Consider the following 42,229-nt stretch of genomic DNA (forward strand, 5'->3'; position numbering starts at 1 on the left):
GTCCATGATTGCGGAACGGTCCGGCAAGGGAGCAAGACCGGAGGACGTCCGGCGTCCGAAGGCCAGCGCGTCGGGCCAGTTCGCGGGCCGGGTCTTGGCGCTCACTTTCACGAAACCCTCGGGCAGTCCGCGCAGGGGCGTGGTCATGGCGCCGTGCGGCGTCCGGCTTGCGGCAAACTCCGGTTCGAAATAACCGGTCAGGAAGCCGTCGTCCGCCAGTTGAACCGGCACGAAGGCTTCCTCGAGGAAGGCCTTTGCGCGGCCCGCGCGTTGGGCTGCGTGCGCGCCAGAACACAGGCGGGCGGCATCCTCCGGGGTCAGCGCATGGGGGCCGGGACGGGACAGGATGTCGGGGGTGGCGCAGACACGCAGAAACGCCGCCAGGGCGGCGGCGTGATTGTCCTTCTCCCAGCCAGGAAGCCGAGCGAATGCAGAAGCAGGACCGGAGGTCTTTGGCCGGGGGATCGGAGGCTCGTTCATCACGCGTGCGGACTTCAGGGCAGCAGGGTGGCCGGAGGCGGTGCGGGTCCCAGTCCCCTGCCCGGCCGCAGGTCCGGAGCTGGCGGCCGCGAAGGCCGGATCGCCGGTCAGCCCCGGGCCGAAGCCTGCAAGCAGGCCTGCAACAAGGGCCAGGACACGGACGATTGCCAGCGCCGGACGGCGGCGGTTCATTCCGCGGATTCGGTCGCGACCAGGCGCCAGTTCGGATCGCGGGACGTGGTGTCGCGCGCAAAGGTCCACAGGTCGATCACGTCGGTGACGCGGGTCGGGTCGCCGTCGATCACGTGACCTTCCGCGTCCTTGGTGGCGGAGATCAGCTGGCTGTGCACCTTCACGGTCACCAGAGCGGTGGAGCCCTTCAGCTCGGCCTCGATGATCTCGGCCTTGTCGATGCCGACAAAGGTGCTTTCGATCGTCTCGCCGCGCTTCTCGCGCTCGTCGATGGCGCCGACGAAGCCTTCATAGACTTCCTTGGAGAGCAGGCCCTTCAGGGTCTTGCGGTCCCCTTGTGCAAAGGCGGTGACGATCATCTCGTAGGCGGCGCGAGCACCCTCGATGAACTGGGCGGGCTCGAAGCTGGTGTCGGCGGAAAGGATCTTGCGCAGGGCGTCGTTGAGTGCCGATCCGGCGGGCGCGATCTTTTCGATGACCTCGCCGTCCTGACGGCCGGAGCCGCCCTGAGCGGAAGCCTGGCCGGGCAGGGGGATCACGTTGCCGCCATCGGCATCCTGAACACGCTCCACCCCGTTGGACCGTTTGGGATCCGGCTTGGAATAGGGATCGAAGGGCGGGCGTTCCTCTCCGGTGCGCTTGCCCAGAACAGAGCGAAGCTTGAACAGGATGAACACTGCCAGCCCCAAGAAGATGATGTTGTAAACGTCGAAGATCTCGCTCATCTCATCCCGCCGGCCCTGGTTCGCAGGGCCATTCTCCATGCACTGTTTCGCCCGTCGCTGGCCGGTCGACCCGGCTTTTCAGCCGGTCTGGCGCCTGCGCCTGTGTGGCCCGCTCCGGCGAAAGGCAAATGCTTGCCGTTCGGTGCCCGAGTGCTGACCGTTGCTCATCTATGTAAGTGTCCTTGAACCAGCATCCAGCCCCCGGAGCAAGGCATGATTTCATCTTAAGCCGGTTTCACGTCCGGAAGCACTCGAAATCCTGCTGCCGAACCACTACGTTCAGGGGAGCATACTTGAACGCAAAGAGGGTTTTGTGGGACTTCTCATCCTCGCGGCCATCATTGGACTGCCGCTGATCGAAATCATGGTCTTCATCCAGGTGGGCAGCGCCATCGGCGCCCTGCCGACGATCCTGCTCACCGTGGTCACCGCCTTCGCGGGCCTGGTGATGCTGCGCACGCAAGGGGTTTCCCTGCTGATGCGCATCCAGTCGGAGATGAATGCGGGGCGTGTGCCCGGCCGCGACATGATCCACGGCGCCCTCATGGTTGTGGCGAGCGTTCTCCTGCTCATCCCGGGCTTTGCCAGCGATGCGGTGGGCCTGCTGCTCTTCGTGCCGCCGGTGCGCGACATGATCGCCAATGCCCTGGTGTCCCGCGCTCATGTGGTCGTGACCACCTCCGGGCCCGCCCGCCGGTCGGGCCCGTCCGAACCGGTGGTGGATCTGGACGAGGGCGATTGGCAGCGCAAGCCGGACGGCGCCTCCGGATCTGCCCGTCGTCTCGACAATCCGTGGAATGACGACCCCGACCGGCAGTAGGTGAGGGGATCCGGCGGGGCAGGGGATATGCTGAGCCGGCTCTGGGTGGCCCGTGTCACGGGTTTGTGATCCTGCGCCTGCGCGATATTGCCGGATTTACCGAGCTTCTTAACCCCCTGACTCCCGAAAATCGCTAGGGTCCGAGCGGTTTTCACGAAAGAAGCGGGCAGGGACGATGGCGGACCTCAACGGCGGCACTTCCACCCTCTCCACCGGCGAGGGCGCGCGGGTTTCCTGGGTCGATGTGGCCAAGGGCATCAGCATCTGCCTGGTGGTGATGATGCACTCCGTCCTCGGGGTGGAGAAGGCAGCAGGTGCCGAGGGCTGGATGCACGCCATCGTGGCCTTTGCCCAACCCTTCCGCATCCCGGCCTTCTTCCTGATTTCCGGCCTGTTTCTGGCCCGTGCCCTGCAGCGTCCCTGGCCGGAGTTCCTTGACCGCCGCCTTCTGCATTTCGCCTATTTCTATGTGCTCTGGCTGACGCTTCAGTTTGCTTTCAAGGCACCGGTCTTCGCCCAGGACTTCGGCTGGGCCGGTGTCGGTCAGCAATATCTCCTGGCCTTCATCGATCCCTTTGGCACCCTCTGGTTCATCTATCTCCTGCCGATCTTCGCCATCGTGGTAAAACTGGCCCGCGATGCGGGCCTTCTCACCCTCTTGCTTCTGGCGGTCGCGGCCTTGCTGCATCTCAGCCCCATCGAGACTGGCTGGGTGGCGATCGACGAGTTCGCCTCCCGCTTCGTCTTCTTCGTCGCCGGCTACGCCTTCGCCACCCAGGTCTTCGCGGTGGCCGCATGGGCGCGCCAGCATCGCCTCGCCACGCTCGCAGCCCTCGCGGTCTGGGGCCTGGCGAACGGTATCCTCGTGGCCTTCGGCATCGAATATGAGCCGGGCATCGCGCTTGCGCTCGGCGCCGCCGGGGCGCTTGGCGTTGCGGCCTTCGCCAGCCTGGCGACGACCCTGCCGATCGTTGGATTTCTGCGCTTCTTCGGCAAGAACTCCCTCGTCATCTATCTGGCCTTCTTCTTCCCCATGGGCCTGTCGCGGGTGATCCTGCTGAAGCTCGGCATGCTCGACATCGGCACGGTGTCCCTGCTGGTCACCCTGACCGCCATCCTCAGCCCACTGGTGCTCAAGCTGGTCATCGACCGGACCGGCTGGGGCAGGTTCCTCTTCGAGCGGCCCGACTGGGCGCGACTGGCACCGGCAGCGCCTCCGCGGACGGCCTGAGCGGTCGGGCGGGGGTCCCCCGTCCGGACTTCCTGCGGAAAGATCCCTTTATGCCTTTTCAGGAGGCCCCCGCGCGGGCATGATCCGCGCCATGTCGACAGAAACCTCCGCCTCCTCCGCCGGCCTCGGGCTGACCGCCGACGACCACCTGATCCTGGTCGATGGCTCCACCTTCATCTTCCGCGCCTATCACGCGCTGCCGCCCCTGACGCGCAAGCCGGACGGGCTGCCCGTCGGCGCGGTCTCCGGCTTCTGCAACATGCTGTGGAAGCTGCTGCAGGAAGGCCTGTCGCCGGAACCGGGCGACGAACCGACCCACATGGCGGTGATCTTCGACCATTCGTCCAAGACCTTCCGGTCCGACATCTATCCCGAATACAAGGCGCACCGGCCGGAGCCGCCGGAGGATCTGATCCCCCAGTTCGGCCTGATCCGTGAGGCAACCCGCGCCTTTTCCGTCCATTGCGTGGAGCAGGAGGGCTTCGAGGCCGATGATCTGATCGCCACCTATGCCCGCCAGGCCGCAGCCGCCGGTGCCCGCGTCACCATCGCCTCCGGCGACAAGGACCTGATGCAGCTCATCGGTCCGACCGTGAAGATGATCGACACCATGAAGGGCAAGACCTTCGAGGAAGCCGATGTCTTCGAGAAATTCGGCGTCGGCCCGGACAAGGTGATCGAGGTCCAGTCGCTGGCCGGCGACAGTGTCGACAACGTGCCCGGCGTGCCCGGCATCGGCCTGAAGACCGCAGCCCTCCTGATCAACGAGTTCGGCGATCTGGAAACGCTGCTGTCCCGCGCCTCCGAGATCAAGCAGAACAAGCGCCGGGAAAACCTGATCGAATTCGCCGAGCAGGCGCGGGTCTCCAAGCAGCTCGTCACCCTGAAGCAGGATGTGCCGGTGCTCGTGCCGGTGGACCATCTGGCCGTCACCGAGATCGATGGCCCCAAGGCCGTCGGCTTCCTCAAGGCCATGGGCTTCACCACCCTGACCAAGCGCGTGGCCGAGACCACCGGAGCGGAACTGGCCAACATCGAGCCGGCCGACTTCCAGGTCCCGGGCTGGGATGTGCCGGACGGCAAGGGGCGCCTGTCACCGGCGTCTCCGACCGCGCGCGGCGTGGCTGCCCCGGCCGCATCGTCCACGTCGCAGTCTGAGGCCGGTGATGGCGCGTCGTCGTCGCCCGCAAGCGGCTCGGCCCAGGCGGATCTTCCGGCGGGCATGATGGTGCCGCAGACGGTCGCGTCAGAGGCTGCAGACGCCGCGCGCAACACGACCATCGACCCCTCCACCTACGAGACCGTCACGACGGTGGAGCGTCTGAAGGAATGGGTGGCCGAGGCCTATGAGGTCGGCACCGTCGCCTTCGACACGGAAACCACCTCCCTTGATGCCATGCAGGCGGATCTGGTCGGCGTGTCGCTGGCCACTGCCCCGGGAAAGGCCTGTTATGTGCCTCTGGGTCATGTGGACGGGGAAGGGGACCTTCTGGGCGGTGGCGGTCTGCTTCCCGGTCAGATCCCGCTCGGCGAGGCTCTGGCGGTGCTCAAGCCCATGCTGGAGGATCGGGCGGTCCTGAAGATCGCCCAGAACCTGAAATACGACTGGCTGCTGATGACCCGCTACGGCGTGGACATCGCCCCCTTCGACGACACCATGCTGTTGTCCTACACCCTCGACGCGGGCAAGGGCGGCAACGGCATGGACGAGCTTTCCGAGCGCTGGCTCGGCCACACGCCGATCCCCTTCAAGGAGATCTGCGGCTCGGGCAAGTCGATGATCACCTTCGACAAGGTGGCCATCGACAAGGCAACCGCCTATGCGGCCGAGGATGCGGACGTGACCCTGCGTCTGTGGCAGGTGCTGAAGCCCCGTCTCGCCTCCGAGCGCATGGCCACCGTCTACGAGACCCTGGAACGGCCCATGGTGCCGGTTCTGGCGCGCATGGAACGGCGCGGCATTTCCGTCGACCGGCAGATGCTTTCGCGCCTTTCCGGCGACTTCGCGCAAGGCATGGCGGCTGAGGAAGACGAGATCTACGCGCTGGCGGGTGAAACCTTCAACATCGGCTCTCCGAAGCAGCTCGGCGACATTCTCTTCGGCAAGATGGGGCTGCCTGGCGGCAAGAAGACCAAGACCGGAGCTTGGTCCACATCGGCCAGCGTGCTGGAGGATCTGGCGGCGGAAGGCCATGAGCTGCCCTCCAAGATCGTGGCCTGGCGTCAGCTCTCCAAGCTGAAGTCCACCTACACGGATGCCTTGCCCGGGTTCATTCATCCGGAAACCAAGCGGGTCCACACCTCCTATTCGCTGGCGGCGACCACCACCGGTCGCCTGTCCTCGTCGGAACCCAACCTGCAGAACATCCCCGTGCGCACGGAAGCCGGCCGCAAGATCCGCAAGGCCTTTGTGGCGACCCCGGGTCACAAGCTGATTTCCGCCGACTACAGCCAGATCGAATTGCGCGTCCTGGCCCACATGGCCGACATTCCGCAGCTGAAGAAGGCCTTTGCCGACGGGCTGGACATTCACGCCATGACGGCGAGCGAGATGTTCGGCGTGCCGATCGAAGGCATGGACCCTTCCGTGCGCCGCCGGGCCAAGGCCATCAACTTCGGCATCATCTACGGGATTTCGGCCTTCGGTCTTGCCGCCCAACTCGGCATCGGCCGGGGCGAGGCCAGCGACTACATCAAGACCTACTTCGAGCGCTTCCCCGGCATCCGCGACTATATGGAGGCGGTGAAGAAGGAAGTTCACGCCAATGGTTATGTGACCACCATCTTCGGCCGAAAGGCCCATTATCCGGACGTGAACACCTCCAACCCGAACATGCGCGCCTTCTATGAGCGGGCGGCGATCAACGCGCCGATCCAGGGGTCTGCGGCGGACATCCTGCGCCGCGCCATGGTGCGGATGGAAGATCGTCTGAGCCATTCCAGGCTCGACGCCCAGATGCTGCTGCAGGTGCACGACGAACTGATCTTCGAGGTGCCCGACGCCCAGGTGGAGGTGACCCTGCCTGTCATCCGCGAGGTGATGGAAAAGGCCTGCGAGCCCGCCCTGACCCTCTCCGTCCCGCTCCAGGTGGATGCGCGTGCCGCCGACAACTGGGACGAGGCGCACTGAGGCGCCTCATCCTTTCAGGGCTCTGGGTTGCGGGGTTTCTGACCGGCCCGATTTACTGATGCTCGAGGGCGCTGACTTCGGTTGGCGCCCTTTCGCTTTCCAGATCCGCGATCAGGGCCTTCATCTCCGCGATTTCATTCACCTGCGCGGCGATGATGCCGTCGGCCAGCTCGCGCACGCGGGGGTCGGAGATGTGGGCCCGCTTGCTGGTCATGATCGCGATGGAATGGTGAGGGATCATGGCCTTCATGTAGGCCACGTCCTCCACTGTCTCCTGCGAACGCACCAGATAGAGCGCGCCGGAAAAGAGAATGGCAGCCGCCACCAGAATGGCCAGATTGGCGTAGCGGTTGCGATACATGTTGAGCATGAAGGCCAGCATGACCACCATCATCGCCGCGCCCATGACGAAGGCCATGTAGAACCGGGTTTCCGAGAAGAACACGTGATCCAGCTCGTAGGTGTTCAGATACATCAGGCCGAGCATCACCGCCGTCGAGGTGGCGATCATGGCGAAGAAACGCAGGTAGGACGCTTTCATCACAGGTCTCCTCAAAGGGTCAGAAGGATCGCGGACATGAGCACCATCGCCAGATCCTCCGTCAGCGTCACGGTGGACAGGGGCACGGACAGGATGTTGCCCATGCAGGGGCAATCGATGTCGACGCCCTCGAAGAGTGCCTTCACCACGCCCAGCGCGCCGAAGGAAAAGACGATGATCGTGATCCAGTAGGTGAGGGTGGGGGCCGCGAAGCTCAGGAAGGCAAGGCCGAGCCCCAGCTCGATGAAGGGATAGACATAGCCATAACCCTCCACCCGCCGGGCCAGCAGGTCATACATGTGAAACCCGTCCTTGAACCCGGAGAGGTCGAAGAGTTTCAGCAGCGCGAAGATGACAAGAAACACGCCCATATAGGCATGCATGAGCGGCCGCATCTCCCACGCCGCAAAGCCGGCGGTGATCGCCAGCGCCGCCAGCGCGGCAACGCCGACCAGGGTCAGCAGCGGGGCATAATCTGCGAGGCTGGAGCCGCGTCCTTCCTCGCGCACGTGGATATCGCCGGTCATGGGTCTCTCCCGAGGAACAAGGGGTCTTGCCTGGTCCAACGGGAAAGGGCGTGATTGGTTCACGAAAAACGCCGGGCGCGAGGCCCGGCGTCATCATCTGCAAAGGAAGCGAAAGCGTCTCTGCCCGGATCAGACCATGGCGAGCACGCGCAAGGGGCCACCGGAGCCGCCCTTGTGCTTGGGTGCACCGGCAATGAGGGTCGCGCCCTTGGCCGGCAGCATGTCCAGATTGGCGATGCACTCGATGCCCCAGCGATTGGAGGGCAGCCAGGCATAGTGCACGGCAAAGTCCGGGGAGGGGCCGAAGTCAAGCGACAGGGTGTCCACCGCAATGCCCACGGCGCCGCTTTCTTCCATGAGCATCTTCACCGCTTCCACATGGAAGCCGGGGAAGTGCATCTTGCCGTATGCATCCGCATTGCGGAACTTGTCGGTGCCCATGTGGGCCTGCCAGCCGGAGTTCATGGCCACGCAGGCCTTGTCCGGAATGGGGCCGTTGGCGGCAATCCAGGCCTTCAGGTCGTCCGGGGTGACCTGTGCATCCGCGTCCTCGGCGGCCTTCGCCTTGATGTCGACGACACACAGCGGCACCACCAAGTTCTCGACCGGGATCTCGTCAACCGACTGGCCATCGGCGGAGAAATGCAGCGGGGCGTCGATATGCGTGCCGGTGTGCTCGTTCACCCGCAGCTCGAAAAGGTTGAAGCCGTCCTTGTCGAAGGAGAACTTCTTGTCCGGGAAGAACTGCTGCTGACCGAAGAAGGTCGGGAAGTCCGGGCCAAGGGTGTGGGTCAGATCCGCCACCTTGGAGGGCGTGTCGGCAAAGGCCGGCAGGGCGGTGAAGCTGGGAACGGCCGCCGCACTCGCCGCCGCAGCCAGGCCGAGACCGCTCCTTTTGAAAAAGTCTCGGCGAGACAGCATGGTCTTCTTCACCGAATTCATGACGCAAACGTCGCACATCGAAAAATGCCTCCTCGAAAATGGTCCGGATCGGACATTCCGAGCCTGCGATGAAGTTTTCCGGCGATCAAGGGAAAGCACCGCCTGCCGCAAGGGCCGATTGTGTCATTTGTCACTTGTTCCATTTTTGTTCTTGTTGGGTGGCCGAAATTGCCCTAAGGTCAGATACACGTGATGAGGGAGACGTGTCATGATTTCGCGTGTAACGACACTGGCCTTTCAGGGGGTCGAGGCCCTGCCCGTCGATGTTCAGGTGCAGATCGGCGCCGGAATGGTCGGCTTCACCATCGTCGGCCTGCCGGACAAGGCGGTCGGAGAGAGCCGGGAGCGGGTGCGCTCGGCCCTTCAGGCCTGCGGCCTCGCCCTGCCCGCCAAGCGGCTGACCGTCAATCTCGCCCCGGCCGATCTTCCCAAGGAAGGCTCTCACTATGATCTCCCCATCGCGCTGGGCATCATGTGCGCCATCGGCGCCATTCCTGCGGACAGTCTGTCTGCGTTTGCGGTCATCGGAGAACTGGGTCTCGACGGTCGGCTCGCGCCCGTGGCCGGTGTGCTTCCGGCGGCCATCGGCGCCAACGCGCTCGACAAGGGGCTGATCTGCCCGGCAGCCTGCGGTCCCGAAGCCGCCTGGGCGGATCCGGACATGGCGGTTCTGGCGCCCGACAGCCTGTTGCAACTGGTGAACCACTTCGCCGGCACGCAGGTGCTCTCCCGGCCCCGGGCGCGCTTGTCGCCAGCCCCGGGCACCCTTCCGGATCTTGCGGACATTCAGGGGCAGGAAACCGCCAAGCGCGCGCTGGAAGTCGCTGCCGCCGGCGGGCATAACCTGCTCTTCTGCGGTCCTCCGGGGGCGGGCAAGTCCATGCTGGCCAGTCGCCTGCCGTCGCTGCTGCCGCCGCTCTCCCCGCGCGAGCTGCTCGAGGTGTCGATGATCTCCTCCATGGCGGGCACCCTTTCCGAGGGGCGGCTCACCGACCGGCGGCCCTTCCGCGCCCCCCATCATTCGGCCTCCATGGCCGCACTCATCGGCGGCGGCTTGAAGGCCCGGCCCGGCGAGGTGTCGCTCGCCCACAATGGGGTGCTCTTCCTGGACGAGCTGCCCGAGTTCAACCCCCAGGTTCTCGACAGCCTGCGCCAGCCGTTGGAAACGGGGGAGGCGGTGATCGCCCGCGCCAACAGTCGGGTGTCCTATCCTGCCCGGTTCCAGCTGGTGGCGGCGATGAACCCCTGCCGTTGCGGTTATGCCGGTGAACCCGGTCATCGCTGCGCCAAGGGCACGCGCTGTGCCGCCGATTATCAGGCGCGCCTCTCCGGCCCCTTCCTCGACCGCATCGACCTCAGGATCGACGTGCCGGCGGTGACCGCATCCGATCTCATCCGCCCGGGCACCGGGGAGGGCTCGGCCCAGGTTGCCCTCCGGGTGGCAAGGGCGCGGGAGATCCAGAGCGCCCGCTATCTGGCCCTCGGCCTCGACCGCCTGACCAATGCGCAGGTCCCGACCGCGATCCTGCAGCAGGTCGTGGTGCCGGATGCGCCAGGATTGCGCCTGCTGGAAGAGGCTGCGGAGCATTTCCGCCTCAGTGCCCGCGGCTATCACCGGGTCCTGCGGCTGGCCCGGACCCTTGCCGATCTCGATGGCGCCGACAGCGTGGGCCGGCTCCACCTGGCGGAGGCCCTGAGCTATCGCGGGCAGGAACCCCTGCGCCAGGCCGCGGCCTGAGGGCCGCCTGGGGGAAAGGGAGGAGGGCGGCGAGCGAAGCAAGGAGAACTGAGAGGAAGTGCCGCCTCGCGTCGGGGAAACGGTTTCTCAAAGGTTACGCCCCATAGTCGGGATCAAAGTGTCGACCCGATCACCGAGTATGCGAGTAACCGACCGTGGCTAACCAGTCTCATCCCGACGATCGTTCTTCTCCGAATGCGCCCCGTGGCGCAGAGGCGGAAGACCGTCTGGACGCGGAGTTCCTTGCCGCCGAACCGGGGGTCGAGGGCACAGCGCTCGCCGGGTTCGAGGGTCGCGCGGGTGCAGGCAATGTGTCTGCCCCTGTTGACGTCCCTGACAGTGATCTCCCTGACAGTGATCCAGATGATCCGGGGGAGATGGCGGCCTTTCCCGGAGCCGGCAGCGCCGCCTCGAAGCGTGACCGGCTTCGGGCCCGTCCGAGGCGGGGCCTGGGTCCTGAAACAACGGATCGGCGGAAATCGGCACCAGCCCGCGAAGATATCGATGTAACTGACATCCATGGTCGAGAGACGGTGCCGGACGACGCCCGCGCGGAGCCCGATCATCACGCCCGCCCTGACCGTCGTACCGAGACCCGGAGAGAACCGGCCTCCGTGGCCACTCCCGGCATGCCGGAAGCCGTCTGGGCGCCCTCGCCGCGCCTGCTTGCTTTCGCCCTTGCGGGCATCGTCATCGGGGCGATCGGTAGCCTCCTCCTCGTCGGGCAGGCCGAAACCCGCTATGCCGGTCTGGCTCTTGCCTTCTTCGCCGGGGGCCTGAGCGTCTGGCGCGTGCTGGTCGACGACCGTCGGGTGGATCAGGAGGCGCTCGCCCGGCAGGACGACCGCCTGCGCCGCTTGATGGCCCGCTGCGAGGAACTGGAAGATGCCGCCTGGGAGCTGCGCGAAAGCGACGAGCGTCAGGCAAGCATTCTCTCCACCCTGGGCGACATCGTCTTGCGCCGGGACGACGCAAACCGGGTGGTCTATGCCAATGCGGCGGCGGATCTGGCCTTCGGTCCCAGCGATCGACCGCTCACCGGTGCTTTGCTCTCCCTGAGAGACCTCACCTGTGGCGAGGGCCCGGATCGGCCCTTCGGCGCGCTCGTCGTGCCCGAATGGAGCCGGGTCGACCGGGGAATGGCGGCGCTGGGCACGGAGGATGGCCTCCGGGGCGAGGGCGCAACCGCCCAGCCCTGGCAGGCGCGCATGACCGACGGTGCCTTCGGCGAACGTCCCATCCATTTCGGCGACGTGGAACTCCTCACCAACTCCGGTCCCCACTGGTTCTCCCGCATGGACATTCATGTGCGCGACACGGTGACCGACCAGCCCCTCGTCCAGACCGTTCTGCGGGATGTGACCGATCGCCGCCGCATGGAGGATGACCTGCGCGCCGCCCGTCTCTCGGCGGAAAGCTCCAACGAGGCCAAGTCCCGCTTCCTGGCAACGGTCAGTCACGAGATCCGCACGCCCCTCAACGGCATTCTCGGAATGGCGACGCTCCTGCGCGACACCCGCCTCACCAAGGAACAGACCGCCTATATCGAGGCGCTTGAAACATCGGGCGAGACCCTGCTCCTGCTCATCGACGAGGTTCTCGACTTTTCGAAGGTGGAAGCGGGCAAGCTGCATATCGAGGCCGCACCCGTCCGTTTAAGCTCCATCGTCGAGAATGTGGTCGAGCTCCTCGCCCCCAAGGCTCATGCCAAGGGTCTGGAAATCGGCAGCTTCGTTGCCCCTGACCTGCCGGAAATGGTGACGCTGGATGCCACCCGCGTGCGCCAGATCCTGTTCAATCTCGCCGGAAACGGGGTGAAATTCACCGAAAGCGGCGGTGTGTCCATCTGCGTCTCTGGTGCACCCCGACCGCAGGGCGGCAGCCTGCTGACCCTGGAGGTGCGCGACACCGGCATCGGCTTCCATCCGGGAGATGCGGAGCGGCTCTTCGAGGAATTCGAGCAGCTGGACCATGGCCGGGCTCGCAAGTTCGGCGGCACAGGTCTGGGGCTCGCCATCGCCCGCCGCCTGACCGACCTGATGGACGGCACGATCAGCGCTGAGCCCGCCCCCGGCGGCGGCGCCCTGTTCCGGGTCTGCCTGCCGGTGCCCGAGACCGTTCGCGCGGCGGAGGCCCCCGTCGCCTCAGGTGCGCCGGGCGTGGCCGGCCGCTCCATCGTCCTGATCGGGTCTGGCCCGGTGGAAATGCCGCTGCTGGCCCGCCGTCTCAATGTGCAGGGCGCACGCGCCTCGGTCTTCCTGCCGGGAGATCCCGCACTTGATGCCCAGCTCGCCACGGCGGATCTGGTGATCGCCGACAACTCGACCCTGTCCGACAGCGCCGGTTGGCTCGCTACCGCCCGGCTTTGCGGCTTCAATGCCCGCGCTGTCGTGCTGGTCTCCCCATCCGAACGCGACAGGCTCGAACGGCTGCATGAGGCCGGCTATGCGGCCTATCTCATTCGCCCGGTGCGCATGGAAAGCCTGATCAGCGTGGTGGAGGGGCTCTTGTCCAATCCGAATGACGACCAGTGCTGGCGGGATTACACGGATCAGGGGGCGGATCACCGTCCCGGCCGGGCCAGTCATGCGCCCAGCCGGCCCCTGCGCCTGCTGGTCGCCGAGGACAATGACATCAATCGCCTGCTGACGGAGGCGTTGCTGCGCAAGCTCGGCCATGAGGCCGTGCTTGTCACCGATGGCGAACAGGCGGTGGAAGCCGCCGCTCGCGGCCAGTTCGATGCCATCCTCATGGATCTTCACATGCCCGGGCTCGACGGCATCGGCGCCATCGCCCGCATCCGTCAGACGGAGCAGCACGAGAACCGGGCCCAGGCGCCGATCTTCATGGTGACCGCAGACGTGATGGAGGACGCCAAGGCCAAGGCCTCGAGGGCCGGCGCCACCGGCTATCTCACCAAACCCCTGACGGTCGATGCCATCGGCGCGGCCCTGGCCAGTCTTCAACGCGCCAGCGGCGGCTGAAACTTAGCCGGCTTATCGGTTGCCTGAGCGATGCCTGTTTGCTCAGGGGAATTGGCCTTCATGCTCCCCTCACGTGGCGGAGATTTGCCGACCAACTGGCCTCCTTTCGCTCACCGCCGTAGTGCGGCTCGCCGATCCTGTCATATCCCTGTCGGAAAACTGTGCGATATGCCGGGGCTATGCCGCTCCGCGCGGCACATCGTGATTCTGTTTCGGCAAAGGACTTTTCCCTTCCTTCAGCGCCAGATGCGCCCGGATGGTTAAAAGTCGCAGGGTGGAATGGGGAAGTTCATGCTAGGGTCTGCAGGCAAACCTTTATCCGACAAACGATCCGCCATGCTGCTTCCGAGAAAGCTGGTCGCGAAATTCGCTCCCGCCGGCGCCATGCCCCTTCCGCTTTCCCGCTTCGGCCTGCCGGGTCCCGCCTTGCTGCGCGGCGGCGAGATTGCTGCCCGCATGCGGGGCACCCTCGGTCGCGTCGGCGCGCTGGAAGTTCGCCTCGCCCGCACGGCCGGTGAGGTGAAGAAGGCCCAGCGGCTCCGCTATCAGGTCTTCTACGAGGAAATGTCGGCCATTGCCGACGCGGAGACGCTTGCCACCCGTCGCGATGCGGACCCCTTCGACGCCTTCTGCGATCATCTGCTGGTCATCGATCACGCCAAGATGAAGCGCAACAAGCTTGGCCGTCTTAAGCCCACGATTGTCGGCACCTATCGCCTGCTGCGCCAGGACGTGGCCAATCGGCACGGCGGCTTCTACACCGCCGGAGAATACGACATCCAGGCTCTGGTCGACGCCAACCCGGACAAGCAGTTTCTGGAGCTCGGCCGCTCCTGCGTGCTCCAGCCCTATCGCAGCAAGAAAACCGTCGAGCTGCTCTGGCAGGGCATCTGGGCCTATGTTCTGGCCCATGGCATCGACGTGATGATCGGTTGCGCCTCCTTCGAGACCACCAGCCCCGACCGCATCGCCGAGCCGCTTTCCTTCCTTCATCACAATGCCCGTGCGCCGGAAGAATGGCGCGTGGCCGCCGTGCCGGACCGCTACGTGGAGATGAACCGGGTGCCGGTCGACGCGATCGACGGCAAGACCGCTCTGCGCCAGTTGCCGCCTCTGGTAAAGGGCTATCTGCGGCTTGGTGCCTATGTGGGCGACGGGGCCGTGGTGGATCACCAGTTCGGCACCACGGACGTGCTGATCATCATGCCCGTCAGCGCCCTGAACGAGCGCTATGTGAATTATTACGGCGCCGACGCCAGCCGTTTCGCCAGCTAGATCGCCGCGCCGACAGGATGGCAGCAAAAAGGGGCCCGTCGGCCCCTTTTTTCGTGTCTGGCAACCCTGACGCGCACTCGCGTCCCGGCGTCTCACGCGGCCGGCTGCGGTCCCTCGAACCCGTCCACGATCATCAGTTCGCCTTCCGAGGCAACCACGCGGAAGGCCTTGGCAGCCTGATATTCTGGCGAGTGGTAGCAGGCGAGGGCGGTTTCCCGGTCCTCGAACTCGATCACCACATTGCGCGACCGGGCCTGGCCTTCGAGGCTTTCGAAATCGCCACCGCGCACCAGGAAGCGGGCCTTGTACTTGGCAAAGGGGCCGGCGGTGCCGGCCACATACTTGGCGTAGGTTTCCGGGTCCTGCACGTCGATGCGGGCGATCCAGTAGGCTTTGGGCATTCTTGTGTTCCCTCTCTTGAAGATCCGACAGTGGTAGCCTCCCTCCAGATTTCCCACAAGCGCAGGGGAGCAGGCCACAAGCCTTAACGCCCCCTTAATTTGCCGCAATCTATCGTCATGACGGGATCTGAAACGGGACTGAATGGGGACAGGCTGCACACCGCATGGCGCGCAGAAATCCGAACATATCGCGGGTCGAGCCGCATTTCGGCGGGATGGCGCAGGCCGGCGAACTGCGTGCGGATCCCCGTGATCGTCCCACCACGTCTTCCAAGCCGCGCAAGCGCAAGTCTGGGCCGAAATCCGCAGCCCGCTCCGGGTCCTCCGGCGGGGATTCGGGCGGCTCCGGTGGTGCGCGCAAGGCCCCAAGCCGCCGCGCCCGCAAGAGAGCCCGGTCCCGTGCCGGTGGCTCGCTGATCGTCCGGGCCTTCCGGCGACTGGTTTACTGGGGCCTCGTCATGGGCCTGTGGGGCGGCATCGCCGTCGTCGGCATCGTCATCTATTACGCGGCCTTCCTGCCCCCCACTTCCGAGTGGAAGGTTCCCCAGCGCCCGCCCAATGTGAAGATCGTCTCCACCACCGGCGACCTGATTGCGAACCGGGGCGACACCGGCGGCGAGGCCGTGCGTCTGGAGCAGCTCCCGCCCTATCTGCCCAACGCGGTCATCGCCATCGAGGACCGGCGATTCCGCGAGCATTTCGGCGTGGACCCCGTGGGCCTGGCCCGCGCCTTCGTGACCAATTTCACCCGCGGGGGCGTGGTGCAGGGCGGGTCGACCCTCACCCAGCAGCTGGCGAAGAACCTGTTCCTGGAGCAGGACCGGACGATCAAGCGCAAGATTCAGGAGCTCGTGCTCTCCTTCTGGCTGGAAGCCAATTACTCCAAGGACCAGATCCTGGAGATGTATCTGAACCGGGTCTATCTGGGGTCCGGGGCCTATGGGGTGGATGCGGCCGCCCGCCGCTATTTCGGCAAGTCCGCCCGTCTGGTCACGGTCGCCGAGGCCGCCACCCTCGCAGGCCTGCTCAAGGCCCCGTCGCGCCTCTCTCCGGCGCGCAACCCGGATCTGGCGGAAGACCGGGCCCAGGTTGTGCTGGCCGCCATGCGGCGCGAGGGTTTCATCACCGACGAGGAAGCCAAGAACGCGCTCGCGTCGCCGGCTCAGGTCGTGCGCCGCTACACCACCGCCAGCGAGAATTACGTCGCCGACTGGGTGATGGACGTGCTGCCGCAATATGTCGGATCGATCGACTCCGACATCGTCGTCGACACGACCATCGATCTGGCCATGCAGCATGCGGCAGAGGCCGCACTCCGCAAGGCGATCGGCGAGGAGGGCACGAAATATCGGGTCAGCCAGGGTGCGATCGTCACCATGGACACGGCCGGCGCGGTCAAGGCCCTGGTCGGCGGGGTGGACTACTCGAAGAGCCAGTTCAATCGCGCGGTGAATGCCAAGCGCCAGCCCGGATCCTCCTTCAAGCCCTTCGTCTATCTGGCCGCGCTGGAAAGCGGCCTGACACCGGACACCGTGCGCGAGGACAAGCCGGTGAACTTCAACGGCTGGGCGCCGCAGAACTACACCAAGCAGCACTACGGTCCGGTCACCTTGACCCAGGCGCTGGCCATGTCGCTGAACACGGTGGCCGCACAGCTCGCCTATGAGGTAGGGCCGAAGGTGGTGATCGCTACCGCCAGCAAGATGGGCATTTCCTCGACCATGTCCGACAACCTCTCCATCGCTCTTGGCACGTCGGAAGTGTCGCCGCTGGAGATCACGGCCGCCTATGTGCCCTTCTCCAACGGCGGCTACGGGGTCATTCCCCATGTGGTGCGCCGCATCCTGACGTCGGAAGGCAAGGTTCTGTTCTCGCGACAGGGCGACGGGCCGGGCCGGGTGGTGACCCGCGAGAACCTGGCGGACATGAACCGGATGATGGCCCAGACCCTGATCACGGGCACGGGCAAGAAGGCGATGCTCGCCGATCATCGCCCGGCCGGCGGCAAGACCGGGACGAGCCAGGACTTCCGCGACGGCTGGTTCATCGGCTTCACCGGCCATCTGACCACCACGGTCTGGCTCGGCAACGACGACAATTCGCCGACGAAGAAGGCCACGGGCGGCGGACTGCCGGCGCAGGTCTGGAAAGAGGTGATGGACGCCGACCACAAGGAGCTTCCCGTCGCCGATCTGCCCGGCGTGCCGGAAGGCTCCATGGTTGCTTCCAGCGGCGTTCCAGGCGCCACGCCTTCGGGCGCAGCGGCTCCGGGCGGCTTCATTCCGCCGGCCGACGTGGGCTCGGGCCGGCAGCTCGTGTCGCCTCAGCCCTCCAGCCGCAAGGGGCCTCTGGATCTGCTGAAATCCCTGTTCGGCGGATAGGGCGGACAGTCCTCAGCCGAAGCCATGCAACCGGGCGCCATGGTCCTTCAGCCACTGGCGGGCGGTGGGGGTCTGCGGCGCAAGCTGGCGGCACAGGGCCCAGAACCGGTCGGAGTGGTTCATTTCCTTCAGATGCGCCACCTCGTGGGCGGCCACATAGTCGAGGATCTCCGGCGGCGCCAGGATTAGCCGCCAGGAGAAGGACAGGTTGCCATTCGAGGCACAGGACCCCCAGCGGCTGCGGGTGTCGCGGACGGAGAGGGCGCCAAACGGCTTGCCCAGACGGCCGGAATGCAGGATGACCGCCTTTTCAAGGTCCGCCCGCGCCTCACGCTTCAGCCAGGTGACGAGCTTGCGCGGCACATGCGCCTCTTCGCCGGGAACAAGCAGGCGGGGCAGGCCGCCGTCTTCGGCGGCAGGCGCCTGCCGGATCAACCCGCGCAGGGTGCCGGTGGAACAGATCAGATGGTCCACCCCGCGCAAGGGGACCACGTCTCCCGGCATCAGGGCGACGGGCTTGTCGCGCCGGTCGATCCTCTCCAGCAACCACTCCACATGGGCGCGGGCGAAACGTTCGGCGCGCGCCAGATCCCCGTGCTGCGGCACGGTCATCACCGGGCCGGAAGCATCCGCAGGCAGGCGCAGCAGATAGCGCTTGGCGCGCGCGTCCTGCCTCAGCCGGATCCGCAAGGGCCCGGCCTCCGTGGAGATCTCGAGATGGGGGGGAAGCGCCGGCGCGCGGCGGGAGCGGAAGAACATCGTCAGCGGAAGAAGCTCGTCAGTCGGGGCAGGGGATCGGGGGCCGAAGGTTAGTCTATCCCAGCCCCTGAAACGACGAAAGCGGCGCTTTGAGGAAGCGCCGCTCTCCGTCCGGTCGATCATACCGGCAAGCCGGTCTGCCGACGTCTTGTCAGGCTGTCGGGGTCGCCGGTCCGTGGCCGCGATTGGCCATGAAACGATCGAACTCGTCCTGATCCTTCGCCCGGCGCAGTTCCCGCAGGAAGGCGTCGAACTCGTCGCGCATCTGGTCCAGCTTGGCCTTTTCTTCTTCCAGGCGCTTGAGTTCGCGCTCCCGGTAGTCGTCGAAGGCCACGTTGCCGGTTCGGCCGAAGCCGGTGGTCCGGTTCATGCTGTCCATGCAGCCCTTCATGGGGCTGGTGCGCCACTGGTCCCGGGCGTCACGCGCCAGGGTCTGGAAGCGGTCGCCCCAGAGAATATAGGCGAGCATGGCGAGACCGAGCGGCCAGAAGGCCACAAAGCCCAGAACCATCAGGCCCGTGGTGACCGGGGTCCAGCCCGGTCGGATCGTGCAGTTTGCAGTCGTCATTGCTCCATCCATTCAGAACATCAACGAAATGCAGATGGGGACGCTGCGTCAGATGCGCAAGAACGCATGGACCGATTTTTGGTTGCACACCCTGCGTCAGCTCACGGTTTCGGAGAGCTTCCGGGCCTGCTCGATCCAGTTGTCGCGGGCAATGCGTCCCCGGAAATCGAGTTTCGTATCAAGGGCTTCGATCTGGCTCTCGGTCAGACCGGCGATCTGCCAGTAATGGAAGATCCCGGCCTCGTTGAGGGCGGATTCCAGCTTCGGGCCGACGCCGGCAATCGCCTTGAGGTCATCGGCAACCCCTTGCGGCTTGGCGAGAAGGATCTTCTCCAGCGGATCGGTCGCGGCAGGCTTCGAGGCTGCCGAAGACTTTGCGGCAGCCTTGGTTGCGGCCTTTGCCGGAGCTTTCGCCGCCTTCGCTGCGGGCGCAGCCTCCACCGTTTCAGCAACGGCAGCCGCTGCGGCCGGGGCCGGCCTCGCCGGGGTGGCAACCCGCCCACCCGGGATCGGCTGGCGGTGGGACTGGATGAAATCGAGCACCCGCGGGCAGATCTCGGCCCGCCAGCGCGACCCGTTGAACACCCCGTAGTGGCCAACATTCGGCTGTTCGTAATGGGCCTTCATGTCCTCCGGCAGGGAGGAGCAGAGATCATGGGCGGCGCGGGTCTGGCCGCGGCCGGTGATGTCGTCCTTCTCGCCCTCGACCGTGAGCAGTGCCGTGCGGCGGATCTTCGAGCAATCGACCGGGGTCGCGCCGTGCATCATCGTGCCGCGCGGCAGGGAATGGTCGATAAACACGGTTTCGACGGTCTGGAGATAGAACTCGGCGGTCAGGTCCATGACGGCCAGATATTCGTCGTAGAAGTCCCGGTGCTTGTCCGCGTTGTCCCCGTCGCCTTCCACCAGATGCTGGAAGAAGTCCCGGTGCGCGGTCATGTGCCGGTCCAGGTTCATGCTCATGAAGCCGGTGAGCTGCAGGAAGCCCGGATAGACCTCGCGCATGAAGCCGGGATGGGGGAAGGGCACGGTCATGATCACGTTGCGGCGGAACCAGTCGATGCCCTTGTCCACGGCCAGCTGGTTCACGGCGGTCGGTGCGACGCGGGTGTCGATCGGCCCGCCCATAAGGGTCATGGTCGCCGGCACATAAGGATCGTCGCGGCCTTCCATCACGGCGACGGCGGCCAGCACCGGCACGGACGGCTGGCAGACCCCGAGGATATGGGTGTCCGGGCCGAGGAAATGCAGCATCGAGATGATGTAGTCGATGTAGTCGTCCAGATCGAAGCGGCCTTCCTGGACGGGCACCATGCGTGCGTCGATCCAGTCGGTCACGTAGACGTCGGCGCGGGGCAGCAGGGCTTCCACCGTGCCGCGCAGCAGGGTCGCATAGTGGCCGGACATGGGTGCCACCACCAGAACCTTCGGATCATTGCGCCGGGTCTGGACGCCACGCTCGAAGTGGATCAGGTCGCAGAAGGGGCGGGACCACACCCGCCGTTCGGTCACCGGCACGCGCACGCCGCTGACGACCGTGTCGTTCAGCCCGAACTCCGGCTTGCCGTAGCGCCGGGTCATGCGCTCCAGAACCTCGCAGCCGGCGGCAACGGACCGGCCGACTTCCGTGTGGCTCATGGGATTGAGCGGGTTCTGGAAGTAGAGCTTGGTCATGTCGGCTGCGGCCCGCATCGGGCCCATGATCGCATGGTTCAGCTCGTAGAACTGGTAATAGAACACGCCTGGATCTCCTTGTCCGATCGGGCAGGGCGCCGGGGGTCATCCGGAAAGAGGTCTCTCCGCCACCGGGGTACGGGCGCGCGAACCTTCTGCGCGTTGCAGCGTCGGATCCGCGTCCTGCTCTGTCCGATCTGCCGGGAAGGGGCCCCTGTCCGACGGATGTCGGCAGGATGCCGGGTCACGGCCGGTATTGCATTGCGAAAGCATAGACCTCGCAATGAACCGGCGCAATACTGCCTTCTGCTGGGTTTCGGCGCAAAAATGCAGGCGTCATCCGCAGGAATGCCGATGTCGTGAAGTCAGGTTGCCGAAGCGATACTGTCAGATTTTGCAGTGCGTTAAGAGGCGAGGTCCGCCACCACCGCGTCCAGAACCGAGAAGCCCTCCCGCGATGCACGCAAATGGGTCGCGTCGATCCGCTCCACCATGCCGTGGGAGATCAGGTCGTCGATCTTGTTCTCGTCCATCTCGCGGCCGGAGAGCTTTTCATAGCGCTCAAGGTCGATGCCCTCGACCAGTCGCAGGCCCATCAGCAGATACTCGTCGCCCTGTTCCTCGCAGGTCAGGCCGACATTCTCGATCATCCCGTGGCCGTTGGTTTCCACCGCCTCGAGCCAGGTTTCCGGGTGCCGTTCGGTCGATGTGGCGAGCTTGTTGACCCCCACCGTCAGACGGCCATGGGCGCCCGGTCCGACGCCCACATAGTCGCCATAGCGCCAGTAGACCAGATTGTGCCGGCATTCCGCCCCCGGGCGGGCGTGGTTCGACACCTCATAGGCGGGCATGCCATGGGCTTCGGTCACCGCCTGGGTCAGTTCATAGAGCTCGGCACCCATGTCCTGATCCGGGATCTTCAGCTTGCCCGCGTGATAGAGCGTGTGGAACGGCGTCCCTTCCTCGATGGTGAGGGAATAGAGGGAGAGATGATCGGCTGCCAGCGACAGGGCGCGGTTCAGTTCCGCTTCCCAGGCCTCCGGCGTCTGGTCGGGGCGCGCATAGATCAGGTCGAAGGACAGGCGCGGGAAGGTGTCCCGGGCCATCTCGATGGCGCGCAGGGCCGTCTCCACGTCATGCAGGCGGCCCAGAAGCTTCAGGTCACGGTCCTGCAGCGACTGCACGCCCAGCGACACCCGGTTGACCCCGGCGGCCCGATAGCCGCGGAAGCGTTCGGCCTCCACGCTGGAGGGATTGGCCTCCAGGGAGATCTCTACCTGATCGTCCAGCGTCCAGTGCCGCGAGATGGCATTCAGCAGCCGCTCGACGGTCCTCGGCTCCATGAGCGACGGGGTCCCGCCGCCCAGGAAGACCGAATTGACGACACGGCCTCCGGTCAGTTCCGCGAAATGGGCCAGCTCCCGCTCGAAGGCAGCGGCAAAGCGCGCCTGATCCACCGGCTGGTGCCGCACATGCGAGTTGAAGTCGCAATAAGGGCATTTGGCCGCGCAGAACGGCCAGTGCAGGTAGATGCCGAAGCCGCCCGGAATGGCGGAGTTGTGACCGGAGGTCTGGTTCATTTCGTCTCCAGGCACGCCTTGGAAAAGAGCTGGAAGGCCCGCGCGCGGTGGGAGAGGGCCGGGCCGGTGTCCGACCAGCCGTGCTTTTCCTCCGCCGTCATCTCGCCGAAGGTGCGCTCGTGCCCGTCCGGCTTGAACATCGGGTCATAGCCGAAACCGGCGGTGCCGCGCGGCGGCCAAACCAGATCGCCTTCCACTTCGCCGCGGAAATGCTCCACATGGCCGTCAGGCCAGGCCAGGCACAGCACGCAGACGAAGGAGCCGCGGCGCTGGTCGGGGCTGGTCGCCCCCACCGTCTGCAGCTTTTCCTCGATGGTCCGCATGGCCATGGCGAAGTCCTTCTCCGGCCCGGCCCAGCGGGCAGAATAGATCCCCGGATCGCCATTCAGCGCGAAGACGCAGAACCCGCTGTCATCGGCGAGCGCCGGCAGCCCCGACGCCTGCGCCGAGGCCACGGCCTTGAGTTCCGCATTGGCCTCGAAGGTTGTGCCGGTCTCTTCCGGTTCCGGCAGGTCCAGCTCTCCGGCGGAAATAACGTCGAAGCCATGGGGCGCCAGCAGGTCGTTGATCTCGCGGATCTTGCCCTTGTTGTGGCTGGCCACCACCAAGCGGCCCGGTTCCAGCTTTCTGGTCATGGGTGTTCCTTGTGGGATCGCGCGCAAGCGCCTCAGAGGATGGACAGCTTCTGCAGCTCGACCAGACGGCCGATACCGGTCTTGGCGAGGCCCATCAGCTTGGCGAATTCCTCTTCCGAGAAGGGCGCGCCTTCGGCCGTGCCCTGGATCTCGACGATGCCGCCCGAGCCGGTCATGACGAAATTGGCATCGGTCTCGGCGGTGCTGTCCTCGGCATAGTCCAGGTCGAGCACGGCCGTGCCCTCATGGATGCCGCAGGAGATTGCCGCGATGTGGTCCTTCAGCGGGTTCTTCTTGACCATGTCGCGGGCGCGCATCCACTCGATGCAGTCGCGCAGGGCCACCCAGGCGCCGGTGATCGCGGCGGTGCGGGTGCCGCCATCGGCCTGGATCACGTCGCAGTCGACGGTGATCTGCACTTCGCCCAGCGCTTCCAGATCCACGACGGCGCGCAGCGAGCGGCCGATCAGGCGCTGGATTTCCTGGGTGCGGCCGGACTGCTTGCCGGTGCTCGCCTCGCGGCGCATGCGGTCGCCGGTCGAACGCGGCAGCATGCCGTATTCCGCCGTGACCCAGCCGCGCTGCTGGCCGCGCAGCCAGGGCGGGATCCGCTCTTCCAGGGAGGCGGTGCACAGGACGTGCGTGTCGCCGAACTTGACCAGGCAGGAGCCCTCGGCATGTTTGGAGACACCCCGTTCCAGGGTGACGGGACGCAGCTCGTCGGCAGCGCGTTTGGACGGACGCATGGAAGGCTCCTCGCTTGTCGCCAGCCCGTGGGTCTGGCGCGGTGTCGGGAAGGTCTGGTTTTCACAGCAATTGGCCGCCTTGTAGACCCTCATGCCGGGCAACGCAAAGGCTGCTTGCACGCAATGCGGTTTTTGCGCCTATATCTAGGGCAGGTTCGAACCGGGGTCGGAAGGCTCCGTCGGACGTGTTCTGGACCATGGGCCTAAGGAGAAGTTTCAGGTGAGCCTGAGCGATCTGGACAAGCGTTCTCGAGAGATCTTCCGGTCGATCGTGGAAACCTATCTGGAAACGGGTGAGCCGGTGGGCTCCCGCAATGTGTCCCGTGCCCTGAACATGTCCCTGTCGCCGGCGTCCGTCCGCAATGTGATGTCCGATCTGGAGCATCTCGGACTGCTGCAGTCGCCGCATACCAGCGCCGGACGCTTGCCCACCCAGATGGGCCTGCGCTTCTTCATCGATGCGCTGCTCGAGGTCGGTGACCTTTCGGCCGAGGAGCGCCAGCAGATCGAGGTGCAGGTTCGCGCCTCGCGCCGGGCCAACTCCTCCGAGCAGATCCTGACCGAGGCGAGCCAGCTTCTCTCGGGCCTGTCCAGCGGTGCGGGCGTGGTGCTGACCCACAAGTCGGACCTGCGCCTCAAGCACATCGAGTTCGTTCGCATCGAACCGCTGAAGGCCCTCGTGGTGCTGGTGGGCGAGGACGGCTCGGTCGAAAACCGGGTGATCGACCTGCCGGAGGGGCTTCCCTCCTCGGCACTCGTCGAAGCGGGCAACTATCTCAACAGCCGCCTGCAGGGGCGCACCCTCAGCGACGTGCGCCGGGAGCTGGAGACGGCCCGCGAACAGAACCAGGCGGCCCTCGACAAGCTGAGCCAGAAGGTCATCGATGCAGGCCTTGCGGTCTGGAGCCAGACCACGGCGGACGAACCGGGAACCCTGATCGTGCGCGGACGCTCCAATCTTCTGACAGATGTGGGCGCGGTCGAGGATCTGGAACGCATCCGGCTTCTCTTCGACGATCTGGAAAACAAGCGGGACCTGATCCAGCTCCTGGGCCTTGCAGAGAAGGGCGATGGGGTGCGGATCTTCATCGGATCCGAGAACAACCTGTTCTCCCTCTCCGGCTCCTCATTGATCGTGTCGCCGTATCGCGATAGGGAGCAACGCATCGTCGGCGTTCTGGGGGTGATCGGGCCAACCCGGTTGAACTATGCCCGGGTTATCCCCATGGTCGACTATACAGCCCGGCTTGTCAGCCGGATCCTTGGCTAGGCCGCACCGGGACAGGGCGCCAGGGCACACGGGCGGCGGAGAGGTCTCCGCAGCCGGAACCCGGATGTTGAACAACCCGGAAATGGATATCATGGACAACGATCAGACCCACGACGCGCCTGCCGACGACGAGCAGATCATCCCGGCGGAAGAGCTCAATCTCGTGCCGTCTCGCGGCAGTGCCTGCCCGTGCTGCGGCAACCTGACCCTGAGTGCCGACCCGGCCGAGGCCGACTGGGACATCTGCCTGGTCTGCTTCTGGGAAAACGATCCGGATCAGCGCGGCGACGAGACCCTGGCCGCAGGCGCCAATCCGGTCAGCCTGGCGGAAGCCCGGCGCAACTACCAGGCCTTCGGCGCCGCCGACAAGAGCCTGAAGGATCACGTGCGCGCCCCGCTGCCCCACGAGATCCCCAACGAAACATCCGGCGCCTGACCGCGCCGAGGGAGACCCACGCCATGCAGAGCCTCACGCCCGCCGAACTGGAACGCTACGCCCGCCATATCGTGATGCGCGAGATCGGCGGTCCGGGCCAGCAGCGGCTGAAGAAGGCGAAGGTGCTGGTGATCGGTGCCGGCGGGCTTGGCGCGCCGGTGCTGCAATATCTGGCGGCGGCCGGCATCGGCACGCTTGGCGTGGTCGATGACGACGCGGTCTCCCTCTCCAACCTGCAGCGTCAGGTGATCCACGACACGGAACAGCTGGGCGAGCCCAAGGTGGCCAGCGCCGCCGAGGCCATTGCCCGGCTCAATCCCAATGTCGAGGTGAAGCCCTATCCGATCCGCATCACCGGGCAGAACGCCCTGCAGCTGGTCTCCGCCTATGATCTGGTGGTCGATGGCTCCGACAATTTCACCACACGCTATCTGGTTTCCGACGCCTGCTTCTTCGCCAGAAAGCCTCTGGTGACGGCCGCCGTGGGGCGTTTCGACGGGTCGATCACCACCCTGAAGCCCTATCTCGACGGGGAAGACGGCACGCCGAACCCCACCTACCGCTGTCTTTTCCCGAAGAAGCCGGAAGACGGCACCCTGCCCACCTGCGAGCAGGCGGGCGTGCTGGGGGCCCTGACCGGGATCGTCGGCGCCATGCAGGCCATGGAAGTGATCAAGGAGCTGACCGGGACCGGCGAAAGTCTGGTCGGGCGTCTCATCCTGTTTGACGCCCTGACCTTCCGCATGGAAACCGTGCGCTACAAGTGGTCGCGCAAGAACCCGCTCAGCGGCTACGCTCCCAGAAGCTGGAGCGAGATGCTGGAAGAGGGGTGAGGGAGACCGGCGTCTCCCTGTGATGCGGCCAGCCTTGCCTCACGGTCCCACATAGATCGACTGGGGCCGGATCAGCCGGCCCTTGGCCTGCTGTTCGGCCATGTGGGCGCACCACCCGGCGGAGCGCCCGACGGCAAACAGTGGCGTGAAGAGGCTGCGGTCGAAGCCGATGGCCTCCAGCAGGACCGCCGTATAGAACTCCACATTGGTTTCCAGCACCCGGTCCGGTTTCGCGCGCTTAAGCGCTGCAAGCGCGTCCCGCTCCACCGTCTCCGCCAGCCGCAACCGTCCGGTCTCGGCGGAAAGCCGTGAAAGCCCCTGTTTCAGAACGTCGGCCCTGGGGTCGCGGGTCCGGTAGATCCGGTGTCCGAAGCCCATCAGCCGCCGTCCCGCGGCCAGTTCCTGCCCGATCCAGCCCGCCACGTCGCCACTTGCCTCCGCCGCATCCAGCATGTCGAGCACCGGTCCCGGGGCCCCGCCGTGGAGAGGCCCGCTGAGCGCACCCATGGCGCCAAGCAACCCCGCCTTGGGTGCAGCCCCCGTTGAGGCAATCACCCGTGCCGCAAAGGTGGAGGCATTGAGCCCGTGATCCAGAACCGTGGTCAGATAGCGGTCGAGCCCGTCCACGTGGCTTTGCGGAGCCTGGGTGCCGTGGATCATCCGCAGCAGATCGGCGGCAACCGGAAGCGCCGGATCCGGAGCCATGAGACCCAGTCCGGATTTCAGCCGGAACCCGTTGGCGAGGAAGACCGGCAGCGCCCCCGCCAGCTCCAGCGGATGGAGTTCGTCGCCGACGGGCAGCGCGGCGAGGCCCAGCTGCATCATCTCGTAGACGGGAAGGCCCAGGTCAGCGGCAGAAAGCACCGGCAGGACGTCTTCGGCGCGCTTGCGCCCGGAGGCCAGCACCTTGCCGACGTCCGTCAGGCCGGGCCAGAGATCGGCCACCAGATGAGCCACCGCATCCTCGAAGCGGCCGGCACTGGCGAGAGCTTCGAGCGGGCGGCCGCGCAGGATCAGCTTGCCCTCCGTGCCGCGCACGTCGCTCAGGGTCGTCGCGGTGACGACGACGCCTTCCAGCCCCTCGGCAACCGCGGCACTCATGGGGGACGTGATGGGGGTTGAAACGCTCATGGCAGTCTCTCCTTCTCTCGGGCCGCCCTGGGGGAAGAGTGGAGACGGCCTGTCTTGAGCGCGAAGGAAGCGGATTTTGCTTGAGGCGGTCAATATTGATAAATACAATCAATATATGAACGCGCCTGTCTACCTTTCCGCCCGTGAGGCGGCGACCGAACTCGGCGTCCAGCCGGCGACCCTCTATGCCTATGTGAGCCGGGGGCTGATCCGCTCCGTGCCCGGTCCGGGCAAGCAGCGCCGCTATGATGCGGCCGATGTCCGCGCGCTGCAGACCCGACGGGACAGGGAAAGCGGCAACTCCGGCGGCCCGCTCGCCACAGAGGGCGCTCCCACCCCGGCTCTTGAGACACGGCTGACCCTGATCACCGAGGAGGGGCCGTTCTATCGTGGCCACCGGGCAACGGATCTGGCGCGATCCTCCTCCCTGGAGGCCGTGGCGACCCTGCTGTGGGGTTGCCGCGATGATCCCTTCGCCGGGGTGTCCGCCCCGGAGGATGCCGGCCTGCTGTCCCTGCCCGACGGTCTGCCGCCGCTCGAGCGCCTGATGACACGGCTGGCGACCTGGCCTCTGGTGGACCGCTCCGCCAGCGTCCAGACCCGGGCGCTGCTGGCCCAGAAGGGCGCTCGTCTGCTGCTCGCCGGCGTGTCTGCCCTTCTTGAGCGCCCGTTCTCGACGGACCCGGTGCATGTGCAGATGGCGGAAGCCTGGGGCGTGACCGATCCCGCCGCGCGGGAAGCGATCCGCGCCGCGCTCGTGCTGTCCGCCGATCACGAGCTGAACACCAGCGCCTATGCGGTGCGCTGCGGGGCCTCCACCCGCGCGCCGCTTCATGCCTGCCTGCTGGCGGGGCTTGGCGCCTTCTCCGGTCCGCGCCATGGCGCCCATTCCGACCGGGTTCTTGCCTGGCTGAAGGATGTGGACGAGCCGGACACGGTCGCGCCCCTGTTCCGCGACCGGCTGGAGCGGGGCGAGGATCTGCCGGGCTTCGGTCATATGCTCTATGCGGGTCCGGACCCTCGGGCGACCTGTCTTCTGGATCTCATCCGCACGCCGTCTGCGTCCGGTCTCTTCCTCGAGAGCCTGCCGACCGTGATTGCCGCGGCAGAAGACATGTATGGCCTTGCTCCCAACATCGATTTTGCCCTCGCGGCCCTGCAGCGGGCCTGCGGCCTGCCAAGGGCGGCACCCAAGCTGCTCTTCTGCGCCGGTCGGCTTGTCGGCTGGATTGCCCATGCCATGGAGCAATACGAGCAGCCAGCGCTGATCCGGCCCCGGGCGGCCTATGTGGGGCCGAGACCGGCCTGAATCGTGCTCATCCGGCTTTTCAGGCGCGGCGCGGCAAAGTCGAGGAAGGAGCGCACCTTCTGCGGCAGAAGTCCGGAGCGCGCATAGACGAGGCTGACGGGCACCGGCTCGGCCTCGTGGTCTTCGAGCACCGTGGTCAGCGTTCCCGCGCGCAGCGCCGCCTTCGCCTGATAGCACAGCACCCGCGTGACCCCGAGCGAAGCGGCCGCCGCCTCGAGGGCGGCCTCGGCCGTGTTCACCGTCAGCCGGGGCGTGATCTCCACCGTCTCGCCTGACGCAAAGTGCCAGTTTCCTCCCGGCGTCAGAGTCTCGAAGGCCACGGTGGCATGGGTCGAAAGCTCCGCTGGAGAACGAGGAATGCCGTGCCGTTCCAGATAGGCCGGGCTGGCGCAGACGATCTGGCGAATGCCGCCGACCGTGCGCGCCACCATCTGGCTGTCCGGAAGGCGGCCGATGCGCAGCGCCACGTCCACATGGCCCTCGGTGAGGTCAAGCGGATGGTCCGACTGGATCAACCGCCCGGTAATGCGCGGGTGTGCGTCCAGAAATTCGGTGAGCACCGGCAACAGGTGCAGGCGGCCGAAGACGATCGGCGCGGTGAGGGTCAGGATGCCCTTTGGCTCGGCATATTCGCCCGAGGCTGCCCGCTCGGCTTCGGCCACATCGTCCAGTATGCGCCGGCAGGCCAGCGCATAGGACAGCCCCGCTTCCGTTGGCCTGAGCCCGCGCCCCGCCCGCAGGAACAGCCGCACGCCCAGATGGCTCTCCAGCTCGGAGATCTTGCGGCTCACGGTGGTCAGGGGAACCGCAAGGGTCCGGGCGGCGCCGGACAGGCTTCCCGCGTCCACCACTTGCAGGAACATGGACATGGCATCGAGGCGATCGGTCATGGTTTCCAGCTTTCGGAAGGGTTCCTGCCAAGTTTGGCGGATGGTTTTGAAATCTGGAAATCACATCTTCGGGTCATCGCCAATGCGTAACCCGAAAGGACCTTTGCAATGCCCCGTATCCAGACCCCGGCCAACATCGCCGCTGCCCCCGCCGCTTCCCAGCCGCTGCTCTCCCAGGTGGAAAAGCAGCTGGGCGTCGTGCCGAACCTCTTCCGCCTCGTCTCCCTGAGCCCGGCGGCCCTGGAAGGCTATCTCGGCCTCTCCGGCGCGCTCTCCAAGGGTGCTCTGGAAGCCCAGACCCGTGAACGGATTGCGCTCGCCGTTGCCGAAATCAATGGCTGCGACTACTGCCTCTCCGCCCACACCTACCTCGGCAAGAACCTGGCCAAGCTGGACGACGCGGAAATCGCCACCAACCGTCAGGGCCGTTCGTCCGACGCCAAGGCCGATGCCGCCGTGCGCTTTGCCGCCAGCGTCACCCGTGCCCGTGGCCGGATCGGCAGTGAAGATCTGGCTGCCGTTCGCGCAGCCGGCTACAGCGATGCCCAGATCGTCGAGATCGTTCAGCACGTCGCGCTGAACACCTGGACGAACTACATCAACAATGTCGCTGAAACCGAAATCGACTTCCCGGTGGTGAAGTCGGCACAGGCCGCCTGAGCGGCCTGAACGGACCCGGTGGGCCTTTCGCCCCTCATGCCCACCGGGACCCTTCTTTCCTTTTCCCGACAATCGAGGCTGCCATGACCCGGAAAGAGCACGGGGCCGCATCTGTGCCTTCAAGCGATGTGGCCTTCACCGAAACCGTCAAGGCGATCCAGAGCGCCAAGGGATCGCGCGAGATCTATGCGCATATGGAAGAGGGAGGCGCCTGGGAAACCCGGATCACCCCGTTCCTGGAACGCTTTCTCGCAAACCGCACCAGCGCCTATCTCGCAACCGCCAATGCGCAGGGCCAGCCCTATATCCAGCATCGCGGCGGGCCTGCGGGCTTCCTGCATGTGCTGGACGAGCAGACCATTGCCTTCGCCGATTTTGCCGGCAACCGGCAATACATCACCCTCGGCAACCTGGCAGAGAACCCGAGAGCCCACCTGTTCCTGATGGATTACGCCTTCCGGGAGCGGGTGAAGATCTGGGGGGAAGCCCGGGTGGTCGAGGATGATCCCGCGCTGCTGCAGCGGCTGGCGCCGACAGGCTACCGGGCCCGCCCGGAGCGCGTCATCCTCTTCACGATCAAGGCCTGGGATGCCAATTGCCCGCAGCACATTCCCCGGCTGCTTTCGCCTGCGCAGGTGAACGAGGAGCTGGCCCGGCAGAAGGCGCGCATCGCCGAGCTGGAGGCGGAGCTCGCAGACTTGCGCAAGTGACCGCCCAGTGACCGCCCCTTGAAAAGCGAAACGCCGGCCCGCCCCCGTCATCATGAAGGGGCGGCCGGCGTTTCATGTCATGTCGATCCGCAGATCGCCCGGTTCTGGAAGTCCGGTTCTCAGACGCCCGGTCTTAGACGATGGAGCCGAGCTTCATCGCGACGCTCATGTCGCCTTCGACGCTGATCTTGCCGCTCATGAAGGCTGCGGTCGGGTTCAGTTCGCCGTCCAGCAGGTCCTTCAGGTTGTCTGCGGAGATCTTGATCGTGCAGTCGGCATCCGCGTCGTCGTTCGAAACGCTGGAGCCCTGAACGAAGATCTGGCCGTCAGCGCCCATGTCGAACTTTACGCTCTCGTCGATGCCGCCGCCGGCGACCTTGGACTTCACGGCTTCGGTGAGGGATTCAAGGCTCATGGTTTCCTCCTCGGAAGGGTCACTGTGCTCCGGCAGGGGCTCCGCCGGTTTGAAACTCAAGAAGCATACCGTTTACGTAATCGTCAAGAGGAGATCCTCGGCCTGTGCCGCAAATCCCCTCTCGCCGCTCCTGTCGGTCAGTGATTGTCCCGCGGCAGGCCCTTGGTATGGGCCACGTCCTGGTACTTCACCGCCGGTTTCAGCACCATGCCCTTGTCGAACTGGTCGACGATGGCGCGCTGGATTTCCTGCCAGGGGGTCTGGTGCGGGGCATAGGCAAAGCCGCCCGCAGCCTCCAGATCGCTCCGGCGCTGGGCCAGCTCCTCATCGGAAATCAGGATGTTGGCCGTACCCTTGCGCAGGTCGATGCGCACCCGGTCGCCGGTCTTCAGCAGCGCCAGCCCGCCCATGGCGGCGGCTTCCGGCGAGGCATTGAGGATCGACGGCGAGCCGGAGGTGCCCGACTGGCGTCCATCGCCGATGCAGGGCAGGGAGGTAATGCCGCGCTTGATGAGGGCTGCCGGCGGCTGCATGTTCACCACCTCGGCGCCCCCCGGATAGCCGATCGGCCCGGTGCCGCGAATGAAGAGCATGCAATGCTCGTCGATCCCCAGATCCGGATTGTCGATGTTGTCGTGATAGTCTTCCGGCCCCTCGAAGACGATCGCCCTCCCCTCGAAGGCCTCCGGATCATCCGGATTGATCAGGTAGCGGTTGCGGAACTCTTCCGAGATCACCGAGGTCTTCATGATCGCGCTGTCGAAGAGATTGCCCTTCAGGTTCAGGAAGCCGGCACGCTCCTTCATCGGCGCGTCATAGCTCTTGATCACGTCGGGCAGCTCGATCTCCCGGCCGGCACAATTGTCGCCGATGGACTGGCCGTTGACGGTCCTGGCACCCGGATGCGGCAGCTTGCCGTGGCGCATCAGCTCGGCGACAACGGCCGGCACACCGCCGGCGTGGTGATAGTCCTCGCCGAGATAGGCGCCCGCAGGCTGGAGATTGACCAGCAGCGGAATGTCGAGGCCGATCTCCTGCCAGTCGTCATTGTCGAGGCTCACCCCCAGATGGGCGGCAATGGCGTTGAGATGGATCGGCGCATTGGTCGAGCCGCCAATGGCCGAGTTCACGACAATTGCGTTCTCGAAGGCTTCGCGGGTCATGATATCGGAGGGCTTCAGGTCTTCCCACACCATGTCGACGATGCGCCGACCGGTTTCATAGGCGACCTGTCCCCGCTCGCGGTAGGGCGCTGGAATGGCGGCGGAACCGGGCAGCTGCATGCCGAGGGCTTCTGCCAGCGAGTTCATGGTCGTGGCCGTGCCCATGGTGTTGCAATAGCCCACAGAGGGGGCGGAGGAGGCGACCAGATCCATGAAGCCGTTGTAGTCGATCTCGCCGGCCGCCAGCATCTGCCGCGCCTTCCAGACGATCGTGCCCGAGCCGGTGCGCTCGCCCTTGTGCCAGCCGTTCAGCATCGGGCCCACGGACAGGGCAATCGCCGGAATATTCACCGTGGCCGCTGCCATCAGGCACGCCGGCGTGGTCTTGTCGCAGCCGATGGTCAACACCACCCCGTCGATCGGGTAGCCGTAGAGCAGTTCCACCAGGCCCAGATAGGCCAGGTTGCGGTCCAGCGCGGCGCCGGGGCGCTTGCCGGTTTCCTGGATCGGATGCACCGGAAACTCGAAGCAGATGCCGCCCGCCTCGCGAATGCCCTCGCGTACGCGCTTGGCGAGTTCCAGGTGATGCCGGTTGCAGGGGGAGAGGTCCGAGCCCGTCTGGGCGATCCCGATGATCGGCTTGCCGGATTGCAGCTCTTCGCGGGTGAGCCCGAAATTCAGATAGCGCTCGATATAGAGCGCGGTCATGCCCGGGTTGTCCGGGTTGTCGAACCATGCCGTGGACCGCAGGCGCGGCGCCTTGGTGGACGTCGTCATTTTCCTCTCCTCGTCAGGCCGGGTTGGCAGCGCATCGCCCTATTGGTTTTCGGGGGCTGGACGAAGCTGTGACCGGTCCGGCTGCGCAGGGTGATCGGAAGCTGGGGTTCTGGCAAGCCCTGCCCGCGCCGAACCGATGTCCAGACTGCTCAGGGCAAGGGGAAGAAGGGCCAGAAGGAGGGCGAGAGCCAGGGGGATTAGCCCCAGTCCGGCCGGAACGGACAGCATGCCGGCGAGCACGAGGTTCCAGAGGGTCATGCGTTTCTCGCGCAGGGCAATCCGGTCATTAAAGCTCAGCAGGCCCGGCACGGCCATCAGGTTTCCGTCCAGCACCTGGGCCACCTGCTTGATCCCGCGCTCGTCGTTACGCTTGAGCAGGCAGATCAGCAGGCTGTTCGGGGCCCGTTGCGGCCGGTAGATGAACAGCGCATTGAGGTGACCGACGGCCGCAGCGGCGGCACTGGCCCGCTCCTGGGGGGCGATGCCATGGCGGAACCCTTCCGCGCCGATGGCATCGGTGAGCCAGCGGGTGGCCGGCGCGCTGACGCCGGAAACGATCAGCGAGGCGCATCCGTTCTGGCGCAGGGCGCGCACCGCATCGGGGGCCGCAGCCTGCAGCACACCCTGCAGCGCCAGCACGCCGACCACCCGTTGTCCCACCGCCACGAGCACGCAGATCTTGCCGGCGCTCTCGAAGGTGCGGCACAGGGAGGTCGCGGTGAACGTGTCGATCTTCAGCCGGTCCATCAGGGCGGTGTTGCCCACCGCCACCGGTTCGTCCCCGATCATCGCGACGATGCCGAGACCCGGCGCTTCCTCATGCTCAACCGGCTTTTCCTGGGGCACGTCCCAGTCCCGCGCCAGATCGCGAATGGCAGTGCCGATCGGGTGCTGGGCAAAGGCTTCGGCGGTCGCCGCAATCGACAGCAGCACCTCCGGCTGCTTGTCGAAGGCCTTCACGTCCGTCACCACAAAGCGCTCGGAGGTCATCAGCGTCGGCCGGTCGAAGACCACCGCGCCCAGGCTGCGCATCTCGCGAAGCAGCTGTACGTCGGCCAGAACCAGACCGCGGGCCCGGGCGTGCCGGTTGGCAATGCGGGTGAGCTGACGCGCCAGGAGATCCATGCCGTGCGGCCAGAGCAGAAGCAGAACGCTGCCGCCGGTCGCCAGCGCGTTCTCGACCAGCCGCGCGAAGTTGGGTTGATCGGGCGTCCCGGTCAGGCCGGCAAAGCCGTAGAGCCCGGCGAGCACGCCGAGCGACGTCGCGGCCGCGCACTGGATCAGCAGCGATTTGCGGCTCCGGAAGGGCGAAGGTTCGGTCATATCCAGCCGCACGAGAACCCGCGCGCCGGCGCTCAGGATCAGAAGAAGCGCGGCCGTCGCCACCGCCGGCAGAACCGTCTGGGCCGACAGGCCGACCGAGAAATACAGCGCGCCGTCAAGGCCGATGAGGGCGGTTCCGATGCCGAGGGCCAGCGTCTCGATCACGCTCACGCTTCGTCCAGCCTTGCCCGTCAGCCCGCTGCGCAACAGGTCGAGGGCGGCCAGCAGCGCGGAGGCGACAGCGCAGCCGGAGGCGACAAGGGCCAGCGTCTCGTGGTCTCCACCGAGCCAGCCGGACAGGCTGACCAGAAGAGCCGGGATCACGAGAAGGAGCGCCAGAAGCGGCAGGGCGGCAGCGCGAAGGGCAGTACGATCAGGAAGCATGAGGACTGCGGCAATCTGAGGAAGGGTCGGGCAGCGGAAGGGTCGGATCGGAGATAGGGACGAAACCCTAACCGATAAAGAGGCGTAAACGGGGCGGTGGAGCAAAGGACACAGGAATTTTCAGCAGGGGCCTCCCGTGAGGCCGGAACCCCCATGAGGCTGGAACCAAAGGGGCCGACGGTCGTTCGATCCCGAGGGCATTTCATGCGTGTGCCTCTGGGTGTCCCGTCAGGACGTGCCCTGTCCGATCGCCTTATCTTTCACTGCGGAACATGATCCGCGATTTTCCTTGTGTTGCTGCAACTTGCAGCAGCTTGCCGGAATCTTCTGCACTAGATGACGCTGAGTCTCGCAATTTTTGGCTAGATAGCTGTTTCCATCAGTGTCAGATCTTGTTATAATTACCCTACGTTAGAAATCCGGTCCGCCGTATTTAAGGGCTTGTCACTTACTTTATGTAATTGGCTCATTTCTTTCGAGAATTTTTATTTTTTCACGGGGAGAGAGGGAAGCCTCTCTCCCTTTTTCACGACTTCCCTTCCCCAGACGACAGCGCCCCCCGCAACAGGGAGCTCTGCAGCTGTCGTCACGCCGCATCCGTGCGGCTCGGGCTGGTGAGGATGGTGATCCCCGCCTCCTGGGGCAGGCAGATCACCGCAAGGGGCTGCTGGCGACCGCGAATGCTGACCTGGCGCAGGCTGTCTTCCGGAGGCATGCCCAGCCCGGCTGCAGTGATGACATCGTGGGACACGGCGGCGAGAGCGTTTTCCTCCTTGGCGACCCCTTCCAGACGGCTGGCCACATTGACTACATCGCCAAGGGCTGTCAGTCCCGAGGCAACGCCTGCCTGACTGTCGAGACCGATGCGCCCGAGGATGCAGGTGCCCCCATGCAGGCCGACCGCGATCTTCAGCGGAGCGGACAGGTGCCCCTTCAGGTCCAGGTTCACCTGCTCCAGCTCTCGGCCAAGGGCGTCGATGCACACCAGCGCGTCGCGGGCGCCGCGGCCCATGTCCTGATCCACGCCGAACAGGGCCATCACTCCGTCGCCCATCACCTTGTCGATCACCCCGCCGTTGCGGGTCACGGTCTTGACCACACCGTCCACATAGCGGTTGAGAATGAAGACCACGTCGAAAGGAAGCCGGCCTTCGCTCATGGCGGTGAAGCCGCGCAGATCGATGAACATCACCACCACCGGCTGTTCCACCCCCCAGCGATACCGGTCCGCAAGGCCCGGCGCCTGCAGCTTGCGGCCGTGGCTCATCAGGGGGCGGACGACCATGTCCGTCATCGGCCGGATCTGGCAGGCCAGCCGCACGTTGCTGCTGGCTCCGATCCGCTTCAACACCTGCGCCTCGGTGGGGCCGGGCGCGCGCAGATCCGCCTCTCCGGCCAGCACCAGGGTCCGGCAGGTGGAGCACCGTGCCCGCCCGCCACAGACCGACATGTGCGGCACGCCCTTCATGCGGCTGATCTCCAGAAGGGTAGGCCCCGGGGCGGCGCGCACGGTTCGCCCGTCCAGATAGGTGATGGCGATCCGGCGCTGGAAGAAGGCAATGCCATACCGCAGGACCAGTCCCAGCAGGATAAACACGATCAGGCCATAGACGCCGAGCCGGACCATCAGCACCAGATCCAGCAGCTCCGCCTTCTGATAGGGCGTCACGTTGAGCTTGCGCAGGCCGGCCAGCTCCAGCCGGCGGGCGGCGGAAATCCATCCGGTCAGCGCCAGCAGCGGCAGGACAGCCGCTGTGATGGCAAGTTCGGTCTGGATCCGGCGATACCAGCTCTTCAGCTTCAGCCAGTGGTGCAGCCCGAGAACCCCGTGCAGCCAAACGATCACCAGCAGCCCGCTTTGCCACCAGGCATCGCCCGGCCACAGGGCCGTCAGTTCGTGGCGGTAGGAAATGGCCGAGCCATAGGCCATCTCGGCACCGCGGGTGACGAAGATGTGCTTGATCAGCACATAGGGGATGAGCAGGCCCAGAACGATCTGCGCCGCCTCCCAAAGGGGCATCCGCAGGGTCCGCCGTTCGGCCAGCTTCCACAGCCCGAGCAGCGCATGAAGAACCATCGCGCCATAGAAGATCCAGGGGAACAGCGTCGAACCCGTCACGATGCCGCGCAGGGACTGACCCCAGTCCATCAGCTCCAGCGAGACGTTGCCGAAGGCATGGTTGAGGAAGTGGAAGAAGACGAAGGTGAACAGGATGAGCCCGCACACCAGACGCGTCTGCTGAAGAATTGATCCCCTGCCCGGGGGATTTGCCTTGTTTTCAATCACCTGTCTCTGCCCCCTCCGGGCAACATGCTTCGGCGCCGGGCCGGGTTCAGGGTGGCGCGGCACGCGCTCCTGCGGCCGCTTCGCCCATTTAGGTCTCTCGTCTGGCGGATCTGGCGCGTGGCTTGCAAGCATCGGGCGCTGAGGATCCTGGCCCGTTGCAGCGCAAGGCCGGGCCCGACCAGACAGGAAGGAAAGCCCATCATGACCCGGTTGCAGGAGTTCACCGCAGCGATCTCTAAGATTGATCATGCCACGGATCCCGCCACGCTGCGCCTTAAAAGTCGGGACTTCTTCTGGTTCTCGCCGGTTCTGAAGCCTCAGCTCGAGGACTGCCGTGCGGAAATCGTTGTGCGCCCTGTGAACGTGGAAGGGGTGATGCAGGTGGCATCCGCCGCCGCCCGCCTGCGCCTGCCCGTCACTATCCGCGGCGGGGGAACCGGCAATTACGGACAGGCCGTTCCACTGGAGGGCGGCATCGTGCTCGACATGGGCGGCCTCGATCGGGTGCTGGAAGTCGCCCCGGCGGTTGGCACCTTCGAGGCGGGCGCCACCATGCTGGAGATCGACAAGGCGCTGGCCCCTGACGGCCAAGAGCTGCGGTTCTATCCCTCCACCCGCAAGCAGGCGACCATCGGCGGTTTCGTCGCAGGGGGAGCTGCGGGCGCCGGATCCTGCACCTGGGGTCAGCTGGCTGATCCGGGCGCGGTTCTTGCCGTCCAGGTGGTCACGGTGGAAGAAGAGCCGCGGCTGATCACCCTCGAGGGCCCGGATGTCCTGAAGGTGCTCCACGCCTACGGGATCAACGGCATCATCGTCTCGGTCACCGTCCCGCTCGCCCCGGCGCATCCCTGGGCGGAACGTCTGCTGGCCTTCCCGGATCTGGAACGCGCCGCCGCCTTCGGCCAGGCCTTTACGGAAGCCGACGGCATCGCGAAGAAGCTGGTCTCCGTCTTCGACCCGCGCATTCCGCCCCGGCTGGGCCGCCTCGGCAAGGCCGTGCCGGAGGGCCGCGCTGCAGCCATCGTCATGGTGAGCGAGCCTCAGGCCCGCGCGCTCGAGGATCTGGCCCGGGGCTTTGACGGTGAGGTGGTCTTTGCCCGCTCTGCGGCGGATGCAACCCGCGCGGCCTTTGAGGGAAAGGGCGCTCTCGCGCCTCTTTACGAATACACCTGGAACCACACGACACTGCATGCGCTGAAGCGCGATCCGTCCATCACCTATCTGCAGCTGCGTTTCCCGCCAGAGGGCAATCTGGCGGCCGTCTCGCGCATCGCCGCCCGTTTCGGGGATGAGGTTCTGATGCATCTGGAGTTCCAGCGCCGGTTCGGGCGCGTCACCTGTTCCGCCCTGCCGCTGGTCACCTTCACCACCGAACCGCGCCTGCGCGAGATCATCACCGAGATCGAGGCGCTGGGCGCACAGGTCTCCGATCCGCACAGCTATGTTCTCAACAATGCGGGCTGGAAGCGGGTAGATGCACCCCAGCCCGAATTCAAGCGTCACGCGGATCCCCACGCCTTGCTGAACCCGGGCAAGCTGGTCGGCTGAGCCGTGATCTGGGCGGGCGGGTGTCCGGTCTTCTGTTGGCCGATCCGCCGGTTTTCCCCGCTTTCGTGAGCGCAGGCCTTGCCTTGGGCGGGGCCTGCGGCAAATCTGCGGCCAAGATCAAAGACAGGCCCGAAGGCGAGGTTTCCCATGAAGATGTATGGCATCCGCAACTGCGACACCGTGAAGAAGGCCCGCGCCTTCCTGGATGAGGCGGGCATTTCCTACCAGTTCCACGACTACAAGAAGGACGGCGTCGACGAGGAGGTGCTTCAGGCCTTCGTCGGGGAATTCGGCTGGGACACGGTTCTCAACCGGCGCGGCACCACCTGGCGCAAGCTCGACGACGAGGTGAAGGACGGTGTGACCGATGCCGCCAGTGCCGTGGCGGTGATGATCGAGCACCCTTCCACTATCAAGCGCCCGCTGGTGCAGGCCGAAGGCCGACGCTTCACCGGCTTTGATCCGGTGGCCTGGGAAATGGCGCTGGAGCTGGGCGAGTTCCGCTGACCCGGCCTGTCGGGCCAGGGCCGCATCACCAGGTGCGGCGCGGGCCGGTGTCGATGTGATAGTGGCCGGAGGAATAGTGCTTGTAGCCGCCCACCTCCGGCTGCGCCTTCAGGAAGGCGATCACGGAAGCCGGTGAGCCATTGACGGAGAAGTCCACCGCGCGGCAGTTCAGGTGATAGGAGTCCTTTGCTCCTCCCTTCCACCAGTTCTCCAGCCACCAGCGCTTGGTGGAATGCACCTTCACCGGCCCATAGGTGGCCGCGACCCGGTTCAGTACCTTCTTCAGCTTTCGCGGCACGCACCATTCCGTGTCATTATAGGCGATGGCATCACTCGAGCCGGTCATCCAGCCGAGCCCGGTCACGCCGGCAACCGAGCCGCAGCCGGAAAGCGCGAGGCCGAGAACAACGAGAATGGCGACGGTCTTCAGGCGGGAAGCCATGGGACAGATCCCTTGCGACAGGAGTGAGAAAGAGGGCTTGAGCGCGCGAGTCTGCGCCCCCTTCGTTAAAAATGTCGTGACAAACAGGGTTAACCGTTAACCCCACATTCTCGCCTTGCGGCAGCCGCACATGCGCGCAGGCTTTGACAATCCGCCTGTCCCGGTGAATAAGCGCCAGCGCAAGGGGCAGGAAAGACCGGGAGCATCGGGTGTTCTGGCGCAAGCGAGCTGAGACGCAACGGACGGCAGCGGCGGTCTTCGACCTGAAGGCCGACCCCTGGGCACGCCTGTCGTCTGTCGGTCTGGAGATCGACGGGCGGACCATCCTTCAGGACCTTACCCTGGAGCTGCGCGAGGCCCGCATTGGCATCGTCGGCCTCAACGGTTCCGGCAAGAGCTCCTTCATCCGCCTGCTCAACGGTCTGCGTCAGCCGACCTCCGGCCACCTCGAGATCTTCGGCGTCGATGCGGCTCTCGATCCGGCAGCTCTTCCCCGTCACGTGGGCTTTGTCTTCCAGAACCCGGACCATCAGGCCATTTTTCCCATTGTCGAGGAAGATGTCGCCTTCGGCCTGACCCAGCTTGGTCGGCCCAGGGACGAGGCTCTGGCCGCCGCACGGACCTTCCTTGTCGATCACGGGGCCGGCCATCTGGCGGCGCGGCCCATAGCCGACCTGTCCGAGGGCCAGAAGCAGCTTGTGGCGATCCTCGCCGTTCTCATCATGCAGCCGGCGGTGATCCTGTTGGACGAGCCCTTCTCCGCCCTCGACGGGCTCGCCGGCCGCCGCCTGCAGGAGTGGCTGGCCGCGCTGCCCCAGCGGCTGGTGCTGATCAGTCACGATCGCGCCCACCTTCAGGGCTTCGAGCGGATCCTCTGGATCGAGGATGGCCGGTTGCGCGGGGATGGCGATCCGGCGACGGTTCTGGCGGCCTATGACCGGGAGATCGAGCGCCGCGCGACCTTGGCGGGACCGGGCGGCTGGTCGGAGGGGCACCTGTGATCTGTCTCTATGTCGAGGGGCGCTCCTGGCTCCATCGTCTTGCCGCAGGCTGGAAGCTGATTGTCCTGCTTCTCGTCAGCATTCTGATCATGCAGCTGCGCAGCGTGCCGCAGCTTTCCCTGGCGCTGGCGGCCACCCTGGCACTCTATCCCGTGCTCGGCGAAGGCTGGATCCGTCGCCTGCAGGTGCTGCGGCCGCTCTGGCCGATCCTGGTCATCATTCTGCTTGTTCACGGCCTGCCCGGCGACTGGTCCCTCGGCCTCCTCGTGGTCCTGCGTCTGTGCACCATGGTGCTTCTTGCTCATCTGGTCACGCTCACCACCCGCCTCGATGCCATGCTGGCGGCGATCGAGCCCCTGTTCCGGCCGCTGGCCTGGATCGGGATCTCGCCCCGGCTGCCGGCGCTGGCCATGGTGCTGGTCATCCGCTTCGTGCCGGTGCTGGCAGGAATCCGGGAGGCCCTGGACGAAGCCTGGCGCGCCCGGGACCCCTCCGAAAGGGGACTGGGCCGCCGCCGGACCAGATGGTATGGCAAGTGGCGCAAGATGCGCGCGCTTCTGCCCCCCCTCCTGATCCAGGCCCTGCGCCTGTCCGATCAGGTGGCCGAGGCCCTGACAGCGCGCGGCGGCGCGGCCGGCTTCCGGCCCGAGCCATGAGAATTCCCGGCGCCGGGCCCATCGCCCCGCCGGACAGTTTCGCCCGGCAGTCCCGGCCGCGGGATTGCTCCATGCGAGTAAAGAAGGAAAAGACATGACGGAACACAACAGCGGGCAGGCAAAGGATCGCGCCCTGGTTCAGATCGCCCTCTATGCGGCGGTCATCGCGGCGCTGGGCTTCATGCCGCCGGTGCACATTCCCTTCCTCGGGGGCACGCCCATCACTGCCCAGTCCCTGGGTGTCATGCTGGCAGGCGTCATGCTCGGCTCGCTCCGGGGTGGTCTGGCCGTGGTGCTCTTCCTGGCAGTGGTCGCCATCGGTGCGCCGCTTCTGGCCGGTGGTCGCGGCGGTCTCGCCGTTTTCCAGTCGCCCTGGGCCGGCTATCTCTTCGGCTGGCCGGTTGCGGCCTTCGTGGCGGGTCTGACCATGCGCGCGACCCGGTCCCTGCCGGTCTTCCCGGCAGCCTTTGCCTCCGCCGTTCTTGGCGGCATCGTCGTGCTCTATGCCATCGGGGTGACCTGGTTCTCGGTCCTGTCCGAAAAGGCATTCCTGGAGACCCTGGCCGCGTCCACCATCTTCCTGCCCGGCGATCTGCTGAAGGCCGCCGTGGTGGCGGCGGTCGCGCAGACGGTTGCCCGCGGCCTGCCGCGCGCGCTCGCAAGCCGCGCCTGAGGGCCGGCGCGCCTCTGTCCCTTTCCCGGGAGTGGGCGAGAACAGGGGCAAGACGAGATCAAGAAAGGGGTCCGGACTGCATGGTCCGGGCCCCTTTCTGCTGAAAGGGCCAGGGAGTTCCCACGCTTTGCCGGGTGGGGAAAAAAGCTCGCTGGAGCCTGTGGATAGCGAAATTTCGAGATTTCTGGCGGATTCCGTTGCGTCCGCGCGCGGGTTTTGCGCAGTTGTGCACAGGGAGCGATCAGCGGCGCTGATTTTTCGGGCAGAATTTTCCAGACGAGTGTTGACGGTTTTGGGGTGGGTGCGTATAAGCCTGTTCATCGACGGCGGCCAAGTCGCTGGCGACGGGGCGCTGCGCTCCAAATTCCCGAAAACGAGGGCTTGAGGCTCGAAAGTGATTTCGAGGCCGGCGTCTTTTGGTCTTCGGGTATGAACTTCGGTTCGGTTCTTTGACAATTTGGTATTGAAGGAAGGGAAGCGTGGAC

Annotated in this window: 37 protein-coding genes (1 of these 37 cut by a window edge); 18 read left to right on the forward strand and 19 right to left on the reverse strand. The window is 65.8% G+C overall.

Annotated elements, in window-relative coordinates; translation table 11 throughout:
* Positions 1-672, reverse strand: the 5' portion of a protein-coding gene (gene mltA / locus FR728_RS14225; RefSeq protein WP_208998821.1) for a murein transglycosylase A. It extends 633 nt beyond the left edge of the window; the window shows 672 of its 1,305 coding nt (coding positions 1-672); the start codon lies at positions 670-672; its stop codon lies off the left edge, out of view.
* Positions 669-1,397 carry a Tim44/TimA family putative adaptor protein gene (locus FR728_RS14230; RefSeq protein WP_149893384.1) on the reverse strand — a complete coding sequence of 243 codons (729 nt, stop codon included), beginning with the start codon at positions 1,395-1,397 and terminating at the stop codon, positions 669-671. The genes mltA and FR728_RS14230 overlap by 4 nt, the downstream gene beginning before the upstream one ends.
* Before the next feature lie 313 nt (positions 1,398-1,710).
* On the opposite strand from FR728_RS14230, the gene FR728_RS14235 reads away from it, so the two are divergent.
* From FR728_RS14235 to polA, 3 genes are all read left to right on the forward strand, one after another.
* Positions 1,711-2,217, forward strand: coding sequence for an FxsA family protein (locus FR728_RS14235; RefSeq protein ID WP_149893385.1), 507 nt, complete (start codon positions 1,711-1,713; stop codon positions 2,215-2,217).
* Between the two features lie 175 nt (positions 2,218-2,392).
* Positions 2,393-3,448: an acyltransferase family protein gene (locus FR728_RS14240; RefSeq protein WP_149893386.1), complete on the forward strand. Its 1,056-nt coding sequence runs from the start codon at positions 2,393-2,395 to the stop codon at positions 3,446-3,448.
* A 130-nt stretch (positions 3,449-3,578) separates the two neighbouring features.
* Complete coding sequence (gene polA, locus FR728_RS14245) at positions 3,579-6,578, forward strand: DNA polymerase I (protein WP_149893440.1); 3,000 nt, start codon at positions 3,579-3,581, stop codon at positions 6,576-6,578.
* A gap of 52 nt (positions 6,579-6,630) precedes the next feature.
* Here polA and FR728_RS14250 read toward each other — a convergent pair whose 3' ends face one another.
* The 3 genes from FR728_RS14250 to FR728_RS14260 all read right to left on the reverse strand — a co-directional run bounded on the left by FR728_RS14250 (position 6,631) and on the right by FR728_RS14260 (position 8,606).
* Complete coding sequence (locus FR728_RS14250; RefSeq protein WP_149893387.1) at positions 6,631-7,119, reverse strand: DUF305 domain-containing protein; 489 nt, start codon at positions 7,117-7,119, stop codon at positions 6,631-6,633.
* 11 nt (positions 7,120-7,130) lie between these two features.
* On the reverse strand, positions 7,131-7,646 hold the full coding sequence (locus FR728_RS14255; protein WP_149893388.1) for a MauE/DoxX family redox-associated membrane protein: 516 nt from the start codon (positions 7,644-7,646) through the stop codon (positions 7,131-7,133).
* Between the two features lie 129 nt (positions 7,647-7,775).
* Positions 7,776-8,606 (reverse strand): cyclase family protein, encoded by an 831-nt coding sequence (locus tag FR728_RS14260; RefSeq protein ID WP_149893389.1) that lies wholly within the window; start codon positions 8,604-8,606, stop codon positions 7,776-7,778.
* A gap of 190 nt (positions 8,607-8,796) precedes the next feature.
* Here FR728_RS14260 and FR728_RS14265 point away from each other — a divergent pair, with 190 nt between their 5' ends.
* The 3 genes from FR728_RS14265 to olsB all read left to right on the forward strand — a co-directional run bounded on the left by FR728_RS14265 (position 8,797) and on the right by olsB (position 14,585).
* On the forward strand, positions 8,797-10,326 hold the full coding sequence (locus tag FR728_RS14265) for a YifB family Mg chelatase-like AAA ATPase (RefSeq protein ID WP_149893390.1): 1,530 nt from the start codon (positions 8,797-8,799) through the stop codon (positions 10,324-10,326).
* A 614-nt stretch (positions 10,327-10,940) separates the two neighbouring features.
* Positions 10,941-13,310, forward strand: coding sequence for an ATP-binding protein (locus tag FR728_RS14270; protein ID WP_208998822.1), 2,370 nt, complete (start codon positions 10,941-10,943; stop codon positions 13,308-13,310).
* Positions 13,311-13,646: 336 nt separating this feature from the next.
* Positions 13,647-14,585: a l-ornithine N(alpha)-acyltransferase gene (olsB, locus tag FR728_RS14275; RefSeq protein ID WP_149893391.1), complete on the forward strand. Its 939-nt coding sequence runs from the start codon at positions 13,647-13,649 to the stop codon at positions 14,583-14,585.
* Between the two features lie 92 nt (positions 14,586-14,677).
* On the opposite strand, the gene FR728_RS14280 is transcribed toward olsB, so the two are convergent.
* Positions 14,678-14,986 (reverse strand): DUF1330 domain-containing protein, encoded by a 309-nt coding sequence (locus tag FR728_RS14280; RefSeq protein WP_149893392.1) that lies wholly within the window; start codon positions 14,984-14,986, stop codon positions 14,678-14,680.
* Between the two features lie 164 nt (positions 14,987-15,150).
* On the opposite strand from FR728_RS14280, the gene FR728_RS14285 reads away from it, so the two are divergent.
* Positions 15,151-17,367 carry a transglycosylase domain-containing protein gene (locus FR728_RS14285; RefSeq protein WP_149893393.1) on the forward strand — a complete coding sequence of 739 codons (2,217 nt, stop codon included), beginning with the start codon at positions 15,151-15,153 and terminating at the stop codon, positions 17,365-17,367.
* Positions 17,368-17,379: 12 nt separating this feature from the next.
* On the opposite strand, the gene FR728_RS14290 is transcribed toward FR728_RS14285, so the two are convergent.
* The 6 genes from FR728_RS14290 to rph all read right to left on the reverse strand — a co-directional run bounded on the left by FR728_RS14290 (position 17,380) and on the right by rph (position 23,329).
* The gene (locus FR728_RS14290) at positions 17,380-18,126 is read right to left on the reverse strand and encodes a M48 family metallopeptidase (protein ID WP_149893394.1); all 747 of its coding nucleotides are present in this window, start codon (positions 18,124-18,126) and stop codon (positions 17,380-17,382) included.
* Between the two features lie 151 nt (positions 18,127-18,277).
* Complete coding sequence (locus tag FR728_RS14295) at positions 18,278-18,694, reverse strand: DUF2852 domain-containing protein (protein WP_149893395.1); 417 nt, start codon at positions 18,692-18,694, stop codon at positions 18,278-18,280.
* A 96-nt stretch (positions 18,695-18,790) separates the two neighbouring features.
* Positions 18,791-20,434 (reverse strand): polyhydroxyalkanoate depolymerase, encoded by a 1,644-nt coding sequence (phaZ, locus tag FR728_RS14300; RefSeq protein ID WP_149893396.1) that lies wholly within the window; start codon positions 20,432-20,434, stop codon positions 18,791-18,793.
* 338 nt (positions 20,435-20,772) lie between these two features.
* Entirely contained in the window at positions 20,773-21,948 is a 1,176-nt protein-coding gene (gene hemW, locus FR728_RS14305; protein WP_149893397.1) for a radical SAM family heme chaperone HemW, read from the reverse strand.
* Positions 21,945-22,583 carry an RdgB/HAM1 family non-canonical purine NTP pyrophosphatase gene (gene rdgB / locus FR728_RS14310; protein ID WP_149893398.1) on the reverse strand — a complete coding sequence of 213 codons (639 nt, stop codon included), beginning with the start codon at positions 22,581-22,583 and terminating at the stop codon, positions 21,945-21,947. The genes hemW and rdgB overlap by 4 nt, the downstream gene beginning before the upstream one ends.
* A 32-nt stretch (positions 22,584-22,615) precedes the next feature.
* The gene (gene rph, locus FR728_RS14315; protein ID WP_149893399.1) at positions 22,616-23,329 is read right to left on the reverse strand and encodes a ribonuclease PH; all 714 of its coding nucleotides are present in this window, start codon (positions 23,327-23,329) and stop codon (positions 22,616-22,618) included.
* 190 nt (positions 23,330-23,519) lie between these two features.
* Here rph and hrcA point away from each other — a divergent pair, with 190 nt between their 5' ends.
* The 3 genes from hrcA (at position 23,520) to FR728_RS14330 (ending at position 25,868) form a co-directional block, all read left to right on the forward strand.
* A complete protein-coding gene (gene hrcA / locus FR728_RS14320) occupies positions 23,520-24,599 on the forward strand; it encodes a heat-inducible transcriptional repressor HrcA (RefSeq protein WP_208998835.1) in 1,080 nt (359 codons plus the stop codon).
* Between the two features lie 91 nt (positions 24,600-24,690).
* On the forward strand, positions 24,691-25,035 hold the full coding sequence (locus FR728_RS14325; protein ID WP_188318912.1) for a CPCC family cysteine-rich protein: 345 nt from the start codon (positions 24,691-24,693) through the stop codon (positions 25,033-25,035).
* Between the two features lie 23 nt (positions 25,036-25,058).
* Positions 25,059-25,868, forward strand: a complete 810-nt coding sequence (locus FR728_RS14330) for a HesA/MoeB/ThiF family protein (RefSeq protein WP_149893402.1) — start codon at positions 25,059-25,061, stop codon at positions 25,866-25,868.
* Positions 25,869-25,907: 39 nt separating this feature from the next.
* Here the strand turns inward: FR728_RS14330 and FR728_RS14335 are convergent, their stop codons facing one another.
* Complete coding sequence (locus FR728_RS14335; RefSeq protein ID WP_149893403.1) at positions 25,908-26,999, reverse strand: citrate synthase; 1,092 nt, start codon at positions 26,997-26,999, stop codon at positions 25,908-25,910.
* Positions 27,000-27,114: 115 nt separating this feature from the next.
* Between FR728_RS14335 and FR728_RS14340 the strand changes: the two genes are divergently transcribed.
* Positions 27,115-28,308 (forward strand): citrate/2-methylcitrate synthase, encoded by a 1,194-nt coding sequence (locus FR728_RS14340; RefSeq protein ID WP_149893404.1) that lies wholly within the window; start codon positions 27,115-27,117, stop codon positions 28,306-28,308.
* Here the strand turns inward: FR728_RS14340 and FR728_RS14345 are convergent.
* Positions 28,284-29,198 carry a LysR family transcriptional regulator gene (locus FR728_RS14345; protein ID WP_149893405.1) on the reverse strand — a complete coding sequence of 305 codons (915 nt, stop codon included), beginning with the start codon at positions 29,196-29,198 and terminating at the stop codon, positions 28,284-28,286. The two genes, FR728_RS14340 and FR728_RS14345, sit on opposite strands and share 25 nt — an antisense overlap.
* Before the next feature lie 108 nt (positions 29,199-29,306).
* Between FR728_RS14345 and FR728_RS14350 the strand changes: the two genes are divergently transcribed.
* Together FR728_RS14350 and FR728_RS14355 are read left to right on the forward strand one after the other, a co-directional pair.
* Entirely contained in the window at positions 29,307-29,858 is a 552-nt protein-coding gene (locus FR728_RS14350; protein WP_149893406.1) for a carboxymuconolactone decarboxylase family protein, read from the forward strand.
* A gap of 83 nt (positions 29,859-29,941) precedes the next feature.
* Positions 29,942-30,568, forward strand: a complete 627-nt coding sequence (locus FR728_RS14355) for a pyridoxamine 5'-phosphate oxidase family protein (RefSeq protein WP_149893407.1) — start codon at positions 29,942-29,944, stop codon at positions 30,566-30,568.
* 133 nt (positions 30,569-30,701) lie between these two features.
* Here the strand turns inward: FR728_RS14355 and FR728_RS14360 are convergent, their stop codons facing one another.
* The 4 genes from FR728_RS14360 to FR728_RS14375 all read right to left on the reverse strand — a co-directional run bounded on the left by FR728_RS14360 (position 30,702) and on the right by FR728_RS14375 (position 36,857).
* Entirely contained in the window at positions 30,702-30,983 is a 282-nt protein-coding gene (locus FR728_RS14360) for an SCP2 sterol-binding domain-containing protein (RefSeq protein ID WP_149893408.1), read from the reverse strand.
* Between the two features lie 137 nt (positions 30,984-31,120).
* A complete protein-coding gene (locus tag FR728_RS14365) occupies positions 31,121-32,923 on the reverse strand; it encodes an IlvD/Edd family dehydratase (protein ID WP_149893409.1) in 1,803 nt (600 codons plus the stop codon).
* A 39-nt stretch (positions 32,924-32,962) separates the two neighbouring features.
* Positions 32,963-34,630 carry an HAD family hydrolase gene (locus tag FR728_RS14370; RefSeq protein ID WP_149893410.1) on the reverse strand — a complete coding sequence of 556 codons (1,668 nt, stop codon included), beginning with the start codon at positions 34,628-34,630 and terminating at the stop codon, positions 32,963-32,965.
* A gap of 586 nt (positions 34,631-35,216) precedes the next feature.
* On the reverse strand, positions 35,217-36,857 hold the full coding sequence (locus FR728_RS14375; RefSeq protein WP_208998823.1) for an adenylate/guanylate cyclase domain-containing protein: 1,641 nt from the start codon (positions 36,855-36,857) through the stop codon (positions 35,217-35,219).
* 261 nt (positions 36,858-37,118) lie between these two features.
* On the opposite strand from FR728_RS14375, the gene FR728_RS14380 reads away from it, so the two are divergent.
* Positions 37,119-38,465 carry an FAD-binding oxidoreductase gene (locus tag FR728_RS14380; protein WP_149893412.1) on the forward strand — a complete coding sequence of 449 codons (1,347 nt, stop codon included), beginning with the start codon at positions 37,119-37,121 and terminating at the stop codon, positions 38,463-38,465.
* Positions 38,466-38,612: 147 nt separating this feature from the next.
* Positions 38,613-38,972 carry an ArsC family reductase gene (locus tag FR728_RS14385; protein ID WP_188318913.1) on the forward strand — a complete coding sequence of 120 codons (360 nt, stop codon included), beginning with the start codon at positions 38,613-38,615 and terminating at the stop codon, positions 38,970-38,972.
* A gap of 25 nt (positions 38,973-38,997) precedes the next feature.
* Here the strand turns inward: FR728_RS14385 and FR728_RS14390 are convergent, their stop codons facing one another.
* Positions 38,998-39,414: a YcbK family protein gene (locus FR728_RS14390; protein WP_149893413.1), complete on the reverse strand. Its 417-nt coding sequence runs from the start codon at positions 39,412-39,414 to the stop codon at positions 38,998-39,000.
* Positions 39,415-39,623: 209 nt separating this feature from the next.
* Between FR728_RS14390 and FR728_RS14395 the strand changes: the two genes are divergently transcribed.
* From FR728_RS14395 to FR728_RS14405, 3 genes are all read left to right on the forward strand, one after another.
* The gene (locus tag FR728_RS14395; RefSeq protein ID WP_149893414.1) at positions 39,624-40,415 is read left to right on the forward strand and encodes an energy-coupling factor ABC transporter ATP-binding protein; all 792 of its coding nucleotides are present in this window, start codon (positions 39,624-39,626) and stop codon (positions 40,413-40,415) included.
* Positions 40,412-41,071, forward strand: coding sequence for an energy-coupling factor transporter transmembrane component T family protein (locus FR728_RS14400; RefSeq protein ID WP_149893415.1), 660 nt, complete (start codon positions 40,412-40,414; stop codon positions 41,069-41,071). Before FR728_RS14395 ends, FR728_RS14400 begins: the two co-directional genes overlap by 4 nt.
* Positions 41,072-41,165: 94 nt before the next feature.
* Positions 41,166-41,744, forward strand: coding sequence for a biotin transporter BioY (locus tag FR728_RS14405; protein ID WP_149893416.1), 579 nt, complete (start codon positions 41,166-41,168; stop codon positions 41,742-41,744).
* The last annotated feature ends 485 nt before the right edge of the window (positions 41,745-42,229 follow it).

Origin of the sequence: Roseibium aestuarii, from assembly GCF_008477545.1 — a bacterium.
Lineage (GTDB): Bacteria > Pseudomonadota > Alphaproteobacteria > Rhizobiales > Stappiaceae > Roseibium > Roseibium aestuarii.

What these genes read in the sequence shown, in the direction of transcription:
- FR728_RS14250 (WP_149893387.1), bottom strand. Translation starts at nt 7,119, where the DNA reads ATGAAAGCGTCCTACCTGCGTTTCTTCGCCATGATCGCCACCTCGACG.
- FR728_RS14340 (WP_149893404.1), top strand. Translation starts at nt 27,115, where the DNA reads ATGAACGCGCCTGTCTACCTTTCCGCCCGTGAGGCGGCGACCGAACTC.
- FR728_RS14365 (WP_149893409.1), bottom strand. Translation starts at nt 32,923, where the DNA reads ATGACGACGTCCACCAAGGCGCCGCGCCTGCGGTCCACGGCATGGTTC.
- rph (WP_149893399.1), bottom strand. Translation starts at nt 23,329, where the DNA reads ATGCGTCCGTCCAAACGCGCTGCCGACGAGCTGCGTCCCGTCACCCTG.
- FR728_RS14385 (WP_188318913.1), top strand. Translation starts at nt 38,613, where the DNA reads ATGAAGATGTATGGCATCCGCAACTGCGACACCGTGAAGAAGGCCCGC.
- FR728_RS14325 (WP_188318912.1), top strand. Translation starts at nt 24,691, where the DNA reads ATGGACAACGATCAGACCCACGACGCGCCTGCCGACGACGAGCAGATC.
- FR728_RS14265 (WP_149893390.1), top strand. Translation starts at nt 8,797, where the DNA reads ATGATTTCGCGTGTAACGACACTGGCCTTTCAGGGGGTCGAGGCCCTG.
- FR728_RS14330 (WP_149893402.1), top strand. Translation starts at nt 25,059, where the DNA reads ATGCAGAGCCTCACGCCCGCCGAACTGGAACGCTACGCCCGCCATATC.
- FR728_RS14345 (WP_149893405.1), bottom strand. Translation starts at nt 29,198, where the DNA reads ATGACCGATCGCCTCGATGCCATGTCCATGTTCCTGCAAGTGGTGGAC.
- hemW (WP_149893397.1), bottom strand. Translation starts at nt 21,948, where the DNA reads ATGAACCAGACCTCCGGTCACAACTCCGCCATTCCGGGCGGCTTCGGC.
- FR728_RS14360 (WP_149893408.1), bottom strand. Translation starts at nt 30,983, where the DNA reads ATGAGCCTTGAATCCCTCACCGAAGCCGTGAAGTCCAAGGTCGCCGGC.
- FR728_RS14295 (WP_149893395.1), bottom strand. Translation starts at nt 18,694, where the DNA reads ATGACGACTGCAAACTGCACGATCCGACCGGGCTGGACCCCGGTCACC.
- FR728_RS14285 (WP_149893393.1), top strand. Translation starts at nt 15,151, where the DNA reads ATGGCGCGCAGAAATCCGAACATATCGCGGGTCGAGCCGCATTTCGGC.
- FR728_RS14335 (WP_149893403.1), bottom strand. Translation starts at nt 26,999, where the DNA reads ATGAGCGTTTCAACCCCCATCACGTCCCCCATGAGTGCCGCGGTTGCC.
- FR728_RS14230 (WP_149893384.1), bottom strand. Translation starts at nt 1,397, where the DNA reads ATGAGCGAGATCTTCGACGTTTACAACATCATCTTCTTGGGGCTGGCA.
- FR728_RS14405 (WP_149893416.1), top strand. Translation starts at nt 41,166, where the DNA reads ATGACGGAACACAACAGCGGGCAGGCAAAGGATCGCGCCCTGGTTCAG.
- FR728_RS14350 (WP_149893406.1), top strand. Translation starts at nt 29,307, where the DNA reads ATGCCCCGTATCCAGACCCCGGCCAACATCGCCGCTGCCCCCGCCGCT.
- FR728_RS14370 (WP_149893410.1), bottom strand. Translation starts at nt 34,630, where the DNA reads ATGCTTCCTGATCGTACTGCCCTTCGCGCTGCCGCCCTGCCGCTTCTG.
- olsB (WP_149893391.1), top strand. Translation starts at nt 13,647, where the DNA reads ATGCTGCTTCCGAGAAAGCTGGTCGCGAAATTCGCTCCCGCCGGCGCC.
- FR728_RS14290 (WP_149893394.1), bottom strand. Translation starts at nt 18,126, where the DNA reads ATGTTCTTCCGCTCCCGCCGCGCGCCGGCGCTTCCCCCCCATCTCGAG.
- rdgB (WP_149893398.1), bottom strand. Translation starts at nt 22,583, where the DNA reads ATGACCAGAAAGCTGGAACCGGGCCGCTTGGTGGTGGCCAGCCACAAC.
- FR728_RS14240 (WP_149893386.1), top strand. Translation starts at nt 2,393, where the DNA reads ATGGCGGACCTCAACGGCGGCACTTCCACCCTCTCCACCGGCGAGGGC.
- FR728_RS14355 (WP_149893407.1), top strand. Translation starts at nt 29,942, where the DNA reads ATGACCCGGAAAGAGCACGGGGCCGCATCTGTGCCTTCAAGCGATGTG.
- FR728_RS14380 (WP_149893412.1), top strand. Translation starts at nt 37,119, where the DNA reads ATGACCCGGTTGCAGGAGTTCACCGCAGCGATCTCTAAGATTGATCAT.
- FR728_RS14390 (WP_149893413.1), bottom strand. Translation starts at nt 39,414, where the DNA reads ATGGCTTCCCGCCTGAAGACCGTCGCCATTCTCGTTGTTCTCGGCCTC.
- FR728_RS14260 (WP_149893389.1), bottom strand. Translation starts at nt 8,606, where the DNA reads ATGTGCGACGTTTGCGTCATGAATTCGGTGAAGAAGACCATGCTGTCT.
- FR728_RS14255 (WP_149893388.1), bottom strand. Translation starts at nt 7,646, where the DNA reads ATGACCGGCGATATCCACGTGCGCGAGGAAGGACGCGGCTCCAGCCTC.
- FR728_RS14280 (WP_149893392.1), bottom strand. Translation starts at nt 14,986, where the DNA reads ATGCCCAAAGCCTACTGGATCGCCCGCATCGACGTGCAGGACCCGGAA.